Genomic DNA, 57671 nt, shown 5'->3' with positions numbered 1-57671 from the left:
CGAACACATGCAGGCCGATTTTGGCAACATTCATCTTGCGCGCTTCCTCATCAAGCGCAAGCAGCGCTTGCTTGCCGTAGCCTTTGCCCTGGAACGGCTCGAAAATATAAATATCATAAATAAAGGCCTCGCGGCTGCGGTGTCCCTCGGTCACATTAAACCAGATATAGCCGGCCTGGGTTTCGCTCTCCTCCTCGACTACGGAATAAAGATGTGCCCCTTCCGTATGCAGCCCCTTGGGCAAGTATTTGCTCATCGCTTCCTTGGAGAGCTGCATGGCAATCTCGGCATCCCAGGCTCCGGCTTTTATTTTGTCCTCCGCATAATCGCGGGTCGATTGACTGATGAAAAATTGAAATGCGGTTTCATCCATTGGTACCAGTTTAATCATTGTATTGGTATCCTTCCTTATTTCCGTAATCTCTATTGCCTCTATCGCCGGATCAAGCGCGGCGTGCCGCGCAGCGCACCAAGATCCGGCGCCCCTATGCCGAACATTGCGGTCCGCAGCTCCAGCTCCACCTGGGCCAGCGCATGATCCAGCGCTTCCTCCGATTTCACAGCCGGGCCGAGCAGATTCCGCCCGAAGCCGGCCAGATCCGCGCCGAGCGCCAGCGCCTTCGCGGCATCCACGCCGTGTCTCAGCCCGCCGCTGCCGATCAGCGCGCCATGCTTCGAGGCCGCGCGCACCTCCACAATGCACTCCGCGGTGGGAATCCCCCAATCCGCAAAGGCCTCCGCCGCCGCCCGCCGGACAGCATCGCTGCTGCGGAACTTCTCCACCTGGCTCCAGGAGGTTCCGCCTGCACCGGCTACGTCTATAAAAGCGACCCCCGCACTGTACAGCCGTGACGCCGTATCCCCGTCAATGCCCCAACCAACCTCTTTCACACCTACGGGGATTTCAAGCTGTCTGCATACCTCCTCGATTCGGGGCAATAAGCCGGCAAATCCGGTGTCGCCCTCCGGCTGGAATACCTCCTGAAGCCCGTTCAAATGCAGCACCAGCCAGTCAGCACCGGCAATTTCCACGGCTCGGCGGCACTCGTCCACACCGAAGCCGTAAGACAACTGCACTGCGCCGATGTTCGCAATGACCGGAATCCCCGGAGCCTTGTCCCGTACCCGGAAGGTAGCGGCAAGCTCCGAGCGCTCAACAGCCGCCCGGATGGAGCCGACTCCGAGCGTCCAGCCCCGGCGCTCGGCAGCCTCAGCCAGTCTGGCATTGATCTCACCTGTCGCCTTGCTGCCGCCGGTCATGGAACTGATCAGCAGCGGCGTCCGCAGCTCCCGGCTTAAGAATTCCGTCCGCAGCGAGATGTCGTCATAATTCAACTCCGGAAGGGCATTATGCCGAAACCGGTAGTGCTCGAAGCCGTTCGTTATTCCGCTGCCGCCAACCTCCTCATTCAGGCAGAGGCGCACATGCTCAATCTTCCGCTCACCCGTAGTGGACAAGGGCAGCAAAGACTGCCCCTTATTCTCAGCACCTTGCGGGGCGGGGCCAGACTCCGTATCTTGCCATCCTTCTGTACGCTGCGGCAAGTCGTCCTGCGGCATCTGTTTCATGCTGTCTCCCTCCGATCCTTACGGTCTATTCTATAAATATCCGGTGGCGTCATGCCACCCGAATCCGATTCATCAGCAATAGCACGCTTCATTATAACACATTCGCATAGCACAACCATTCACGGCAACTGACAACACAGATACGGCAGCTCCCCGGTGAGACCTTGCATTGTTATTTTCATGATTGGCATGCAAAGGACCGCCGCAGAGCTATTCCCTGCTCCTTCCGGCGGTCTTATTATAGTTATCCTGCTGGCCTGTCCGTGCATTCTTAGATTACAAGCACGATAGATTTGCCGATTGTCACAGCAGCGGAGACATCAGCCTTGCCGCCGACTCCAGTATCCGCTCCAGTAAGCGCTTGTTCATAAAGGTCTCATGCACAATCTGGCGGGTAGACAGCAAATCACGTTCAAAATCAGCTACGACGCGGGCTACACTCTCCGTCTGCAGCAGCAGCGCATTGACCTCGAAATTTAGATGGAAGCTGCGCATATCCATGTTGGCTGTTCCTATCGTCGCTATTTCACCGTCGGTAATCAGCAGCTTGGAGTGGATGAAGCCCTTTTCATATTCATAAATCTTTACGCCGGATTCCAGCAGCGCCGGGAAATAGGTGTGTGAAGCCAGGAATGGAATCCACTTGTCCGGTTTGGCCGGGAACAGCAGCCGCACATCGAGACCGGACATCGCAGCCACGCGCAGCGCGGTTAAGATATCCTCGTCCGGGATAAAGTACGGGGTGGCAATCCACACCGACTTTTCTGCTGAGGTGATCATGGAGAAGAAGATATTCTTGAGTGCGCGGCGCTCATTGTCCGGTCCGCTGGCGATAATCTGCACCGCTCCGTCCCCGGTGGTGAAGCGCAGCTGCGGGGAGAGATAATCCTGCTCCAGTATTTTTTCCCCTGTCGTGTGCATCCAGTCCTGCAGGAAAATAATCTGCATCGTCCGCACCGCCTCTCCCCTGATCAGCATGTGCGTGTCGCGCCAGAAGCCATACGTCTTGCTTCGGCTAAGGTATTCATCGCCAACGTTCAATCCGCCCATAAAGCCGACATCCCCGTCGATGACGACGATCTTGCGGTGATTCCGGTAGTTCACCCGGCTGGAGAAAAAGGAAGTGGAATTGCCGTAAGCCGCCACCTGCACCCCGGCATCGCTCAATTCCTTGAGGAAGGCTCTTGAGAGCTGAATGCTGCCAACCGCATCATACATAAATCTGACGGCAACGCCGGCACGGGCCTTCTCGATCAGAATCTGCTGAATACGCGTCCCGATATGGTCAGCCCGGAAAATATAATATTCCATATGAATATGGTGCTGCGCCTGCCGCAGCTCCAGCAGCAGTGTGCCGAAGGTCTCCTCGCCGTTGGTCAGAATACGGGTCTCGGAATTGAACGAAATAGGGGTCCGCGCCAGTCTTTGCGATAATCCCAGCAGCTTTTGGTGCGGAGCGTCAAAGATTGACCAATCCTGATGCATCCGCAGCGCGTCATTCTCAATCCGCTCATACGCCATCTGGTCGCGCTGAGCTTTTTTATCATATTTGCGCCGCTTGAACACATTTTGTCCGAACAGCAAATAGAAGACAAGCCCCAGCACCGGAATCAGCGCCAGCAGCAGAATCCAGGCCACCGTTGTGGAGGGATTGCGATTCTCCATAGAAATACCAAGCCCAATGGAGATAACGGTCAGAGTGGAGAAAATACTGATAATCGTTCCGGCAGCATTGCCGAATACGCCGAAGCCAAAGTAATAATAGGCCAATAAAGCCGCAATAATGACTAAAGTCTGCAATCCTCTTCTCATAGATAACCTACCTTCTCTTTATACCTTTCATCACTGAAATGACACATTTATATATTACATGAAGAATCTCATTCTTCCTACTGAAAACCGCCGGCAATCTGGAATTTAGGCAATAATGCAACCTCAAGCCAACCCTCACGTACCTAAATTTGTAATGTCTTAAAATGTATATTATAATCGGCATGACCAATTAGTCAATTATAGAACCTAGTGGTCAGAAGGGAGGTGTATTTCCTGGTGGCTGATAAAAATGCAACTAAAAAGGAGCAAATTATTAAAACAGCTATGCAACTATTCGCTGTGAAAGGCTCGTCTTCCACTTCCATGCAGGAGATTGCCGAGTTATGCGGGATATCCAAGGGCAGTCTTTACCTGGCATTCAAATCCAAGGAGGAGCTGGAACGCAGCATTTATATATATTGCTTCCGCATGATCCGTGACCCTCTTCAGCGGGAGGAGCAGGAGAGTTCAAGAACACCGCGGGAAAAGCTGCGCAACCAGATTGAAATCGTGCTTAATCATGTATACGAGCTGCGCGAGTTTTTACAGCGGCAATTTCATGAGCTTGCCGGAAAAGGTGTGAAGGATGCACCAGAGTGGATCCGCAAGATCAACGGCCCCCTAATCAGTTGGTGCCAGAACAAGCTGGAGACTCTGTACGGGAAGGAGATTCTTCCCTATGTAGGAGAATTGTGCCTTTTAGGAAATGGGATGATCTATTCTTACATTTGGGTTCTTTACAATCATGAGTCCGCAGTTTCGATTCCGCGCCTTGCTGATCACCTTGTGGATTTATTGGATGTTGCTGCAGCCGGCCTGCTCGCCGGAAGGCCTGTACCCTTGATCTCCGCCGCCGCTCTGGCGGACTGGGTAGAGCACCAAGAGTGGAGCCCGCGCCGGAATCCGCTGCAGCTTATCAAAGACATGAAGACCGGACTCAGCTCAGATCCCGGCATGGAACCACAGAGTGTAGAAGTTGCTCTGGAATCGCTAACGATTCTGGAGAGCGAAATTCTCATGCCTTATCCGCGCAAGGCCATTATTCAAGGCATGCTGTCCAACCTGCAGGGCTATCCGGTAGTGCACAAGGAACTAGAAGAGCTAACGAAGCTGATTCCGCTCCATATGCAGAATGTATGCAGTTTTCAATGAAGCTTTCAATGTTCGTGACAGGTACGACAAGCAGAGAGAGAAAGAAGGACGGATAGGCAGTGCCAAGTACAATTTATACAGGAGGTTTTCCCTACGGAAAGCCTGAGAGGAGCAGAAACGTAACTTATGAAGAGTCTAATTAATTTCTCGCTCAGAAACAAATTCGCCATTTGGCTTCTGACGATCATCATCGTGTTCGCCGGTCTGTACAGCGGTCTGACCATGAAGCAGGAGACTTTGCCTAATATCAGCATCCCTTATCTCAGCATTACAACGATCTACCCGGGGGCAGCGCCGGAAGGTGTCGTGAATGACGTCAGCAAGCCGCTGGAGCAGAAGCTCCGTAATGTTGACGGCGTGAAGACACTGACCTCGAACTCGCTGGAGAATGCCTCCAGCATCACTATTGAATTCGATTATGGTACAAATCTGGACAATGCAACTGCCGCCGTTCGCGAGGCTCTAAATGAAGTAACCCTGCCGGACAATGTGCAAAAGCCGCAAATTTCCCGGTTCAGCCTAAGCTCGCTGCCGGTCATTTCGCTTAGCTTGTCCGATAGCTCGGGTAATCTGGAAGAGCTGACCCGCATTGCGGAGAATGATATCCGTCCTGCCCTTGAGGATGTCGAAGGTGTAGCCTCCGTGCAAATTGCCGGACAATATGTGAAGGAAGTCACCCTGAAGTTCGATCAAGCCAAGCTTAAGCAATACGGACTGACGGAAGACACCATTAAAGGAATTGTCCAGGCCTCCTCCCTCCGCGTGCCGCTTGGCTTGTTCGAGATGGAGAAATCACAGAAAGCGGTTGTCGTGGACGGCAATGTCACCACAGTTGACGATCTGAAAAACCTGAGTATTCCTGTTGTTCCTTCTGGAGCGGGAGCGGGTGCTGCTGGAGCAAAGCCCGGAGCAGGCGCAGCGGCCAATGCTGCTGGCAGAGCTCCCGGGGCTGGAACAACTGGGGCAGGCGCTGCTGGTAATCCGGGCATGGCGGCCGGTGCCGGTCTGCCAACGGTAAAACTTGGAGACATTGCTGATATTCAGGTTGTCGGCAAATCGGAGTCCATTTCCCGCACGAACGGCCAAGAATCCATCGGGATTCAAATTGTAAAAGCCAATGACGCCAACACGGTAGACGTGGTTAACGGCGTGAAGGATAAGGCGGATGAACTGAAAAAGCAATTCAAGTCGATGAATCTCACAGTGCTGATGGACCAAGGGAAGCCGATTGAGGATTCCGTGAATACGATGCTGTCCAAGGCAGCTTTCGGCGCCCTGTTCGCCGTGCTCATTATCCTGCTGTTCCTGCGGAATATCCGTTCCACCATTATTTCCATTATCTCCATTCCATTGTCGCTGCTCATTGCAATTCTCTGCCTGCGCCAAATGGATATTACGCTGAATATGATGACACTGGGGGCTATGACCGTTGCCATTGGGCGTGTCGTCGATGACTCGATTGTCGTCATCGAGAATATTTACCGGCGGCTGACCCTGTCCGGCGAGAAGCTGCGCGGCCGTGAGCTGATCAGTGCAGCAACGCGTGAAATGTTCGTGCCGATCATGTCCTCAACCATTGTAACTATCGCTGTGTTCCTGCCGCTTGCTTTTGTCAGCGGTATGGTGGGTGAGCTGTTCCTGCCTTTTGCGCTCACGATGGTATTCGCCCTGCTCGCTTCGCTGGTAGTGGCAATCACCCTGGTGCCTGCACTGGCGCATACACTCTTCCGTAACGGTCTCAAGAAGAGCAAGAACAGCCACAGTGAGAAGCCGGGCAAGATGGCTGCCGGCTATCAAAAAATTCTGAACTGGTCCCTTTCCCACAAGCTGATCACCTTCGGCGTTGCCGTGCTTCTGCTGGTGGGCAGCCTGTTCCTGATCAAACCGATTGGCGTCAGCTTCATGCCTTCCCAGGAGGAGAAGAACGTAATGCTCACCTTCTCGCCGAAGGCAGGCCAGACACTGAAAGATGTACAGAACCTGGGGCTGAAGGCCGAGAAATATATCATGGACCAGAAGTATATGGATAAAAAGTATTTGGATAAAATGCAATATTCCATCGGGGGCAGCAGCCCGTTCGGTATGGGCGGCTCCAATTCCGGCCTCTTCTACATCACCTTTAAAAACGACACTCCGGATTTTGATACCGTAAAAGAAAAGCTGATTGAAGGCTTGACCAAAGAGGTGCCGGAAGGCGTGTGGGGTGATATGTCCGGCATGTCAGGCGGGGGTCTTGGCGGCAACACGCTGACCGTTAATATTTTTGGCGACAGTCTTGAACAGTTGAAGCCGGTAGCCGACGAAATCGCCGGAATCGTGCAAGCAGACACCGCTAACTTCAAGGATGGAAAAACCAGCCTAGCCGAAGCTTATGATCAATATACAATCGTAGCTGATCAGGCAAAGCTCAGCTCCCTCGGCCTTACCGCCGGACAAATTGCAATGAAGCTCAGTCCTGCCGGTACCCGCCCTGTCCTGACAGAGGTAGCGATGGACGGCAAAAATTATAAAGTCTATATTGAGACGGACAAAGACAAGTACAGCAGCATCAAGGAAATGCAAGACGCTACGCTAACCTCTCCGCTTGGGATCACAGTGCCGATTGGCGAGGTAGCCAAAATCGAGAACGGAACTTCGCCGGATTCCATTACCCGGGAAGACGGCAAAATGAAGGTTGACGTTACCGCCGAGATCATTGCGAGTGACGTCAACAGTGCTTCGAACAATGTCAAAGACAAGATCGACGCACTCAAACTGCCAGATGGCGTAACCGTCACCTTCGGCGGTGTAACCGAGCAAATCAACGATACCTTCGGACAACTCGGTATTGCCATGTTAGCCGCTATCGCCATCGTATACTTCGTGCTCGTTGTTACATTCGGTGGAGGTCTAGCACCGTTTGCAATTCTGTTCTCCCTGCCGTTCACCGTAATCGGAGCGCTTGTTGCCCTGCTGGTGGCAGGAGAGACCCTGAACGTCTCCGCGCTTATGGGCGCTCTGATGCTGATCGGGATCGTTGTCACCAATGCGATTGTCTTGATCGACCGCGTAATACACAAGGAAAAAGAGGGAATGTCAACGCGCCAAGCCTTGCTTGAAGCAGGGGCTACCCGTTTGCGCCCAATCCTGATGACCGCGCTGGCAACCATCGGCGCACTGCTGCCGCTCGTAACCGGCCTCGAAAACAGCGCAGGCATTATCTCCAAGGGCCTCGGCGTAACGGTTATCGGCGGTCTGGTCAGCTCCACCCTGCTGACACTGGTTGTCGTACCAGTCGTGTATGAGTTCCTGATGAAATTCCGAAGCAAGAAGGTCTATGAATAAACGGTGATTATATAGCTATAGAATAAAGATAAGGCGCCTTTCCTAAGTGGAAGGGCGCCTTCTTCTCTCTGATGTTCATGTTCGGCATGTTCATCATAGCTCTGCTGAACTACCTCAAAAAGAAATAGACCTCCCTATCCAAAGGAATCGGTCTATTTCATGACTTATATTCCGAAAGCCACCGCCCTTAAAAGCGGCTGTTGCAACTGAGGACCGTGTTACCAGCACGGTTCTCTTTATTTTACGCTGATTCTGGCTCTATTATAACATGCTAATTTTGTATTTCAATCCACACACGCTTAATAATTCCTAGTCTCAGCTCAGCCTAAGCCGTAGCAGTCGCGCTGCTCTCCAGAGATGCCTTCCAGGCCCGCAGCATTTGCAGATCATACGGCAGAAATTCCTGCAGCATGTGGCTGAGTCCCAGATAGAGCGGGCTATCTGTTGCGGCATTCAGTCTCTCGCAGAATTGCGGGGTCCATTTCAGCAAATGCTCCTCCAGGAAGCTTTCCTGGATTTCCAGCAAATCCATTGCACTGCGGATCGAGAAGCTGTTGTGCAGCATCCGTTCATGCAGCACCGCCATAAATTCCAGTTCAATGGAGATATGATCATCGGCTTCGCCGCCGCATTTTTTAAAGACAATCCCTGCCGATGCGTAGACATCAGAGAGGACATTGCTGAATTCTTCTTCACGGCCTAGTTCGGCCGCTTCACGGGCAATAATGGTGCTGGCTGCACGCTCATTCATCAGCCGCATGTATTCCTTATTCTCTCGCTCACAGATCTGCGGCAGCGCCGACGGCTCTTGACTGCAGAGGTAGCGCTTCAGCTCCCGCCCGCCTTCAGTCATGTCCGCAGCTACACTAATCTTTTGGTTGCGGCTCCACTGCGCGACCAGCGAGAGGCTTGGCTTTCTTCCATAAAAGTCCACTAAAAGCTGATATATTAATCCCCGACTCTCCAGCCAACGGCTAAATATCTCCGGTACAACAAGTGATGAAACTGTTTGTGTTGTCATTTTGCAAATCCTCCCTATTGGTTTGCCGGGCGCTTATCGCCTATAATCGTACAAAGCGCGCGTTATCCGGTATCATAGCTGTGCTCATCGCAAAAGTGAATTGTAGAAAAAGTGTGAATCTTCCGCACTTAAATTATATCGAATTTGTTAAGCGCTTTCAGTGAGCATTCTATGACCATTACTTAAAATTGTCGTAACTCTGTCAAATTTAGGCTTTGCCATTTCAGTTCAGTCACATATGATTTAGGTTGTCCTTTTCTTCTGCTTCACAACCCGTGGCCCTCCTCTTCCTAACTCTTCGCAGGTAAAGTGCCGCAGCCTGGCGCATTGACGCGAACGATCACAGTCATTAAAATTTAAAATAAAATTCAAGCTGAAGGGAGCACTCTATGGAACCGCTGACGGACCCGTTTGGACGTTTACATGACTATATCCGCATTTCGGTTACAGACCGCTGCAACCTGCGCTGCATTTATTGTATGCCTGCGGAAGGAATGCAATTCCAGCCCCAGGACGAAATTATGAGCTATGAGGAAATAACGGCTGTGGTGAAAGCCCTCGCGCCGCTCGGTCTGAGCAAAGTGCGGCTCACGGGCGGAGAACCGCTGATCCGCAAGGATATAGAAAAGCTGGTATCCATGATCGCCGACATTCCGGGCATTAAAGATATATCGCTGACCACCAACGGCCTCCTGCTTCCAGGCAAGGCTGCCCTCCTGAAGCAGGCCGGATTGTCGCGGGTGAACATCAGCCTGGATTCCCTGCGGCAGGACCGCTTCGCCATGATCACACGCGGCGGCGAGGTCGCCAAGGTGCTGAAGGGTATTGAAGCCGCTGAAGCAGCGGGCCTCTCTCCGATTAAGCTTAATGTCGTACTGATGAAGGGCATCAATGATGACGAGATAAAAGATTTCATCTCCCTGACCCTGAACAGCCCGCTGAATGTGCGGTTCATTGAATATATGCCCATCGGCAGCGCAAGCGATGCCTGGCGCCAGACCTATCTACCGCTGGAGACCGTAGTCGAAGCCTGCAATGCGGCAGGCTGGGCCACGGAAGAGGCAGGCATGCCTTCGGGCAACGGCCCATCCCAGAACCGGCGGGTCGTCGGCGCACAGGGAACCTTCGGGCTGATCCATCCGGTGAGCGAGCACTTCTGCGACAACTGCAATCGGCTGCGCCTCACTGCTGACGGCCACATCAAAGCCTGCCTCTACTGGGCGGATGAATACAATGTACGACCTCTGACCGGAGATCCGGCTGCAGTTCAGGCCCTTTTCCGCAAAGCTCTGGGCAACAAGCCGCACAACCACGAAATGGCCCTCGCCCTGGAACGCAAAGCCCAAAGCCACACCCCCACCCTGCGGCGCATGTCGCAAATCGGGGGATAGTGGGCAGAAAGATAAAAAACGTCAGTACTATCCCCTTAAGGATGGTTCTGACGTTTCTTTTTGAGTCTTAGGTATCTTCAACCCAGAAACTTGATGATTTTCTACCATAAACTTATTAAGAGCTGGAGAAGTCATTTAAAGTTTATATATTTTTCGAACTGCTCTATATATTAATCTCAAAATCCACCGATATCGTGCCTTTGATGACATTACGTTCGTTGTCGATTTTGGCGGAAAGCTCTACGCCGCTCATTAAGATTTCATTACCTCTGAACCGCTTGCGGGTCAGATAATAGGTCGCCAGTTCGCTGCGGAAGCGGGCGTGAGTATCATCGTTGATTTGCTTATTACGTTTACCGTATCTTCGGTACGGAATGTACGCGGAAAAACGCTGAAGGATGTGGTCCACATCCCATTGATAGCGATTGGCCGTCTCCACAATTCTGAACAAAGCCGAAAAGATCTCATTCTCCCTTGTCGAAACAAAATTCACATAGTCATCCAGTACATCCTGCTGTCCATCCATTAAGCGAAGCAAATACGTATTTGCCATTCCCCACTCCTGGAACTGGGCTATAATTCGCTCTGCTTCCTCCCCTTCTTCCTGTATCCAGTTACCATCTGTATAGAGTGGCACAAGCTCCAGCGCAGTCTTGTAATCTCCAAGTTCCTCGTATGTACATGAACGCATAAGTTGTGCGTATAGAATATAATAGTATAAAGGTCTTTCTAATATTTGCTCTATGCTGCACTTATGTTCTGAGCGGCTACGAAGAGAATATTGAATAGTTGCAAGCCGGTGCATTTCCTGTGCCAGCTCATCTGCCTTTTGCCAATGATGCAATGAATAATATACATGTAGTAATTGCCTTAACGCATCCAACTGATGAGCCTCATCCAGTCGAGTAACATAACTCTCAAATAAAGTAGCTGCTATCAGATTCTTTTGCGGATCATCACCCAGGGCCATTTCGAATAGGCGGAATTGGCAGAGTGCCAGCCGTTCGGAGTGCTGATACTTCTCGCTGGCTCCAACATTTTCATATAAGATCGCTGCCGCCTGCTGCTTACCCTTCTGAAATAATTCTTCCGCCAGATCAAAGAGCAGAGGTCCATACATAAGATTATCCAGCAGACTCTGAACCAAACGTTCGATGCAATCCAGACGTCCAAGCTCCGCAGAACGCAAAATAAACGGCCTAAGCCGCCGCCATGTCGGTGTAGAATCATACAGACACTCATCCACATACTTACTGTAAAAATAGTCTTCCACCAAACCCATAGTTTGGGTGATCTTCTCTAGATGGCTCATCGCCATAGCCTGCTGACCTTTCATGATTCGGCTGAGTGTTCCAGAATGAGTCCCGCTCATTACAGCGAATTTATTAATAGTCATCTTCTGACCTGATAAATAGGCCCATATCTCATCGCGTATTGTAGCTGTGTGCTCCAAGGGAATACCACCTTTTTCAACTCTTTTATTGCAAGATTGCTCTCTTCTATTTTCAAGGGGGCCATGTTTATCTTTATGCATACCATTCAGGCCACTGGCCGTCTCTATTTCATATGATTATTGCTGTAACTGTTCAGCAGCTTGTCCAGCTCTACTGATTGCCGAAGCACCTCAGGGTGGCTGAAACCACCATACTGCATATGCATCCGATAAAGCTTACGCCTTGCCCGCTCAATACGAATTCTAATGAATACAGTGTTACTCATGACGGTTTTCGCCTCCTTATGCAATATTTTAGTTATTTATGTAAAATTGTAGGTGATTAATATGGTTGCAGTACCTCATTTATTTACCGTGATAAAGGATTTAGAAGGGTTGCACATAAAAACGCCCCTGAATAACAGGGACGTCGATGTATTATTTTATTTATAGCTGCAGTAATTAAGTGATCCACTTCAAACTTAACCCACATTATTCAAATTACCCAGCTCAAGTACTTACTAAATACCCCAACCGTGACTTAACTGCTGAACTATATTCTGTGTATTATCAGCGTTAATTGCTTCACTAACTTTGGGAGGTTCAACCAAAATAAGACTTAAAATAGCTAAGCTACAAAAAGCTAATAATAGTAGTTTTTTTCCCATTTGACTCCTGCACCTCTCTTATTAGACTTTTATATTTCTTTTTCTCTTCTTCCTCTGCAATGTGACGGTATTGTTCGAATAAATCAACACACATAATGATACTACTCTCACTATTAATTTTAACAGATGATTCCAAACTTTCTAGTATGTAACGAATTCCTTCTTTTCGATTATTATTCAAGGAATAGGCAGCCAATTCTCTAAAAAAACTAGCATATTGATCAGACATAATTTGCTGGTTGTAATCACCTAATTCCGTCTCATGTGTCTGATAGGAAGTAAGAGGAATAAAGGCATAGAATCGTTCCAGTATGTGATCAACCTTCCAATGATAAAGATTTGCCGATTTGATAATATTGTATAAAGCTATAAATATCTCACCCGGTTGTGAAGAGATATATTCCACGTATTCATCGAGTACCTCCGCTTGCCCTTCCAGCAAACGATATAAATAGGTATTTGCTTTTCCCCATTCCAGAAATTGCACTTTGGTCCGCTGCGCTTCTTCATCATTTTCCTTTATCCAACTTCCATCTGTGTAAAGCGGTATCAGCTCTAAGGCAGATTTGTACTCTCCACATTCCTTATGCACGTTTGAACGCATTAGATGAGCGTATAGAATATAAAAATACAAGGGTCTGTCAGGGGTTCTTCCACTATTAAATTGGCGTTCCGAATTACACAGCAGATCGTACCGAATTGTAGCAAGTCTGAGTAGCTCTCTGGCAAGTTCATCAACTTTGTGCCACTTATGCAGCGAGCCATATACGTGCGCCAGATGCCTCAGAGCATCCAACTGATCCGCCTCATCCAATCGGGGAATATAAGGTTCGAACAAGGTCGCTGCACGCAGGTTCTCGCTCTGGTCGTCGCCAAGGGCGATCCGGAATAGGCGGTATTGGCACACGGCCAAACGTTCGGAATACTGATACTTTTCGCTGGCGCTCACATTCTGATACAGCAGCGCTGCTGCCTGCCATTGCCCTTGCTCGAACAGCCCTTCGGCCACATCGAACAGCGTAGGCACATTGCTCAGATTATCGAGCAGGATCTGGACCATACGTTCAATACAATCCATTCGCCCAAGCGCCGCACAACTCAGCAGAAAGGGGCGCAGTCGCCGCCAGGTTGGTGCCGAATGATAGAAGCATTCATCGACATACAGACTGTAAAAGTAATCCTCCTCCTTCCCCATTCCCTTTGTAATCAACTCCAGATGACTCATCGCTATCGGCTGATGGCCGTTGACAATCCGGCTGAGTGTTCCGGAATTAATGCCCGATTGTTCTGCAAAAAAATTAATGGACATGCTCCGCTCTGACAAATACTGCGCTAACTGATCTCGAATCGTGGCTGTAGACTCCAAGGAAACACCACCTTCCGAATTCCAAAAAATAGGTTTTTGTTTTTATATCTGTAATCCTATGTGATAATCTTCCATCGGTCAATATAGTAGATTTGTATAAAAAGTGAACTCGCCAAAATATTTTAAATTTTAGGCAACACGGTTGCCATTTCCTTATGAAACAAGGAGGAACACGTCAAAATGCCCTCCACAACTGTACTCCCATGTACACGGCAATGCCCCAGATCAGGAGCGCGGAAGCTGTATTCAGCATCTTAATTGCTCTGCCGGAGGAGTCCGCTTGACCTAGCAACCGGCCTGCCGCTGCCAGGCTAAGAAACCACACCCAGGAGACTCCCGCCGTAGCAGCCGCGAAAGCCCAACGCTCACCACCCGTATATTGCAGGGAATTGGTTCCGATAACGCCGACCGTATCGAGCAGCGCATGAGGATTGAGCAGGGATACGGAGAGGGCATAGCCTACCTGTGCTTTTAGCGGCAGCCGTTTGGCGTCGCCCATTGCAGTGGCGGAGGAATGCCATATTTTCCAGCCCATGATACACAGAAAAATAATCCCGGCACCATACACAAGCGGCGTCACCCACTGCACCGAGAGTATGACCAGTGAGACACCGCCGACGGCGGCGGCAATCATCAGCGTATCGCATACGGCCGCCGTCAGAACAACAGGCAGCGTACTGCGAAACCTCGGCTGCAGCGCCCCCTGATTAAAAACAAATATATTCTGCACGCCAAGCGGCAAAATCAGCCCAAACGCCAGTATGATTCCATGTACTATTGCTTCCCGCATCACTCTGTTCCTCCAGCCTTCTTGATATTGTTCTGATAGTACCCCGCTATCGCAGGTTAGTAACCAACCAAAACCTTGGAACACTACCCAACCAAATTAAGCAATGGAGGCTGCAAATGATATAATTCAGGTAACTTATATCTCAAAAAAGGGGCTGGCACTTTGACCGACTCACGCCAACGCCACACAGAAGTTTTCCATAGCCGGGAGTGGGCACCGGACCCGGCAGCGGCGCTGCCGCTTCACCAGCAAATTACCGACTATTGCATGGACAAAATCACCAGCGGGGCTTGGCCGCCCGGTATGCGGATCGCCCCGCAGCGCGAGCTGTGCCGCCAGCTCGGCGTGAACCGCAGTACAGTGGTGACCGCGCTGGGACAGCTAAAGGCGCTCGGCCTGATCGAGGGCAGGCGCGGCGGCGGGACATGGGTTACAGGTGTGCAGGCTGCGGCACACTCGGCGGCTGAATCCGGCGCCGATCCATCGGCGCATCCCGTTCCCCTGGCGCGCGCCGGGAGCTGGAATGCCTATGTTGAAGAAGGCGTCCATTACCCTAACCTGCCCACGGTGCAGGACATTAACAGGCTTGAGTATGAGCCGGGCCTGATCCGGCTGGGTACTGGAGAGCCTGCCCCGGAGCTGCTGCCCGGCGAAGCGATGACACGGGTGCTCTCTGAGCTGTCCCGGCAGACACTGCCGCCGCTCTCCTACGAGGAGCCGCTCGGCAGCCTCGGGCTGCGGAGAGCGGTAAGCCGCGAGCTGGCGAAGAACGGCATAGAAGCTGATCCGGCTTCGATTCTGATCACTTCAGGAGCACTGCAGGGTCTGCAGCTTATTGCGATGGGTCTTTTGCCGCGCGGCTCCACCATCCTGCTGGAGAAGCCGTCTTATCTCTATTCCATCCATGCATTCCAGTCGGCCGGAGTCAAATTCAGCGGACTGCCCCTGGATGAAGGCGGATTGTGCGTGGAGCGGATTGCCGGGGAAGCCCGCAGAACCAAGGCCGCTATGTTGTACAGCATCCCTGCCTTTCATAATCCAACGGGAATTCTGATGAATGCCGGGCGGCGGCAGGAGCTTATGGAGGTGACTGGCAGACTTGGCCTGCCTATTCTGGAGGATGGGGCCTATCAGGAGCTGTGGCTTGATGCGCCGCCTCCCTTGCCGCTGAAGGCACTGGACCGTGAAGGCAGAGTGCTCCATCTGGGCACACTGTCCAAAGCGGCCAGTCCGGGCCTGCGCATCGGCTGGATCGTCGGCCCGGAGCCGGTAGTGCGGCGGCTAGCTGACATTAAGATGCAGACCGATTACGGCGCAAGCTCCCTCTCGCAGCTTGCGACGGCGCGGTGGCTGGAAGGCGGCTATCACGAGGAGCATCTCCAGCTTCTGCGGGCCAAGCTGCGCCAGCGGCGTGATGCTGTGCTAGAGCTGCTACAGTGCCATTTTGCCGATCTCGCAGCGTGGAACATTCCGGCGGGAGGCTTCTATATCTGGCTCTCGCTGCACGAGCCAGTGCCGCTGCGGACCCTGTTCCGCACAGCCCGCAAGGCCGGGCTGCTGCTGAACACCGGCGATCTGTACGACCGCAGCGACAGCCGCCACCTGCGGCTCTCCTACGTCTACGCCTCCCCTGCCGAGCTGGAAGCCGGTCTCCCTATATTGGCCGGACTGATCCGTAAACTGCAGCAGGCGGGTGTTTGAGCAGCCTATTGGAAAAAACGCGGCAACCCCAAAAATAGGGCTGCCGCGCTTAGAATTTTTTTGCGCATAAATTACTGGACGGGGATAGGCTGAATTATCTCTCCATAGTTCTCAGGCTGATAAGTAAAGGATTTCACTGATCCATCTGATGTTGTATAAAGAGCTTTATATTTCCCTGCGGAATAATCAAAATAGTCATCAAATAATTCGCCCATATAACTGGGTTGTTGGCCTCCTAAAGTTTCATATAAATCATAGCCGGGGATGCCATTAGTGCTATATTGCCATACGGCATATGCCGTATTATTCTTGATTTCAACTACAGTGGTTACTAACTTATTTTCGTAGATATAACGGGTTGCATCATTTGCGGCAAAGGTGTAAGTAAAATTTAATTGCTTATCACTTTCTGCTATACTATTCGGTTTGAATGAATATTGAATAGGCAAAGAAATAGCTGCTAAGCGAGCCTCCTGAACATTGTTGGATGTTAACTTAGCTGTATCCGGCTTGTAATCCTTGCTTGTCACAAACAATATTCCACGAGTCCCCTCATAGTACACACTATAGCCGAAAGCTTCACTAACAAACCGGGCAGGAACCATCAAACGTCCGTTGTAGTTATTGGCTTCGCTATCCATTTGGACGGGCTGCCCGTTTTTATAGGCAGTACGCTGCCCTTGCGTCATTATGAAAGTATCTTTTGCAGAATTGGTAATCGTAGCAGAATGAGACTCGGCATCCCAGGAATAGGTTAGTCCAAGAGAGGCAAGAGTCCTGATAGGAATCATTACTCTACCGGAAACAATAAATGGGGTACTGTCTGTAGTGATAAACTCCCCGTTAATGTTTACCGTAATGGGACGGATTGCAGAGGCCGCAGAAATAGAACCCTGACTGATAACAAAAAGCATAAGACAAACCGCTATGGTTTTCCTAAAAGCAGGCATTATGAAAACCCCTTCCATGTTATATGAATATATTGACGTGCTGCATGGAAGAAAGTTTCCAGGAAACCTGGGTCTACAACTGAAACAGACCATCCACTCTCTACTGTGAGAGTTGGAATTACAGCACAAAATATCTTAGGCAATCATTTCAAATGACAGAATTGAATATTTGTCATTTGTCATACTTTCTGTTATGCTGGGCAAGAGGAGGGGCGCTGATGAATAAATCCAGCTCATTTTTGAGTAAAACAGAAATCATGGATGCCGCCGAGCAGACGCTGCGCAGATTTGGCCCTGACAAGACCTCGGTAACCGACGTAGCCAAGCTGCTCGGGGTCAGCCACGGCACCCTGTATAGGCATTTTCCGAGCAAAGCCGCACTGCGGGAGGCTGTAACCGAGCGGTGGCTGGAGGAACAGATTGTTGCTCCGCTGGCCGAACTCGTTGATGCTCCCGCAGGCAATGCCCTAGCGCAGCTAAAAATGTATATCGCCCGGCTGATCGAGCTTAAGGTCCACTACGCCGAGCAGGACAGGGAGATGTTCAAGATGTACGCCGACGTTACCGCAGAGGCCGCCGGGCTGGTTGAGATGCACATTCAGCGGATTATTGATCAGATGAGCATTCTCATCGACAGAGGAGTGCAGCAGAAGCAGATTGACCCGAGTGCTGAGACCGGGGCGCTTGCCCGTTCGATTTTTTACGCGACCGCCCGGTTTCATCATCCGGCCCATGCCTATGAATGGCACAGCGCCAGCATCAAGCAGGAGTTCGAACAGCTCTGGATGCTCCTCGAGCGGGGACTTGCGGTTACAGATCATTAGAATATTTAGGTTAAAATTCAGGAGGGATATAAGATGAGTCAGGCCCTGCAAGGAAAAGTTGCTATTGTTACCGGCTCCTCCAGAGGAATTGGACGCGCGGTTGCGGAGAGGTTAGCGGAAGAAGGGGCTTCGGTAATCATTAACTATTCGAGCAGCCCGAAACAGGCAGAAGAGGTGGTTCAGGGGATTCAAGCCAAAGGCGGCACCGCCGCCGCCATTCAAGCCGACATTAGCAAGCCCGTACAGATTGAGCAGCTGTTCAAGGATACGAAAGATTTGTTCGGAAAGATTGATATTGTGGTCAACAACGCGGGAATTATGGTCAACAGCCTGATCGGGGAGGCCACTGAGGAGCAGTTCGACAAGCAGTTCGCCATTAATGTAAAAGGAACTTACTTCGCCTGCCAGCAGGCCTTCTATCATCTGGAGCAAGGCGGGCGGATCATCAATTTCTCCACTTCGGTCAACGGGCAAATGTTCCCGTCCTACAGCATCTATGCCGGCACCAAAGGCGCAGTGGAGCAGTTCACCCGCCAGTTAGCCAAGGAATTCGGGACCAAAGGGATTACCATTAACGCCGTTGCTCCGGGACCTGTCGCCACAGATTTGTTCCTGGAAGGTAAATCCGAAGATCAGCTTGAAGGCCTGAAGAAGGCCAACGCCTTCGGCCGTCTGGGAGAGCCGGAGGATATTGCCGGAGTTGTCAGCTTCCTCGCCGGGGAGCAGTCCGGCTGGATTTCCGGCCAGACGCTGCGTGTGAACGGCGGATTTATTTAAGCTGCAAGGGCAATAACACCAGCGAAGCCGTCCCCTCACCGGGACGGCTTGTTATGGTTATGCTGCCGCCATGAATGTCTACAATTTTTTTGACAAGAGATAAACCCAGCCCGCTTCCGCCGCCGCTGGCGCTTCTGGCTTTGTCCACCTTATAGAAGCGTTCAAAAATTCGGGGCAGCTCCTCCTCGGCAATGCCGATGCCAGTGTCCCGGATTTCCACTTCAATCCCCTCATCCACGGTACGCAGCTGGACTGTGATCATTCCTCCAGGGGGGGTGAATTTGATGCTGTTATGCAGCAGGTTGGTCCACACCTGACTCAGGAGGTCTTTGACCGCATGCACGGTGGTCTCCTCCAGTTCAGCCTCCACATTGATATTCTTGCCTAGCCACTGCGGCTCACAGGCGAGAATCATTTCCTGCACCTGCTTATCCAGCCGGTAGTCTATCCGCTCGAATGGAAAGCTTTCCGCTTCCAGCGCTGACAGCTTCAGCAGATTGTCACTGAGCCCGGAGAGGCGGCTGCCTTCGGCTTCGATAATGTCGAGATAATGCTTCCTGTTCTCCGCACTCAGCCCTTCATCCCGCAAGGCGCGGGCGAAGCCGCGGATGGATGTGAGCGGTGACTGGATTTCATGCGAGACATTGGAGATGAAGTCCTGGCGCATGGTTTCCATCCGGCTCAGCTCGCTGGCCATTTCGTTAATGCCCTCCACGATTCCGCCAAACTGTCTATAATTCCTGCTATCCAGCTCCACCTTGAAATTGCCCTTGGAGATTTGTCGCATGGCTGTAAGGATCGGAATGTAGAACGACTTCTCCTTACCACGGGTGGCGAAGCTGATAATACCCGCAATACAGATAAGGATGATGACCTGCCCCCCCATAATAAGCAGCTGGGTTTCATAGGCCGAGAGCGTCCAGCCGAACCTCTGCACCATCAGCCTGGTTCCGAAATAGCCGCCATTCCATGTAACGAAGAGCACCGCCAGCCATGCTGAAATGCCCAAAACAACCTTGCTCACCTGCCAAAACTTATTCATCCCATCTCCCCCTCCAGCCGGTAGCCAAGACCGCGGACCGTGCGGATGGCAAAGCCATATTCCTCCTGGGGAAAACGCTCACGCAAGCGGCCTACATGCACATCCAGTGTGCGTTCGTTGCCTTCAAAATCATAACCCCAGATCTCTTCAATCAGCCGGTCGCGCGTCAGCGTCTGCCCCGGGTAGCTGGCAAGCTTGAACAGCAGCTCAAATTCCTTAAGCGGCAGCGTGATGTTACCCTCATCCGAGACTACCTCGTAGGTTCTGCGGTTCATGCGCAAATGGCCGACATTGACGCTCTGGGCAGCGGAAATCTGATACCGCTTCAGCAATGCTTTGATCCGGGCGATCAGCACCGGCGGTTCAAAGGGCTTCACCAGATAATCATCGGTCCCCAGCTCGAAGCCCTTGACGATCTGCGAGGTTTCGCTTTTGGCCGTCAGCATCAGAATCGGAATATCATAGCTTCGGCGCAGCGCCCGGCACAGCTCCCAGCCATCCATGTTGGGCATCATGATATCAATGACGGCCATATCTACAGCGGTATCTTCGAGGAGCCTCAGTGCCTCCACCCCATCAGAAGCGCTGTATATGTCCTCCATGCCTTCAGCCCTCAAGAAGACTTCCACCAATTCGCGGATATGCGGATCGTCGTCCACTACTAGTATTTTGGCCATTTGCTGCGGAACCCTCCTCTTCACCACCGCCTGGAAGTTCAGGTGTATTCATTTGAAGCTGCTGGGCAGCGAATTCCCGGTACAGCTCATGCTTCTGCAGCAGTTCCTCATGTGTTCCTCTGCCGGTAATCCGGCCCTTTTCCATAAAAATAATCTGATCCGCATTCACCACAGTAGCCAGCCGGTGGGCAATGACAATCGTGGTCCGGCCCTGCATCAGGTTAGATAAGGCCTTCTGCACCACCGCCTCGGACTGGCTGTCGAGACTTGAGGTGGCTTCGTCTAGCATTAGTATCTTGGGATCGCGCAGCAGCGCCCGGGCAATGGCGATCCGCTGGCGCTGTCCGCCGGACAGCTTCACCCCGCGTTCGCCGACATCCGTATTATAGCCGTCCGGCAGCTCTTCAATAAAGCCGTCCGCATAAGCCATGGCGGCAGCACGGCGCATTTCCTGGGTGCTGACCTCCCGGTCCAGTCCATATCCAAGATTATCGGCAATCGTACCGGAGAGCAGCGGACTTTCCTGTGAGACGTAGCCGATCAGCTTGCGCCAGGAACGCAGCGAGAAGGCCGAGACCGGCTTCGTCCCCAGCTTGATTACACCGCTCTGCGGTTCATAGAACCGTTCCAGCAGGGAGAACAGGGTTGTTTTGCCGCCCCCGCTTGGCCCGACAATCGCCGTCACCTGTCCCGGCAGCATGAAGAAGTCTAACCCGCTTAGCACAGGCTCGCCTGTTTTGTAGCTAAAGCTCAAATCTTCGATTACAATTGCTTCTTTCGCTCCTGTTGCTACCTCCACCCCTTCGTAGATCTCCTCATCCTCCGCCAGCGTTTCAATGATCCGTTCCGAAGCGCCTTTCGCTTTTTGAATCTGGGTGAAGAACTGGGTCAGCTGGGTTAGCGGCATCACAATCTGAATCAGATACAGAATAAAAGCCACGAGTTCGCCTGCCGTCAGAGCACCTGAAGACACCTGCATTCCGCCGTAGCCGATAATGACCACCAGCAGCATCATGAACACGAAGGAGACCAGCGGGCTGATCATGGCGCTGATTTTGCCCTCACGGATGCCAAAGGACAGCAAATTCATAATTCCTGTACGTCCGGCTTCATATTCCCGCTCCTCAGCACCGGAGGATTTCACCAGCCGGATTTCGGACAGCACGCCGCTGAGCGTAGCAGTGAAGGACGCTGTTTCATCCTGCGTGCCTTTGGATATTTTGTACATCTGCCGGCCGAGCGGCACCAGAATCAGCGCGGACAATGGAAGCACGGTGAACAGCACCAGCGTCATTTTCCAGTTCAGGTAGAGCAGCACCGAAATCGAGCCGACAATCGAAATGACCCCGGTGAACAGGCTGGCCAGATGCTCTGAGATGAGTGTTTTGATAATTCCGGTATCGTTCGTCATCCGGCTGACGCTCTCGCCTGTGCGGTTATCGTTATAATAGGAGACCGGAAGCACAAGAAATTTACGCCAAAGCCGGTCCCGCAGACCTGCTACTACCTTCTGTCCGACATAGTTCAGTAAATAGATCGAGACTCCACCGGCAATCGTCTGGGCAATGAAGGCCCCGGCAATTCCGGCAATCTGCAGCCTGCTGATCGACGCGAGTGAGAAGCCGTCAACCAGATTCTTGGTGAACATAGGAATAACTAGCCCCACCAGGGTCGATATCATGCTGAGCGCAACAGCCAGTGCCAATAGTCCATAGGAAGGTTTGGTGCCATGCAGCAGCTTCAGAAACGGCTTCATGGCCGCTCCCTGCTTCTTGGCAGGTTCATTGGTTTTCATGGAAGATCCCCTTTTCTGCGGATAGATATCAGGAAAGGTAGCCTCTCCTTCCGCCTTAATTAACACATTAACTTAGCTATTTAAACTGAAGTTAAACAGCATGCTGACTGTGTGGGAAGAATCCTCTGTCTCTACTTTTGAGCTGAAGCCAGCTTGAGGGCGGCCTCGTAATCCTCCGGTGTGTTCATGTTAAGCAGGGACAAGCCGTGTGTTCCCGGACCCTCGGGATAGTCTCCTTCATGAACATAATGTACCGTAAGTCCGGCAAGAAAATCCATTACCCGCAGCTCATTCCGCTTCAGCGCCTCTTCAAGAACAGGCAGGATGCTCCGGTGATAGAGCGCCAGCAGCGGCTGGACTTTGCCTTCGGATGTGACTGGCACGATTGCCTGGGCAGCCGTCCCGTCAGCGATAAGCGCCAGCATATGCCGAAGCAGCCCTTCTGAAGCAAAAGGCAGATCACAGGCCAGCAGAACGACCCACTCTGTGTGTGCTTCCATTAGCGCGGCGTGCAAGCCGGCCAGCGGCCCAAGTCCGGGATAACGGTCCGGAATCATAGGTAAATGAAAAGTCCTGTAGGCCTCCCGTTCTTCTTCGCCGCAGGCAATTACGACAGTAGCTGCAATCTGCGATAAACGGGCTGCAGTGTACGCAATCAGGGGCTTTCCTGCCAGTAGCAGCAGTGCTTTGTCGGTTCCCATCCTCCGTGAGGTTCCCCCTGCCAAAATAACACCCGTAATCTCCATTTCGCCACCACTTTCCCAATTATTTGAAAATATCCTTTAAAGTTGGTTTGTATCCCTTTTCAACAAATGTTACAGTGATAGAAGCAGCCTGTTCGGGGCTGCCCTAATGAATGCAAGGCATTTGCAGGAAAGGAGTGCCCAATTTGCGGGAGAACCCTGATAAGCAGTTTTCCTTCACCTCCTTGAGGTGGTTCAACTTCTTCTTGTATGGAACAGTCGTCCTCTTCACCAGCTTCTTTCCACTATACCTGCAGGAAGTGGGGATGAACAAGCTGGAGATCGGGAGCTTAATGTCGGTGGGAGCGCTGGTCTCTATCATTGCCAATCCCTTCTGGGGCATCTGGACGGACCGCTGTCAGAATATCCGGCAGATAGTCCTGCTTATGCTGGCAGGGACGCTGGTGTTATCCCAGCTTGTATTTCGAGCAAATACATATGAAATGATGTATATCTCCATCCTGTTCTTCTATTTCTTCCAAGGACCGCTGTTCGCTGAGAGCAACACCCTGATCCTGAGCTATATTGACGGCACGAAGCACCGCTTCACCTCTTTCCGGCTATGGGGGTCGCTGGGCTGGGCACTTACGGCAATCTCGGCTGGACCGATTATTGAGTGGGCTGGAGTTTCCGTATTGACCTATCTCTTTGCCGCACTGCTGCTTGCGGCCATGATTTCACTGGCTGTGCTGCCGAGGCGGCGCAATCATTCCATCGGAATTGCACCGTTTCCGTTCAAGGGCTTCGGGCAAATCTTTTATCATCCGTTCTTTCTGAGTTTTATCTTCTTCGGCATTCTGGTCTCCATCGCCAACACAATGAACAACACCTTCGTATCGCTCTACATCACTGAGCTTGGAGGCAGCAAGACGATGATCGGTCTGGCCGTGTTCCTTTCCTCTATTCTGGAAATAGGCGTGCTGCTCCTGTGCGACCGCTTCCTGAAACGCAGAATTCCGGTCCTGCTCGGCTGGCTTGCGCTTGTCAGCACCTTGTTCGTCGTACGCTGGTGGCTGATGGCCGATGCGACAACACCGCTTCAGGTGGCATTCATTCAAGTGCTGCATTGCATAACGTTCGGCGGGTTCTTCTATGTAGGTACCCGGCTTACCATGCTGCTGGTGCCGAAGCAATACCGTTCTTCAGGACAAGCGCTGTACACCTTGAGCTGGAGCGGCATTTCCGGAATTCTTGGCGGCGTTCTCGGCGGCTGGCTGTACCAGAACCTCGGAGCGCAGAGCATGTACCAATCCGGCGTTTTTCTCTCGCTGTTCGGCACTCTGGGATTCGGCGCGATGTGGCTGCTTGCCAGCCGCGACAGCTATCACCCTCCGGGTGAGCTGGAGGAAGATGATCTGGAGGAGTTCGAGACTAACCGATGACGGCTCTTCCTCCGCTGACGGAGCTGCATTCAAAAACAGGCTTGGCTTCCTTGAAAGGAACGCCAAGCCTGTTTTATTGCACCTATAGAGTTCAGCCCTACTTGCCGGGCTGGAACGAGCTTTTGAGCGAGACGATAAGATTGAATACCAGATGTCCCGGCGCTGAATATTTGCTGTCCACGTTGAAGTACCCATGACGGAAGAATTGGAACTTGTCCTGCGGCACACTATCCTTCAGCCCCGGCTCCACAAAACCATGAAGAATCTCGATGGATTTCGGATTGAGCTGATCGAGGAAGGTCTGCTCCGGCTTGTCGGCGGTAGGCTCCATGCCTTCAACTTCTGCCTCCGCATCAGCTTCTTCAGCGGAAATCAGCGGTTCATAGAGGCGGAATTCCGCAGGCACAGCCTGGCTGGCATCGACCCAGTGCAATGTTCCCTTAACCTTACGGCCGGTGAAGCCGCTGCCGCTCTTGGTCTCCGGGTCATACGTGCAGTGCAGCTCGACAACCTCGCCGTTCTCGTCCTTTATGAAGTCCGTACACTTGATGAAATAAGCATTTTTCAGGCGCACTTCATTGCCGGGAAAGAGACGGAAATATTTGCTCGGCGGGTTCTCCATGAAGTCATCGCGCTCAATATAGATTTCACGGGAGAACGGAATTTTGCGGGTGCCCATTACCTCATTCTCCACATTGTTCTCAATCTCAAACCATTCCGTTTCGCCCTCTGGATAGTTGGTGATGACCACCTTGAGCGGCCGTAGCACTGACATCGTCCGGGGAACGGTCAGCTTGAGGTCCTCACGGATGAAATGCTCCAGCATTTGCAGGTCCACCAGACCCTGGCTTTTGGAAATACCGGTCTCATGCACGAAGCTGCGGATCGCTTCCGGCGTATATCCGCGGCGGCGCAGCCCGGAAATTGTCGGCATGCGGGGATCATCCCAGCCGTCGACGTGCCCTTCATCCACAAGCAGCTTCAGCTTGCGCTTGCTGGTTACCGTCTGGGCCAGGTTGAGGCGGCCAAATTCATATTGATGTGGTGCAGCAGGCATTTCGCATTCCGCTACCACCCAGTCATAGAACGGACGCTGATCCTCAAACTCCAAGGAACAAAGGGAATGCGTCACGTGCTCAATTGCATCCTCAAGCGGATGAGCAAAGGTATACATCGGATAAATACACCAGGCATCTCCCGTATTGTGATGATGCGAGTGGGAAATCCGGTAAATAACCGGATCACGCAGGTTGATGTTCGGCGAGGACATGTCGATTTTGGCGCGGAGCACCTTTTCCCCATCCTTGAATTCCCCTGCACGCATGCGGCGGAACAGCTCCAGGTTCTCCTGGGTTCCGCGCTCCCGGTGCGGACTGTTCACTCCCGGCTCTGTCAGCGTACCGCGATACTCACGGATTTGCTCAGCGGTAAGGTCGTCCACGTAAGCTTTGCCTTTTTGAATCAGCAGCTCCGCCCGTTCGTACATCTCTCCGAAATAATCCGAGGCAAAACGCAGCTCGTCCCATTCATAGCCAAGCCATTTCACGTCCTCCTGAATGGAGTTCACATACTCCGTATCCTCTTTGAGCGGATTGGTGTCGTCGAATCTCAGATTGGTCTTGCCGCCGAATTCATCGGCCAGGGTGAAGTTAATCCAGATCGCTTTGGCATGCCCGATATGTAAATAACCGTTCGGCTCCGGTGGAAAGCGGGTAACCACTTCCTTCACTTTGCCCGAGCTCAAATCTTCGGTAATGACATTCTTGATGAAATTGGAGGGTGTTCCACGGTTCTCCACAGTTATCAACCTTTCATTCTGTAATATAACTACTTCCTTGTTATGAACATGTTTCCTCTTAATATACCCGTTAACCGGGGAATGTTCAATAAAACTCAGGAAGAAATAGGTTTGCCGCTGTGCTGCGGACACTCCTTCACATCCGGTGCTTTGACTTATTTCCGGGGGATGGAGTAGCATGGGGAGTATAGGTTTTTGTATCTGCATACCTGCATAAAGGGGGACTTATTCATGAAGCCAATCAAGCTGCCCAAAGAACAGCGGGAGATCATTACAGAGAATATCCGCGCCTATTTCGAATCTGAGCGTGGAGAGGAAATTGGCCATCTGGCGGCAGACAATCTGCTGGAATTTTTCTTAAAAGAGCTGGGTCCGGCGATTTATAACGGGGCGCTCAGCGACTGCCGGACCCTCGTAGAGCAGCGGATGCAATCGCTGGAGGAAGACATCTACGCGCTGGAATGGAAGAAACGTTAACTAGATGGACCTTGCATCGCAGAGGGGGCGGCCGCATGTTTAATTATGTCATTGATGAGGAGCTTATGCTGAAACTGCTCATGCCGGAGCACGCGCGCCACATGTTCGCTCTGGTGGAGCGCTCGCGCGCCCGGCTCAGGCAATGGCTGCCTTGGGTGGATGGCGTTACGGAGCAGGCCCATCTGACCACTTTTATCAAAAACGCCATGAAGCAAGGCACCGAAAACGGCGGATTCTCCGCCGGACTGTGGGTCCGGGGAGAGCTGGCCGGCATCATCGGCTACCATGAAATTGACTGGCACAACCGCTCAGTCGGCATCGGCTACTGGCTCGGTGAGGGCTACGAAGGCAAAGGCTACATGACCAGCGCCTGCCGCGTATTTATTGATTACGCGCTGCTGGAGATGGAGCTTAACCGCGTCGAAATCCGCTGCGCGACCGGCAACCTCTCCAGCCGGGCCATCCCCGAGCGGCTGGGCTTTGTGTTCGAAGGCGTCATCCGCCAGGCAGAGAAGCTGCCCGGCGGCTACGTGAACCACGCCGTCTACGGCTTGCTGCGCAGCGAGTGGAAGCTGCTGGGCTGATGAGGGTGGCGAGCTGGATTCAAAAAATCCAAAGCCTTGGAGACCAGCGGTCACGGGGCTTTGGATCTTTTACTCTTATGCAGCTTCTTCTATGCGGCAGCAGGAACGGCAAAGCTTGAAACCTGCAGATACAATGACACTGGAGGCTACTCCAGGTTCGGTTCACAGAGCCTCTCAAAGATCATTTATGATCCGCCCAATGCCACCAAACCCAGGTTGCCACAAATCCAGCTAATCCTGTTGTCACAGGAATGAGATAACTAAGCGTTGTGAGCGGGAATAAGCTATCGCCGCTGCCGGCAAGCTGAAGAGCAGGTATGGCCCAGGGCAAATACTTAGCAAATGGGGTCGGGCCTGCAATCAAGGCTAGCATCATGGTCATAAACGAATACACAATCGGCATCAGGTAGCCTCGAGACAGACTGGTCAGGAAAATAACCGGACCACATAGCAGCAATTGCATCACGACCGTAATAATTAGTTGAATATAATAGTGTAATACCAACGATTCGGAAAAGCCGGAAAGTCCGGTCAGTGAGCCGATCAACAAAGAGAATAGGAATGCCGCTTCCGCCATAATCAGGCACCATGCCAGGCTAATCAATGTTTTCGCAGCAATAACCTTGCCGCGTGACACAGGCAATGCCAGAAGATCCTTCAGTGTTCGGTCCGTATATTCGCGTCCAAACGACCAGCTTGTTAGAACAGCAAAGCCGACAATTCCGAGCACACTGGCGAACATAAACACCACATTCCCAAGATAAGTGTTCCAATCCGCATCTCCGGCACGAATCACACACACAAAGATATAGAAGGCCAAAGATCCCCATAATACGTATGAGCGATATAGCTTTTTGTTTTCAACCATCATTACGGTGAACAATTCACGCATCCTTCTCTAGCCCCCTTGACTGATTTTCTCCGACCATGTTAAGAAAATAGGACTCCAGTTCCTCTTCCACTATTCTTAGCGAATAGAGCGGTATATCAGCATCAGCCAGCAACCGGGAGACACGCTCGGGATGCTGAATCGCGCCTGGCTCTGAAATTTTCAGAATATCGCCATGATCAACATCCGGGGCGTAGCCCAATTTAGTTAACTGCTCCTTGGCCCGTTCTTCATTTCCCCGCACATCGACATACAAGCATTTTCGCCGCAAGCGATCAAATTCCAGGGCAGAGATTTCTTGAAGGAGGACGCCTTTATGAATAATGCCAATGCGTGAAGCCAGCTTAGACATTTCCTCCAGAATGTGGCTGGATATAAATATGGTCACCCCCTCAGAAGACAGAGCTGCAAGCAATTCCCGGATTCCTACAATACCCGCGGGGTCTAAGGCATTTGTTGGTTCATCCAGTATCAATATTTCAGGATTATGGATAAGCGCTTTGGCCAGCCCCAGCTTTTGCGCGTTGCCCAAGGACAAATTTCCCGCTTGGGTATTCGTGTAAGGCCCCAGCATGACCTTATCAATAACCGTATCAACCGCAGAGCGTTCTTTTAAGCCGCGCATCTTGGCATACAACTCCAAGTTCTCTCTTACGGTAAAGCTCGAATATGAATAGGGCACCTCAACCATATAGCCCACGTGATTCCACAAATCCCCTCCCTTCGTTAATTTTTTGCCAAGCAACCTCACCTCTCCAGCCGTTGGCTTAATCATTCCGAGCAATGTTCGAATTGTCGTCGTTTTGCCTGCTCCATTCAAACCGAGAAATCCATAAATTTCACCCTTCTTGACCGACAAGCTAACACGATCCAAAATGGTTTTTCCGTTGTATACCTTGGTTAAGCCATCTGTACGAATCATTTCCATGTTCTCAACTCCCAAGCAATTTTATTAACCTAACGTTCGTTGAATTAAATTATTAAAAAAAGAACCGACTTGGCATTAGTTCGACCAAAGATGAACATAAAAGTCGGTTAAAGAATGAATGGTGTCTACATCCAACATACGACCATCTAGCATTTGTTGGACGATCAAAACCACAATATGGGATAAAAATTGAGATGCAGCAATCTCGAAATTCATACTGCGAATCTTTCCCTGCTCATACTGCTTTGTCAGGAAGGAGGACATCGCTCCAAAGGGTAAACGAGTTAATCTGTCTAACGCATCTTTGTCCTCTTGTTCGAGCAAATTGCGGTCCCTTATTAGGATCTGGAAATACTCTTTATCCAGAATGACCCTTTCCGAAAATCCCTGAATTAAGTGTGTAAGAATCTCCTTCAATGGTGCATTGGAATCAAACGTAACGTTGAAAAAAGTCACAAAGCCATTAATTCGTTCTTCCTGAGCATGTTGCAGTACATTCCTTAATATCTCCAGCTTTCCGCCCGGAAAGTAGTGATATGTCAATGCTTCTGTCATGCCAATTGCTTTATTCAACTCTCTCATGGATGTCGCGTGATACCCTTTATCTGCAAACAATTGCTTGGCAATCATTAAAATTTGCTTTTTTCGCTCTATCGCCTGAAGATCACGGTTAGTCATTTTTTTTGCCTTCTGTTGTTGAATTATCATACCCTCCTCTTATTATTAACTTAACGATCGTTAAGTTAATAATAAGGCTATATTCTCCGCGAGTCAATCTGCTCCAGCTCACCAGCCTGAACGAGACTCCTAAACACATACATCCGCTATACCCTTCTTCAGTTCGCCCTAACTTTGACGCTACCAGAGGAGCTGCGACAACGTGACTCACTATGGCATACTAATTAGCTTCACACAACAGCACGAAGTGCGTTTTTGCAGACGCTGCACGTATGTATCAGACGCTGGCACTGGAATAGCAGCAGGACTAGCTCTCTGCAGCATCCAGCCATCCCCGGAACTTCGCCCGGGTGACGGCGGACAGAGTGTCCAGTTCGGACAGCTCGGCAAGGTCCGTCTTATCCTTGCGTCCATGCTCCATCAGATAGAGCACCCGGCTGACGGGAAAACCGCCCGCACCGCTCTCCTTCTTGACGATCCTATCCCCGGTGGCAATCCGCCCCTCGCGCAGCACGCGGAAATAGAAGCCGCTGTACCCGGTAGCCAGCACCTGGGCCGGCATTTCAGCCGGGCCGTGCTTTTGCGAGAGCTTATAGCACGGAAAACGCGGCTGGCTGACCTGCAGCAGCGCCGAGCCGATCTCGTATACATCGCCGATACAGACCTCGGTCTCCAGCAATCCGCTGGCGGTGATATTCTCGCCGAAGGCAGAATACTCCAGCTTTTTCCCGAGCTGCTGCTCCCAATAGGCATAATGCTCAATCGGGTAGACACACACCGCCTTGTCAGGGCCGCCGTGATTCACCAGATCCGCTTGCCCGTCACCGTCGAAGCCTTCGAGATGAAGCTGAACTCTACCGGCGGCAGGGAGCTTGTAAATTCCCGTTTCCAGCGGCTTGCCGCGGTAGTCTACGGTCTTTGGTTTACCTACATTAAGCGAGATGACTTCCATCCTCATTACCTCCAATCAGCATACAGCTCATAAACACCTCATCCACATAACGTCCGCCGAGATAAAATTCCTCACGCAAACGGCCTTCTTCCTGAAATCCGCATTTGCGGTAGAACGAAAGTGCAGGCCCGTTTGAGGACAGCACCCGCAGCCGCAGCTTACGGATGGCGTGCTCAGCCGCATGGCTTTTGATCGCTTCCATCAGCCGTCCTCCAACGCCCCGGCGCTGAAAGCGCGGGTGAACAGCAATATTGATCTCGCACACATGGCGGTTGCTCTCCATCCCGCTCGGACAGCCGAAGCCGACATATCCGCACAGCTCCTCATCCTGCAGAGCAACCAGTTGAGATCCGGGCGGGGTATGCAGCAGATAATCCTCTGGTGAACGCCAGCTTAGAGGGCCGGGCGTTGTGTCCTCCGTCCAGATCATATTATCAAGAATAATCAGCTCACGGACATCTCTAATCTCCGAGGGCCGGATGATAAAGGTATCTCTGTTAAGTTGTTGCATCGCTTTTACACCCCTTGCCTTGCGCTAATATCTACATACGGACAATACCAGCATCGTGTGCTTTGGCCTGGATTTATGCCGCATTGCGGTCCAGTGTACGGGCTGAACGGTTGATGTAGGCGTGGAACCCGAAAAAGCCCACCGACAAAACAGCCATTCCGCAAGCAAGCCACCCCGTTGGCGCCAGCCCTCCGTTGTCAAACTGAACACCCATCAGATACGGCCCGATGACTCTGCCTACCGCGCCAATTCCCCCGCTTAGTCCAAGATAGAATGGTGCACTGTGGTCCGCATGATCTGAAATAAATGACGGCATCGCCGGAGAAATCAGCATCTCACCCAGCGTAGCCAGCACCATCGCCAGCAGCAGGCCCGGATAGGTAGGCATCAGCAAAATAACGGCGTAGCCGCTCAAATAGAATATGGCGCTTGAAGTCATTTGCGCCGTTGAGGTTGCCGCGAACCAGCGCTTGATCAGACTGACCAGCGGCTGCGCGGCAAAGATCAGAATCCCGTTCAGCGTCCACAGGAACCCGTAGGTCTGCTTCGGCCAGCCCTCCGATATAATAAAAGGCGATACCCCTGTATTCCAGATCGAATTGCCGATCAGCAGAAACATTGAGCCAATGGCCATGAACAAATAGATCCGTGTCTGGCCCATTAGCCTCCAGCCGGACAGCTCATGCTGCTGTTGTCTTCTCTGCGTCTGCTGATGAGGCGGTACAGTACCTACCCTGCGCAAATATACAAAGAAAAATACGGCAAACACCGCCGAAGTCACACCGTTCAGCACAAAGCTCAGCATATAGTTGCCAAGGAAGCCGCTAAGCGACGTTCCCAGCGCAACCCCTATGTTATTGGATACATAAATGACATTAAAAAGATCTGCACGCTGCTCAGCAAAACGGAACCCGATAAACGCCTGGATGGCAGGCAGCGACAACGAGTTGAACAGTCCGAACAACCCCATGACGGCGATGAAGATATACCAGTTGCCGCTTGCCGCTGGAAGAGTGAACAAGGTTAGGGCAGTCAGGGCCAAAGCCCCTACAATCAGCCGGTTAACGCCGACCTTATGGTAGAGCGAGCCGCCCAGCAGCTGGCCTGCGATCCCTCCGAGACTCTGAATAAGCAGCACGAAGCCTGCATCCTTCATGCTGCGGCCAAGCTCATCGAATACGTACATCGAAACAAGCGGCCACATCAAAGCGCTGCCGGTTGCGTTAATCAGGCTGGCAATCAGGAACACTTTGACTTCCTTTGGATAAGCTTGCAAAAACTTCATATTTTGTATTTCATCCCCTGTTAACTATGTGTCATTAATTTAACCAGTATCATCCGAAAACAGGGTCAAGGCAAGTATACGAATTACCGCTTTATCGCGTTATCATATCATAATCATGTGGCTCTGAGCGGCGCTTCACTTCAACCGTACCCGAGAAAAAAGTCGCCCCGTTCCCCATATCGCTCAGCCGGTCCGGCGTGAGCACATTTACTCTCTGTCTGCGTCCCTTGCCTTCCCACCACAGCCCCTGGCTGATCACTGTGCCCGGCAGCATCTTGTCCGTTACCATCGCCCAAAGCTCAATAGCGCCTCTATCGTTGTATACAGTCAGCTCGTCGCCATCCTCGATCCCCCGCGCCGCTGCATCCTCGGGGTGGATCTGCAGCGTCGGCCGCTTCTCCATCCGCTGGTGCTTCTGGACATTGGCGAAATTGGAGTTCAAGAAATTATGATTCGGCGGAGAAATGAACATCAGCGGATAATCCGCTCCCGGCTGCGGCCGCCGTACACCGTCATAACCTTCCTTCAGCGGCATATATGTAGGCAGCGCAGGCAATCCGGCAAGCTGCATGGCTTTGGAGAATAGCTCTATTTTGCCTGAGGGGGTCGGAAGGTTCTTCAGATAATCCGCCTGCGGAGTCATGTCCAGCTTCACGAACCGCTCGTCAATCAGCCGCTCCAGCGTAACACCATTTAGATATGGGTTGCGCGGGTAATCCAGTGCCTGGCGGATCATCTCATATTCGGACTCGCTGAAGGCTTCCGCGTCGAAGCCCATCGCCCGGCCCAGCAGCGCGAAGACCTCCACATTGCTTTTGCATTCCCCCGGCGCTTTAAGCACAGGCTCCTGAAGCTGGATGTAGTGATGCCAGTACGATGTGTACAGATCAACATTCTCAAATGAAGTGGTCGCCGGCAGCACGATATCGGCATACAGCGCCGTGTCGGTCATGAAGAGATCATGCACAACCGTGAACAGATCCTCGCGCGCGAATCCCGCCCGTACCCGGTCAGCATTGGGAGCCACAACAACGGGATTGCTGCAGTAGACGAACATCCCCATTACTGGCTGCTCCTTCATCTCCAGCGCTTCGCCGATCCGGTTCATATTAATTGTCCGGGTCCCCCGGTTCGGGCGCAGATCCGGGCGGGTCAGCGCGCGGTCATTCGTGGAGCTGTAGCCGCTATTTGATTTGATCGCTCCGCCTCCGGTCTTCAGCCATGCTCCGGTGAGTGCCGGAAGGCAGGTGATGCTGCGGACATTCATGCCGCCGTTATCATGATGCTGCAGACCGTTGCCGATGTGAATATGTGAGACTCTGGCTTCGCCGTACATTTTGGCGAGCTTCTCAATGTCGTCCACTGCAATGCCTGTGATCTCTGCAACCCGCTGGGGCGGATAGGCGAGCACATGCTCGCGCAGCTCCTGATGGCCTATCGTATACTGCTCAAGAAAAGCATCATCCGTCATCCCATCCCGGAACAGAATATGCATCAGCCCCAGCGCCAGCGCCGAATCCGTGCCCGGATACAGCGGCAGGAACCAGTCCGCCCACTGAGCTGTCCGGTTGCGGTGCACATCAATGACAACCACCTTTGCGCCCCGTTTGCGGGCTTGCTCGGTGTAGACCACCTGGTGCATGTTCGTGCTGATAATGTTGCCGCCCCAGACAATGATCAAATCGGCATTCACCGTATCCTCAGGACTTGTCCCGCCGCCAAAGCCCATCGTATATTTCCAGCCGGCGGTGCCCGCCGAATTGCAGATAGCCCGTTCCAGGCGGCTTGCGCCGAGCCTATTAAAGAACCGCCGGTCCATCCCTTCCACGCTAAGCACGCCCATGTTACCGTAGAAGCTGTACGGAAGGATGCTCTCCGGTCCGTATTCTGCTGACAGCTTCTTGAAGCGGCCGGCAATTTCGCTAATTGCCTCCTCCCAACTGATCGGCTCGAAGGAACCGCTGCCTTTCGGTCCTACACGGCGCAGCGGGTGAAGCAGGCGTTCCGGGTGATGCACCCGCTCTGCCATATTCCGCACCTTGTTGCAGATAGCTCCCTTGGTCACCGGATGTTCAGGATTTCCCTCTACCTTAATGATTTTGCCATCCTGCTTATGCACCAGAAGTCCGCATGTATCGGGGCAATCCAGGGGACATACCGCCGGAAAAATCCCATCTCCGCTGAAGCTCATTGCTCGCAGACCTCCTTGTCTATTGAATAGTTGTATTCTATATATTCTATAGCTGCAACTGATTAACGTAAAGAAAGCAAGCGAAACCTCCTGATTCGTCCCCCTTATTCCCGGGTAATAGAGCTTATGAAACACTCCCTATGAACTCGCCTGAATTCGCCGTGAGCCCGATTTCGTTCCCCCGAGTCGGAAAGCACGGCGAATTTTGTGTCTGCAGACCATCCTTCCACACAAAAAACACTCCCCGAAAAATTCCGAAGAGTGCCTCTATCATCATCTCAGCTCATGTGAGCCGGAAATATTTATGCGTGTTTCTTCACACCAGCAGCGGAGATGCCTTCCACGGATGGAGCAGCTGCTGGCGCTTTGCGCAGATAAGCCATCCAGTAAGCGAACGCGACGAAGATTGCACCGCCCGTGAGATTGCCCAGCCAGACCGGAGCAAAATTGCCGAAATATTGCCCCCAGGTAAAGTGTCCTTCAAATATAGCAGCAGGGATAAGGAACATATTGGCTACAACGTGCTGGAAGCCGATGGCTACAAACGCCATGGTTGGGAACCAGATCCCGAGAATTTTTCCGCTGAAATTATCTGCCCCGTAAGAGAGCCACACCGCCAAAGCAACGAGCCAGTTACAACCAATACCGGAGATAAAAGCCTGCAGAAAGCTGGCATCAATCTTGTGGCCGGCCATATCAACGAGTTTGTCCAGATATACGCCATCTGAGGTGAGGCCCACGACGTGACCGAAGAAATAAGCGACGAACAAGGCACCAGCCAGATTGCTGATTGTAATGAGCACCAGGTTCTTAATGACTTCCCAGAGAGAAATCTTCTTCGCCATAAAAGCAAGCGGCACCGCCATCATATTTCCTGTCAGCAGTTCCCCGCCGGCCAGCAGCACCAGGATCAGTCCTACCGGGAAAACAGAGGCTCCGATAAAGTTGGCGATTGAGCCCCATTCCTTTGGTGCGCCTGCAATAACGCGAATATCCAGCAAAAATCCGAGCGCGATGAACGCTCCCCCCAGAAAGCCAAGAATAAGTACGGTGCTGAGCGGATTGTGTGCTTTCTTGATTCCGTTCTCCACCGTGACTTCGGCAATCCCCTGCGGTTTGTTATAAGCCATGATTCCTATCCCCTTCTAATTACTTAAAATTTGTTCCTTTATGCCATTGTAGCGCGTCAACTACCACATTTACGTGATAATTATCACTACAACGAAAACTAAGTGAAAGTTTTCACTGACATGTCAAATTTAACACGGACACAAAATGTGATCAGACAAACTGAAAATATTAAATGTTTGTTACAGTTGCAAAATTCCATGTAACATATTTCCTCAATTACCTCCTGACACGCTAAATAATCGGCCCAATTGCACCGATATCTGAGTAAAGGAGGTGATGAGCTGTTCCCATACTAACTGAAAATGGGTGCTTACATAATGAGGAATAACACGCGACGAATCACCCTGGCTCTGCTATGCCTGATCTTATTCGGAGCTACTGCAGTCCCTTCGGCTGTAAGGGCCGAGCGCAATCCATTCGTGGATATAGAGCGCAGCTATGCTCGTCAAGAAATTATTCACCTGTTCTACAGGGGAGTCCTTCAAGGATATGGCAATTCAAAGTTCAAACCTTTGCAGCCAATTACCCTTGCTGAGATGGGCACTTTGATGTCCAGGGCATTATCCATTCCCGTTTCCGACGTGGACTACCCGCTAGCAACGGACGAGATGCCGGATTGGGCGGCCCCCTCCATACGTTCGCTCTTGTCCGCAGGCATCCTGCAGGACCAGACGATACACAGGAGAAGTACAATTACCCGCGAGAGCTTGGCTGTGTGGTATATCCGGGCCTTTGGACTGTATGACCTGGTCCAACAACAGGGGCATGTGCCTACGTTTAAGGATGCTTCTTCTATTTCCGAAGAAGCCCGAGCAAGCGTCTGGGCGGCCCAGCAGCTCCAGCTATTCCAAGGAGATGAACAGCACCGGTTCAACCCAAAACAATTGGTTGACCGCCAGAGCGCCGTTAAAGTAACTGCTCAGGCTTACCTGTTGTTTAATGATCCCTCGCGGATACAAGACCTGCTAGAGCACGGAAATGGATTACCGGAAGACCCATCGCTGGAACAATTGCCGGAGGAATCCACTGTTCCCAGAGGCGTACCACCAAGAAATACAGATATCAAAGATCCGCAAAATCCGGTTACAACTGATTTACCAACAACAATTCCAGTTCCATCTGCTTCAAATGCACCAACACCGGCACCATCTGCTTCACACGCACCAACACCGGTACCATCTGCTTCACATGCACCAACACCAGCTCCACCTGTTTCACCTGCACCAACACCAGCTCCACCTGCTTCACCTGCTCCAACACCGGCTCCACCTGCTTCACCTGCTCCAACACCGGCTCCATCTGCTTCACCTGCACCGACACCGGTGCCACCTGCTTCACCTGCTCCAACACCGGTGCCAACGGCTCTACCTGCACCAATGCCGGTGCCATCCGCTTCACATGCACCATCGGTGCCATCTGCTTCACATACACCTACACCGATGCCATCTGCTTCACCTGTACCATCAGCTTCACCAGTTCCGTCCGCTTCACCTGCACCAACAGCTTCACCTGCTCCATCGGCTTCACCAGTTCCATCCGCTTCACCTGCACCAACAGCTTCACCTGCTCCATCGGCTTCACCTGCTCCATCGGCTTCACCTGCACCAACAGCTTCACCTGTACCAACAGCTTCACCTGCTCCATCGGCTTCACCTGCACCAACAGCTTCACCTGCTCCATCCGCTTCACCTGTACCAACAGCTTCACCTGTACCATCGGCTTCACCTGCACCAACAGCTTCACCTGTTCCATCTGCTTCACCTGTACCAACAGCAACACTAGCTCCGTCCGCTTCACCCGTACCAACAGCAACTCCGCCTGTGTACAAGGCAGTTGATTCTATCCAGACTACTACCGATTCAATTGATGCTTCATTCAATGTATCTGTGGACAATTGGAAGCTGGCTTACGTGACCTTGGATGTGTACGGTGCTGAGATTACACCGGAGCTTTTGCCGCCAGACCTCAAAGTCTCGATTACAGATGAATACTCTGTACTGGCACCGGATGGGACGGTAGCAAGCTTTTATAACATCCCGGCTCCGGGCACTGTTATCCATGGCAGCATTCTGCTCAGCTCCGAGCTTGCAGGCTTCAGTGTCCTAGGCACCTTTGAGCTATTGGTAAAGCAGCCTCAATACAGCTCAGCATCTTATTTCACGGTATCATTGCTGCTGGAAGATACGGGAGCAAATGCTACAACAATTGCTGAAATGGAAACCATGCGGGATTCACTCACAACCATTGATCCTAATTTGCGGGTAACCTGGGCTATGGACAGCCGGTTCGTATTCGATGAAGCACAACGTCCTCAACTGCAAAAGGTGCTTGAATATGTAGATCTGTATGGGGATGAGGTAGGGATCGTATCCGGTTATCCCAATGACAATTACAATCTGTCCCAATGGATTGAAGAGATGAATTCGTGGCTGTACATGTACAGGTATAATGCGCTCAATTACCTCCACCAGGGGGGAACCAACGGAGACAGCTCCGTATGGCTGAGCATACCTGACAAGTATCGTCCCAAATCATTGTCCACCTATGCCATCAATCCCGAGCAGGCTGCCTGGCTGAAAGACAATTTCCAGATTGACGCCTTCATGGGGTGGGCAGCAACACAGGTTAACGTAGGCCAATTGTCTGCTGACGGATCACCGCTGATGCCTTACTGGTCACATAAAGATAACCCGATGCTGCCCGCGCAGGATGCTGCTACCAACAGTGGCAGTGTATTTATGAATTCACTCAGCATTGATCCCATCGGCTCCCGTTACACTTCAGGGGCATCCAGATGGACTCTGCATCCGGCGGACCCGTATGTAAGCGAGATGAAGGCAGAACCCCAGTTGCACCTGGCCTCCCAGTATCTCAACAATCCTTATCGCAACCAAAATACGGTCAATTACCTCTCACTGGTGATTGGCACCAATTGGGTGTTGAGAACACCTAGACTGAAAGCAACATGGCAGGATTTCATCAGCAGATTCCCTAAAGATACCAATGTAAAAGTATTGGGCGTCCATGATCTGGCGGAAATCTATAAAACAAGAAGCGCCAACAGTAATGAACAGTCGGAATTCACACTCATGTTCCGGGGCTCAGGCTATACCACAGCCAGTGGAGAGAATTCTCCAGCAGATACACGCTATCTATGGACGGAAACTGCAACAGAGCGCATTATCCTTGCCAAAAAAGACGGTGACACAGCCTGGAGCATCATTGATTTCACCGACTATTCCAAAACCCCTGTCGTCAAACTTCCATATACGACCAATGGGGCAGCGGAGAATATCAGCTACATCACAGGGAGAAACTACAAATTGACTCCCACTGCTCCATTAACCTCATTGGAAATCGAACGCATCCGTGCCCGTATGGATGTTCTGGATTTCCATGACGATATCAGCTACCAATAGCCGGTATAATTCATGCTCGATAAAATACGCCCTGTCCAAGTGGACAGGGCGTATTTTCTGCGAAACGGAGGCACAAAAAGAAGCCATGCAGCATGGCCTCTTCTCGCTCCTATTTTATATACCTTACACAGTCACTGCTTCTTTAACCGCCACATTCTTAGGCAGTGCTTGTAGTCCTGCGGTGTTCAAGAAATTCCACGGTTTGTTGTAATGAGGCTGGAAGAAGAAATCAATGAACGCTAGCTGGTCTACGGTCATTCGATTTTGAATGCATACCGACACGGTGTTGATCGACTGCGTCAGATCCATTTTGGACATGATCTGTGCGCCAAGGATACGACGGGTGGCACGGTCGAACACCACTTTTAGCTGCACCTGCTCATGGGTAGGCATAAACTCCGGACGGTAGTTATCGGTAATCATCACGCTTTCGGTATCCATGCCTTCAGCCTTGGCCGCATCCTCGGTCAGTCCGGTTCCGGCAATATTATCTTCATAAATCTTAATTCCCGAGGTTCCCTGCGTCCCCATGTAAGGGATCGTCTGCGATACCAGATTGCGTGCGACCAGTGTACCCATACGTACAGCATTTGTTGCCAGCGGAATGTAAGCATGCTTGCCGGTCGGATTATAATGAATCGCACAACTGTCACCAGCGGCATAGACATCAGGATGGCTGGTCTGCATGTAATCATTGACGATAATCGCTCCGTTAGGCAGCATATCCACTTGCCCTTTCAGGAGCTCGGTATTAGGACGGAACCCGATGCAGAGGATAACCAGATCCGTCTCATGCTCGCCCTTGCTTGTGATCACCTTGGTCACTTTACCATTCTCACCAACAAAAGAGCTGACCTTCTCCCCGAGTGCCAAAGTAATACCATGATCCTCCAGCGATTGTTGAATCGGGGTGGTGAATTCTTCATCCAGATACTTGCTCAGAATACGTTCTTCGCCGTCAATCAGCGTAACCTGCTTGCCGTTCATTTGAAAAGCTTCCACCAGTTCAACCCCGATATATCCGGCGCCGACAACGGTGATTCTGTTAACATGCTGCGCTCTTTCAATGATGGTGTTGGAATGGTTAAAATTCTTCGAAAGAAGAATACCATCAAGCTCCATGCCTTCCAGCTTCGGAACAATCGGCCAAGAGCCGGTAGTCATGATCAGCTTGTCATAGGAGTCATCGAATTCCTGGCCTGTCGCCAGATTGCGGGCCCGCAGAGTTTTGCGGCCGGTATCGACCTGGATAACCTCATGGCGCATGTTCGTTTTGACACCAAGCTCGGCCAGCTTTTCCGGCGAGGAATAGAACAGGCCTTGCGGGTCCTTGACTACTCCGCCTACATAAAGAGCGATACCGCATGACAGGAAGGAAATATTATCATTGCGTTCATACACTGTAATCTCGGCATCAGGGTAAAGCTGGGCGGTGTTAACAATTGCTGCGGTTCCGGCGTGGGTACATCCAATGACTGCTACTTTCATGGTTTCTTCCTCCTCCAAATTGAGCATTTCATTTATTTTTCTTTAGCTGTGATTTTTTTCACTTCATGCGATGATTATATTGTGATTAATATCACAACGCAAGCTTTTTTGTGATTTTTCTCACAATGTTCACAAATGACTAAAATTTAAGATTATCCTGATCATCATCTGCTGCTGCTTTAGTTTTCCCCGGAGGGAGCACATTATGTCATCTTGCGGCAGGAAGGGGCAGGGAATGCATCATAGGAAGTAGCGAACAACCGTTGTAAAGCGAAGTTGACTGAAGATATTACGTCAAAAAAAACGCGACAACGCTGTAACAGTACCGCAGCATTGTCGCATCTATATTTTGTGAACAGCTATTCCAGGCCGAAAATCACGCCGTCCTCGTCAACATGCAGCCCTTCCGCAGCTGGCTTGGCTGGAAGACCCGGCATAGTGACCATATTCCCGGTGATCACCACAGCAAAGCCTGCTCCAAGGGACAGCGTAATATCTCTCACGCCCATCGTGAAGCCTTCCGGCGCTCCAAGCAGCCTTGGCTGATCAGAGAAGGAGTACGGTGTTTTGGCCATGCAGACCTGCAGCTTCTGGAGGCCAAGCTTCTCAATGGAATTCAGGCTGCGCTTTGCCGCAGGGGAGAAAACCACATCAGCGCCACGGTAGATTTCGGTGACAATTTTTTTGATTTTGGCCGGGATATCCAGGTTATCCTCATACAAGGGAGCATACTCTGAGCGTTCTGTCTGCTCCAGCAGCTTTTTCAGCTCCCCAGCCACTTCAAGCCCTCCGGCACTGCCTTCGGCCCATACCTTGGAGATAGCCGCAGGCACGCCCAAGCGGCGGCAGGCATCCAGCACATCGTTAATCTCGCCCGGTGTATCACCTTCGAAATGATTGACCGCAACCAGCACAGGCACGCCGAATTTGCCCAAGTTCTCAATATGGCGCTCCATGTTCGAGATGCCGGAATGCAGCGCTGCCCGGTTTTCGGTATGCAGCTCTTCCTTGCGGACACCGCCGTTGTATTTCAGCGATTTCACCGTTACTACCAGCACTGCTGCTGCGGGGGTGAGTCCAGCCTGGCGGCACTTGATATCCATGAACTTCTCAGCGCCCAGATCCGCGCCGAAGCCTGCCTCAGTTACCACCACATCGCCAAGCTTCAGCGCATAGCGGGTTCCGATCACACTGCTGCAGCCATGGGCAATATTGGCAAACGGTCCGCCATGCACAATCACCGGTGTTCCTTCGAGCGTCTGTACCAGATTCGGCTTCACGGCTTCCTTCAGCAGCGCGGTCATCGCTTCCACCGCCCCGATATCCTTGGCCGTTACCGGCGCACCCAACTGGTCATACCCGATCAGCATGCGGCTGAGGCGTCTTTTCAGATCGGCCAGATTGTCGCACAGGCACAGCACCGCCATAATTTCCGATGCTGTCGTAATCTGAAAACCGCTCTCCCGCACCGTTCCGTTGCCATCGCCAAGCCCGGTCACAATATTCCGCAGGCTGCGGTCATTCATATCCATTACTCGCTTCCAGACAATACGCTGCGGATCAAGCCCCAGAGCGTTGCCCTGGAAGATGTGGTTGTCGATCATGGCCGACAGCAGATTATGCGCGGAAGTCACCGCATGGATATCCCCTGTAAAATGAAGATTGATCTCGTCCGCCGGAACGATCTGAGCCTTGCCCCCGCCGGTTGCTCCGCCCTTCATGCCTAGACATGGCCCGAGCGAAGGCTCGCGGAGTGCAGCGACTGTCTTGACTCCTGCCGCATTCATCGCCTGGGACAGCCCGATTGTCGTTAGTGTCTTTCCTTCGCCTGCCGGAGTGGGATTGACCGCGGTAACCAGCACCAGCTTGCCATCCGGCTTATGCTTAAGCTCATCCCAAAGGGATGGCGACAGCTTGCTTTTGTATTTGCCGTACAGCTCCAGATGCTCCTCACTAATACCTGCTGCCGATGCCACCTCTGTAATTAACCTCATGCCGTTATAAAACCCTCCTGCCGTTATTATCCTGCTTCCTTCTGCACTTTATGCTATTCACCAAGTTTTACATTCCTCTTCAAAGGATACAGTGTCTTGGAGAAGCGTCAAGGATAATTTTCATAAAAACACCTCCTGAATCGCAGCTTCAGCATGTGCCACGTTTCAGGAGGTGTATTTTACAACAGGGCTTCGATCTGTTCCTTCATACTTTCCGGTGATTCCTTCGGCTCTACGCGGCCAACCACATTACCGCTGCGGTCCACAAGAAACTTCGTGAAGTTCCACTGAATATCGCTGCTCTCGCCCGTACCCGGCTGCTGGTTCTTCAAATATTGAAAGAGGGGACTTGCGTCCGGTCCATTCACATCTACTTTGGCGAAAATAGGAAACTTAACGCCGTAGTTAATCTGGCAAAATTCCTCCGCTTCCTCACTGGTCCCCGGCTCCTGCCCGGCGAACTGGTTGCAGGGAAAGCCAAGCACCACAAGCCCCTGATCTCCATACTGCTCATAGAGCTTCTGCAAATCTCCATACTGCGGTGTAAGCCCGCATTTGCTGGCCGTGTTGGCGATCAGCAGCACCTTGCCCTCGTAATCCTTGAACGGCAGTTCTTTACCCGAAGGGGCAACTCCTGAAAAGCTGTAGATGGACATCCTGAATCCTTCCTTTCGTCAGCGGATTGATTGTGGCTGTGTGAAGTATATTCCTTCCTTCATCTTACCTCATCCCCGGCGAAATAGAAAATTCAGGTATCGTGCTTACAAAAGCTAACCGCCAGCCGCCCTTCGGGTCAATCCGCAGGCTTCGGCAATCAGCCGGAGGGATTTCAGCTTATCCTCAAAGCTATGCATAACAGTGGCGAACATAATCTCGTCACACTGGTACTTTTCCGTGAGCGACATAAACTGCCGGTGAACCTCCTCCGGCGAGCCGAGCACCATTCGGCGGCGGTTGTCCTCGATACGGAACCGGTCATATGGCGTATAGTTGTAGTTCAGCGCGGCTTCAATTGAAGGCGTGCCGGTCGAGACATGGCCTTTTTCCAGCAGAACCAGCGAAAGATCCATACTGGAAGCCAGCCGGCTGGCTTCTTCCGCAGTCTCGGCGCAGGCGGCAAACACGGCAACCAGCGAACGGGGAGCCGCAGCGGCGGGAGAAGGACGGAAGCTGCTCCTGTAGGACTGCACCGCCGCCCGGCCTCCACCGTTAATAAACTCGGCAAAAGCGAAGCTCGTGCCAAGCCTCGCAGAGAGGGCGGCACTGTCCCCGCTTGAGCCAAGCAGCCAGATTTCCGGCGCTGATCTTACGGAAGGAGTGGCTTCAAGACCGGCAAAACGGTGGGAAGAATCTGCTGCGCCCTGCAAATAGGTGATGACATCCCGGATTTGCAGCTCATAGAGATCCGCACCGCCTGTCCGGTTCTCCTGAAGCGCCTTTGCGGCAAGCGCCCCACCTCCGGGTGCTCTGCCCAGCCCAAGATCAATACGGCCGGGGTATAGAGCTTCAAGGAGACGGAAGTTCTCTGCTACCTTGTAGGCGCTGTAATGCGGAAGAAGTACGGCTCCCGAGCCAATGCGGATGGTGGAGGTCACTGCAGCCAGATGAGCCATCAGCACCTCCGGGCTTGAGCCGGCCAGTCCGCGCGCGCCATGATGCTCCGATACCCAGAACCGGTGATAGCCCAGCCTTTCCGCTTCCCTGGCCAGGCTTGCAGTCTGGGCTAAAGCCTCGGCCGGTGTACTGCCCTCGGAGACCGGCGATTGATCCAGAATACTCAATTTCATATGATCAGCCACTCCAATGATGAGATTTTGATTGCTGCATCCGTATCCTTCCTCCATTATATCACCGCACAGCAGTTATTCTGCATCTGCACCGGCTTGGGAGCAGGGCAATCGCTTAGAGATTTTTTTTGAACCTCTGCGGCCAAAATTTCAGGAATAAATGATTCCACAAGCGATTGCCCTATTTTCCAGGTAACTGAGGTGGAATTTCTCCACTTCATTCTGCTGAATGCCCCCTCCGAGGATGGTTAGTGGGATAAATCCACTTATTTCCTCCTAAAATCTCTGAATAGATGGAAACGGAGAGGATTAAGTCTACTTTTTCCACCTAATCATCAAAAAATCAGTAAAATGAACAAATTAGGTTTCCTTTTTCCACTTCATCCTGGCGACGTTCTCCTTGTTTTCAGTTCATTCCGTAAGCGATTGACATGGGCTTGGGAGCGGCTTAAAGCGGCTTAGCACTGGCCCCAGCTTCGCTTAGACAGCTCCGATAGATGGCCATTCCAGCTCGAAGCCGTTATTGCGAAGCCGGGTTTGGAAGCTCTTCAATTGATCCGGTGAATTCCGCACCTCACGGGGCTTAATCTTGTTATCCAGGCAGTAGGCAGCCAGCATGCCGGCAGCTTCCCCAATGTTCCATTCCACGGGATGAAGCCGGTAGCAGCCATTGGTGATATGTGTTGTGCCTATATTTTTGGCGGCTGGAATCAAGTTATTTACCCGAACCGGAATAAGCGCACCGAGCGGAATCTGAAAAGGCAGTGAAGGAATGTCTATGAAGGTCCGCAGCGCAGTACTTGGATGCAGATCAATCCGGTAGCTGCCGATGCCTATCGTATCTGTGTACTTTTCGGCTTTGCCGTCCGGGTGATCGACAGGGCTGAGATGCTGCTCCAGAATGGTGAATTCCGCACGAATCCGGCGGCTTTCGCGAATATACGGAGCCTGCGCAAGACCGTCCGGCGCCCCCGTAACATCGGGCCGCGGGCGCAGTCCGGGATAGCCGATCCCTCCATCCTTGCGGGGGGCCTCCGTCTGCATCCAGTACAGCAGAGAGAGGCTGAGCTGCTTCGCGCTCTCCAGGTGACGCCGTCTTACTTCGGGAGAGACATCAATGATCGACCCAAGCCAGTAATCATTTTGCGGCCAGTTAACCACACTGATATCTTCCTTGTAGGTTCCCGGCTGAAAGTTGCTCCGGTCCGCCAGCCTGCGGTAAGTAAACAGGGGGTTCGCACCTTCGCCTGGCAAAAGCACATAAGTGACAGGCGTAAGCGTTGACGGTGAAGTAACGGTCCAGCTAAGCTGCTTGGCAGGCCAGAAGTCTGCCTGATAGTTCTTCCAGAACTCATATTCCTTCGGTTTGTTAATCGTGAAATTTTCACCTTCTGTATAATCCACCGCCAGACAATGAGTAAATGCCTGCATATCCTGTGGATTAGCTGGCCCGGCGAGTGCGTGTCTTTCTCCGGTCTCAGAGGCTGATTCCGCACCGGTCACATATTCCACGCCAGCCAGCGGAAGCACATCTCCTTCTTCCGTCGCATCCAGGAAATAGCCGCCGGTCAGAACCAGATGATCCCCGTTCCGTCCGCATACAGTCACAGAAATGACATCGTCTCCGTCTGTCTCCGCATGTACAGGCTTATATCCATTCCAGATCTGCAGCCGTCCGCTGTGCACATAGGGAGCCAGCATATCCTTCAGTACAGCCAGCGCGGTGCGCGGCTCATGAGACAACCTGCTGACCCAGGCGTTGCCGGGGTTAAGGGCGGCACGGGCACGGGCCTGCTCCGTCAGCGGGAACAGCCTGCGGTAATAGTCGCGTACCGAATTGCGGAAAGTCCGGTAGCTTGCCGTACACCCAAACTGCTCAATCCAACGGTTCTCATCCGGCGGAACCACCTGACTGGTCAACTGTCCGCCAATCCAATCATAGGCCTCAGTCATTACAACTGATTTGCCTGATCTCGCTGCCCCCAGTGCAGCCGCACAGCCGCCTGTTCCACCGCCGATAATAATTACATCCGCATGAATATGTTTTATCATCCCAGTTCGCCTCCATATTAAGCAAAAATACATCTGTACACTTATATGTAATTTAAAATGATGGTTTTACAACTAAGAGTAGTCACTAGAATGGATATATACCGGACAAAGGGTCAGAGTTGGCCTAGACAACGGCAGAAAAGCCGTTATTCCTTATCAAACGGACCAGACTCACTTCAACAACGGTATTTTTGCCGTTGTTCCTTATTAAACCGACCGGATTCACTTCAACAACGGTATTTTTACCGTTGTTCCTCTTCAAACGGACCAGACTCACTTCAACAACGGTATTTGCCTTTGTTCCTTATTAAACCGACCGGATTCACCCTAACAGCGGCATTTTTGCCCGTTGTTTCCTTCCTTCGGAAGATTCTAAACAGAAGCAGCTCCCCAGCTATGTGCACACCTTATCCGCAACGAAGGAAAATCATAATTTCCTATACATCAAAAAAGCACCGCAATCCCGCCTGATAACGGGTTGCAGTGCTTTTAACTTGTTCAAGGAGACCTCATTGCTTTACTTCGTCACCGGAATAGCATCAGAATAGTACTCTTCGAGTGTAATTCCTTTCTCGGTGATCGCAGCGGCAATATCCTTGCCTACATAGCGGACGTGCCAAGGCTCGTACATATATCCAGTAATATCCTCTTTGCCTTCGGGATAACGGATAATGAAGCCGTATTCCGCCGCATGCGCTGCAAGCCAGTTGGCTTCCTCCGTCCCGGCGAAGCAGCTCTCGGCAGCGCATTTGCCGTCAGTGCCGGAGAGGTCGATGGCAAGACCGGTCTGATGCTCGCTATATCCGGGAACCGCGCTGTAGGTGCGGGCCTTTTCTTCGCCGTCTTTTGCCACATAATTGTTGAATAATCTGGTCTGGGTAGCTTCGGAACGATACCCGGAAACTCCGGCCAGATGAACGCCGTCCTTCTTCGCTCCTGCGAACATTTCCTCCAGCGCCTTGGCGGCAACGCGGCGCAGCATCCGCTTCTCGATTTTCTCGGAGAAAATGAACCGTACATCGGGATAGACCAGATCCGACGGCTTATAGTTGTCAGGCAGCCCAAACTGCTTGTTGACCATAACTGCTACGTTGTCAGGTTCTACGGTATAATCGATCTCATTGTTTCCTGGGCTAGATGTCTCCGATGGTTTATCTGTAGCTGCGGGAGAAGGTTCAGTATTTGCGGCGTTGTCCTGCGAACCCGGATTCTCCGGAGATGGCTCGCCGCTGTTGTTCAAGCTAGAATCATCTGGATTGTTAACCACCCCATCTGTAGAATCCCCTGCCGGGCTGGGCTGAGCCTGAGCGTCGTTGCCTTCTCCGGCGGCTGCCCCATTCTCCTGCGAAGCCGAGGGCGAGGGTGCGGTATATTTACCAATCCCCCAGCCGACAGCAATCACGACGATGAGCAAGATCACAATTTTGGCGCTCTTAGACATCTGCTGTTACTTCCTCCTAAAAAATGTACTCCATCCTTCTGTTCTCTTTATCTATTAGACAGGCCATAAGGCCAAAATGTTTCACTTTATCAAGACAAAGTTGGAAAAGCCCGGCTCCTTTATCTGGATGAGCCGCGGCCTCCCCGCGATCCGCCGGAACCACGTCCGCCACGCGGCGATGCACTGCCTCCGCCGCTGCGCCCGCCGAAGCCGGAACCGCCTTTGCCGCCCTTGGCGCCACCGCGTGAGCCGCCACCTTTGGGAGCTGACGCGCCCCAGCCGCCAGCCTCTTTGCTGCGGCCCGCGTTCGCTCTGTTCTTGGGGCCGGCTTGATCCCCAAATCTGCCGCCCGAGCCTGCTCCGTTGTAGGCTCCGTAGCTGAAGCCCCCGGCCTCCGCGCCCTTGCCGCCCTTGGCGCCGTCTCTTGGCGCAGCCGCGTTGTAGCCGCTGCGCTTACCGCCGCCGCCCGCATCGGCGCGGCTGCGGCCCTCTGCAGGCGCGCCCCAGCCGCCTGCTTCCTTGCTGCGGCCGCGTCCGCCCGGCCGCGCTCCGGCTTCAGCGCGCGGAGCTCCGCCGCTGCGCCCCTGGCTGCGGCCGCCGCGTCCGGCACGCGCCGCTTCAGGCGCGGCGTGCTGACGTCCGCCGCGCGGCGAACCGCCGCCTTGTACAGAGATGAATTCGCCTACGCCGAATTCATCCTTCTCGTAGCGGCGGCGGTCCAGCCGCTGGGAAATGCCGTGCTCGATCAGGTCGAGCCCGGCGCGGTCCCGCGGCGAGGCAAACGTGATCGCCAGGCCTTTGCCTCCGGCGCGGCCGGTGCGGCCGATCCGGTGGATATAGCTGTCCACATCCAGCGGCAGATCATAGTTGAAGACGTGGGTGATACCTTCCACATCCAGACCACGGGCGGCAACGTCCGTGGCTACGAGCAGTTGCAGCTTCGCGTCGCGGAACCGCTTCATGACCGCTTCGCGTTTGGCCTGGGACAAATCGCCGTGCAGCTCGTCGGATTCATAACCTGCGGCCTGCAGCGCTTCATTCAGCTTCGAGACGCGGCGCTTCGTCCGGCAGAAAATAATCGCCAAATACGGCCGGTCCCGCTCGATCAGCCCAATCAGCGCTTCTTCCTTGTTGCGGTCCGAGCATTCCACGACCTGCTGGCGGATATTGTCCAGCGGAATCGGCGAGCCGCTCTTGATCACGATATCCAGCGGTTCCTTCATATAGTTGCTGGCCAGACGTTTGATCGGGTCAGGCATCGTTGCCGAGAACAGCATTGTCTGCCGGCGGTAAGGCACAGCCGTAATAATCGCTTCCACGTCCTCCAGGAAGCCCATATGCAGCATTTGGTCGGCTTCATCCAGAACAAGCATTTTGACGCCGCTAAGATCCAGCGTTCCCCGGCGCATATGATCCAGCAGTCTGCCCGGCGTGCCGATGATAAGATGTCTGCCGCCTTCCAGCTTGCGGAGCTGCTTTTCCACATCCTGCCCGCCGTATACCGCCAGGATCTTCACTCCGGTATGCCGCGCCAGCTTGCGCGCTTCCTCGGTAATCTGCAGCGCCAGCTCCCGTGTCGGAGCCATGATCAGCGCCTGGGGATATGCCTGCTCCACGCGGATCTTGTCCAAAATCGGCAGCAGGAAGGCCAGTGTCTTCCCCGTTCCCGTCTTTGCTCTCGCAATAACGTCCAGTCCCTGCACCAGCGGCGGAATCGCTTCCGCCTGCACCGGCGTCGGTTTCGCAATACCCTGTCCTTGAAGCAGACCGTTCAAACTTTCCGAAACTCCTAATTCCTTAAAACCCGGCAATGTCTCCACCTCACTATTTTCTTTAATTTTGCTCAATTCTCATAACTTATAGGCATCCACTTTTTTGTATTCAAACAAAAGCGGAAGAACCCCGTCACCGGAGCCCTTCCGTCCCACATGCGCCCTTTATCGCCTAATCCTTTATATTGTACTTGATTCAGCAGCATTTGTGTGCATCTGCCGAAGAAAATTTATTACCCGGTCAAGAGCAGCTAGAATCTGCCCGATTTAAAAATCGAGAACAGCAGCCACAGAATCATCAGGAGCGCAATCAAAGAACCTATCTCAACAATTGGAAAATCCCACAGCATCGAAGGCTCGCCGCGCAGGGAGGAGGCAATGATCAGCCCCGCCATAATAATGCTGAAGGCAAGCAGCACGATACTGAAGGACAACCGGTTCCCGATCCGGCTGAGCTTCTGCTCGATACTCTTAAGCTCGGGGAGCCCGATCTCCACCTTCAGCTTGCCCTTGCTGATCAGTGAGGACAACTGCCTGGCCTGAGCGGGAAGCTCCACCAGACTTTCGGCAAGATCGGCCACGCCGCCGAGGATTTTACGCTGCAGGCGGCTGCCGCTGAAGCGCTGCCTCGCCAGCCTTCGGCCAAAAGGCTCAGCCATCTGCACAATGCTGAAGTTCGGATCAAGGTTGCTGACAACGCCCTCCAGCGTCAGCATCGTTTTGCCCAGCATAGCCAAATCCGGCGGAATGACCAGCCTGTGCTTGCGGGCGATGGCGAACAAATCGTTCAGCGCCTTGCCGATGCTGATCTGATTGAACGGAATATCATAATAGGCCTCGCGCAGCCGGTCCACATCATCATGCAGCGCCATCCGGTCGGCTTCCTCAGGGGTGACACCCAGCCGCAGAATGGCCCGCACCATCGAATCGGTGTTCTTGCGCATCAGGGCAATAACAAGCGCGGACAGGCTATCCTTCATCTCTTCGCTGAGCCGGCCTACCATACCGAAATCAATCAGCGCCAGCTTGCCGTTCTCAAGCAGCATAACGTTGCCGGGGTGGGGATCGGCGTGAAAGAACCCGTGAATAAAAATCTGATTCAGCATCATTTCTACGAGCTGCTGGGCCACAGCCTTAAGCTTCACGCCCTTTTCCAGCAGTTCCTCGCGGCGGTTCAGCGTAATGCCCTCCACGTATTCCATCGTCAGAACGCGGGTGGAGCTGAAATCCCAATAGATAGCCGGGATATATACTTTATCATGTTCGTTGAGCTGTCCGGTAATACGCTCTGCATTGCGCCCTTCCTGGCCGTAATCCAGCTCAGCCAGCAGCGCACGGGAGAATTCCTCCACCATCCGCGTCAGCTCGTATTGCTTCGCCCAGGCCATTCTTCTTTCGGCCAGAGCGCTTAAATCCTGAAGAATCTCCAAATCCCGCGTCATGGTCCTCATAACGCCGGGACGCTGTATTTTGACCGCTACATGTTGTCCGCCATGCAGCACGGCCCGGTGGACCTGACCGATGGAAGCAGCGGCGAGCGGTGTATTCTCAAAGTCACTGAAGATTTCATCAATAGGCTGATCAAGCTCCTGCTCCAGGATATTCCTCGCGGTCTCCGCCGAGAACGGAGGCACGCTGTCCTGCAGCTTCACCAGCTCCTGAATAATAGAATCGGGGAGCAGATCGGAGCGGGTGCTGGCCAGCTGGCCCAGCTTTACGAAGGTTGGCCCCAGATCCTCCAGCACCCGGCGAATCCGCTCCCCAAGCGTAAGACTTTCGTGAACCTCCTGGGTAATGATCCGGCGCGGAAGTGACAGAAGATGATAGAGGCCGAGTTCCTCCACCATATAGCCGAAGCCATGACGCATGAGCGCCATGGCAATAGACCGGTACCGTCCGGCATGTCTTATGCGTACTGCCATTTATTCCGTACGCGTTTCCGGCAATGTCTCTTCCACGGGAGGAGTGCCCTCCAGTTCGGCTACACGGCGCTCCAAAACGGCAATCCGTGCTTCCAGCTCGGCTACATCACTTTGAACAGGAACCTTAAGCTCCTTCAGCACACGCTGAACCTGCTCCTGTACAGCGGATTTGAACGCCCCGCGTTCTTCCTCCCCGCGCTCCACCAGCCGGTCAACAAGCGCTTTGGACTCCGAGGGAGCAAGCTCGCCCTTCTTGACCAACTCTTCCACTACCTTCTCTACCTTTTCCTTGCTGACAATGGTGAGGCCCACTCCTAAAGAGATCGCTTTTTTGAACAAATCGCTCATAGCACTTTCCTCCCAAAGATTCCAGTTATAGATAAAGTATAACCCCTGACGGGCAATTTCTCAAAGCTGCAGCTTCAAACGGCGGTTCATTTAAAAAGATTATCTAGGAATCCGTGCGGCCCAGGTGGCCGCCCCGAGAATCAGCTTGCGGATCGCAGGATGCATAAAGGATGGCTCATGATGGCCTGGCATCAGAACAACCACCCGTCCAAGCCCGTAGCTGTGGCACCAGGCTGCCGGCAGCAGTTCACCGTCTGATTCATACTGGAGCAGAATCGTCTTCTCCGTAAAAGGATCAAAATCAAAGCGGTACGGCTCTTCATCCAGCTCGAAATTCTCAATGCCTTCCGTAATATCATGCTCCAGAACCTTGAAGCTCAGCGGCCCGTAAGGCGGATGCCCGGTAAAGCGGCCGCCGATCAGTTGGGCCAGCTCATACCGTTTGGCGAGTGAAATGCCGGTATGCAGCACAATCAGGCCGCCGCCGCCGCTCACATAGCTCAGCAGCCCTGCGGTCTGCTGTGGAGACACGGTCTCATTCCACAATTCGTTATATGCAATGCACAGATCATAGCCGGCCAAGTGCTCGCTCAGCAGCAGCTTTTTATTCTCCGAGCACTGAACAGTCAGCAGATCGTTCAGAATTTCACTAATTTGTTTGTCCACGCCCTGCAGCGGATGGAAGCGGGGGTGGGTATAATCACCCAAAAGCAGACATCTTCTCTTGTCCATCGGGTTCCTCCTCCTTCTTTCTGTATCTATGTTTGTGTATTGTTGCCAATTATTCTAAGTAGAACGGCCGAGAATCTCCACTCCCGGCAATATAATTGTCCGTTCCCAGGAGAAAAATCAGAAATGACAGTCCGGAATCAGCGGTGCGCAGCCACGTACCGTCCAAGCTCCACGAACATGCTCCCCATCCGTTCATGCTCCGGCATAACAATCCGCGTAATCCCTTCCTCCTTCAAGGATTCCGAGGTGATTCGGCCTACCGAGACGGCCAGCACCCTGTCTTCAAAAGCCTGCACGAGTTCCTTCAGCTTGCCTTGCTCTCGGGCATACTGAGCTAGAAACCGGAATTGCGGCGCACTTGTAAAGGCTACGGCATCAACCTTGCCTTCCGTAATCTCAGCGAACAGCCGCTCCAGCGCTCCAGGCTCCGGCGGTGTATGGCGGTATGGCTGCACCTCGCGGACGGATGCACCGGCTTCTTCCAGCCAGGCGGCCAGACGCGGTGCGGGATCGCCATGCAGCTGCAGCACAACCGACTTGCCGCACAGATCCCAATCCTTAAGCCCGCGGATCAGCCCCGAGGTACTGCCGTCATCATCGCGCACCTCAGGCTGCAGTCCCCGCTTCTTGAGGGCATTGACCGTCTTATAACCGCGTGCAGCGATTGGCGAACCGGAGAGAACCTCCAGAAAACGCTCCTCCAGATTCATTTGGGCGGCCATAGCAAACAGCGCATCCAGCCCCATCCCTGTTGTCACAATAGCCAGATCAGGCGGATGTGAAGTCCAGGCGGCGAGTCCTTCCCGCAGCGCTTCATCATCCAGAAACACCGTGCCCTGGGCCGGACGGTGCAGCGCCGTACCTCCCATATTCTGCACCAGCTTCGCCATTTCCTCTGCTTTGCGCGGGCCCGCAAGGGCCACGGTAATTCCCTGCAATTGCTCTGCCATGTCCTTTTCTCCCCTTCTTCAGCCCAGACATTATTGTTAATCAGTATACTTGCAATGGGCGGAAAAAGGAAAGGCAAAAAGACCGTTTTATGAAAACGGTCTTTTCAAATATGTCTATTTATTTTCCGGGTCTATGGTCACACTTTGCCTTCTGCTAGCGCTGGTTGCCGCTCTTGCTTTTGCAGGCCGGGCATATCCCTCCGAACACTACATGCGCATGGGAGATGGAATACCCTGTCTCCTCAGCCACCTGATTCATCCATTCCTTCGGCACCTCGGTCATAACTTCATCCACCGCGCCGCACACCTCGCAAAGGATATGCTGATGGTCGTCCAGACGGGCGTCATATCTGCTGGCTGCCTCACCCAGCTTCAGCTCGCGGATCAACTGTTTGTCTGAAAGATAACGCAGCGAATTGTATACCGTCCCATAGGCCAGATTGTGACCCTGCTCTACCAGCCGGTTCATGACCTCCGCAGCGGTGGGATGATCATGAGAATTCCGGAGGATATCATACACAGCTTGACGCTGAGAGGTCAAATTCAGGGTTTTCATCTTTATCATCCTTTTATTTGTTTTTAGATCAAGTATAAATCCTGATGGCGATAGCGTCAATCAAGTGCTCTATGTCACCGTCACCTCATCCGAGGCAATTGCACCGTAGCTTGGCGCCGGGTTTCTTTTGCCGGAACTATGGAAATAAATAAAGGGGAATCTGGCAGCGATGGAGGAAAAAATAAAATGGATAACACACATTTGCACTCACAGAGCCTTCCGCAATTCCCGAAATCCTTATGGAGAGACAGCGTAGAGCCGTCTTCTTTTCCGCGGCTTGAGGCGAACCATGTTACGGATGTTGCGATTGTCGGAGGCGGAATTACCGGAATTACTACGGCGTATCTTCTAGCCCAGGCAGGGTATAAGGTGACGCTGCTGGAGGCGGGCGTGCTGTTCGCAGGCACTACCGGATTTACCACCGCCAAAATTTCCGCCCAGCACGGGATGGTCTATCAGGACTTGCTTAAGGATTTCGGCGAGGAGAACGCCCGGCTCTATTTCCAGTCAAATAGTGAAGCACTGGAATGGATCATCGCCACAGCAGAAGAATTGAAGCTGTCCTGCGGCCTTGTGCGTGAAGCAGCTTATCTCTATGCCGATTCCGGAGATGAGAAGACGCTGAAGCAGCTTGAGGCTGAATTCGCGGCTTATCAGAAGCTCGGCCTTCCAGGCGAGTGGCTGGACAATCTCACCTTGCCGCTGAAGGCGGGCGGTGCTATTAAAATGCCGAACCAAGCCCGGTTTCATCCGCTCCAGTACCTCAAAGGCCTGCTGAAAGTCATACTGGATAAGGGCGGCGTTATTTACGAGCATACGATGATCGGTGAGACCGTGGATATGAACGGCGGCCTTCTCACTCTCTATACCGAAAACGAACAATATAAAATCAATTGCCGCCATGCCGTGTCGGCTTCCCATTTCCCTTTTTATGATGGAGGTGCCCTATATTTCACGCGCCTGTATGCGGAACGCTCCTACGTTCTAGCGATTGAGCCAAAAACCGAGTTCGAGGGTGGAATGTATTTGAGCGCTGGAGATACCACCCGTTCCCTGCGGGCAGTGGAATGGAACGGACAGAAGCTGGTCCTTGTCGGCGGAGACAACCATAAGACAGGACAAGGCATCTGCACCTTCGGCCATTACGAGAGACTGGAACAGTTCGCCGAGGAACTACTGGGCATCCAAAACATCCCTTACCGCTGGTCCACGCAGGATCTTACCACCTTGGACCATGTGCCCTATGTAGGCAAGGCGTCCGAAAATAAGGAAATTTATATCGCCACCGGCTTCAAAAAATGGGGCATGACCACAGGAACGATGGCCGCGCATATCATTGCGGACGGTATACAGTGTAAACATAATCCTTTTAGCGCGTTGTACGATCCCTCTCGCTTCAAGCCCCAGCCGACGATCAAAAATTTCATTATTCAGAACGCCAATGTCGCCAAGGAGCTGGTAGCCGGCAAGATTGAAATTATGCACAAAAAGGCCCGCGATCTTGGAAGGGACGAAGGTGCGGCTGTCTTCTATGACGGCAAGCGCGCCGGTGCGTACCGCGACCCCGAAGGCAAACTGCATCTGGTCGATACAACCTGTACCCATCTGGGCTGCGAATGTGAGTGGAATGAAGCGGAACGCTCCTGGGATTGCCCTTGCCACGGCTCCCGCTACTCTATTGATGGCGACGTGCTGGAAGGTCCGGCCACAGTGTCTCTGACAAAGCTGGAAGTAATCGAATAAACAGCATCCTGTGCGCCATACGCTGCCCTCTCGCACCGGCATCACTGTCCCGGCGTGATTGTCCGCTCCCGCTCAGGTATAATGGGTAATGAATTGCTACTCATTAAATAAGCATTTTTAAAGGGAGCGTGACGTCAGATTATGGAATTAAAAGGTAAAAGCGTTGTGATTACGGGTGCCGGCAAAGGCATCGGCAAGGCTCTGGCCATTGCACTGGCCAAAGAAGGCGCGAATCTGGGCCTGATCTCAAGAACGGCGTCCGATCTGGAGGCGCTCCAATCGGCGCTAACTAACGAGTACAGCGTGAAAGTCAGCATTGCTGCTGCAGATATTGCTGTGCGCGAGGAAGCGGAGCGCGCGGTGCTCTCCCTTCAGAAAGACCTCGGGGCTTTCGATGCGCTGATCAATAATGCCGGAATCGCCAAATTCGGCACTCTTCTGGAGATGGACCCGACGGATTGGGAGCGCCATATGCAGATCAACCTGTTCGGCAGCTATTATGTTACCCGCGCGGCCCTGCCTGCAATGATCGAGCAGAACAGCGGCAATATTATTAATATCTCCTCAACAGCGGGAGAAAGAGGTTTTGCCACCGGTTCGGCCTACTGCGCCTCCAAGTTCGCCCTGATGGGCATGACCGAAGCGCTCGCACAGGAGGTGCGCAAGCACAACATCCGCGTGGTTGCGCTCACTCCAAGCACCGTCAACACCGGCCTGGCAGAGAATGCCGGACTGAAGATCGGCGATGAGGACCGCATGATGCAGCCTGAGGACGTAGCTGAGCTGGCATTGGCGGCTCTGAAGCTGCCGGACCGCGTCTTCGTTAAGACTGCCGGGATCTGGACCACCAATCCCCAATAACGCAAACCCATCACTGAACACAATGAGGGAGGGCTACAAATGCTGGTAGTTACGAACACCATTAAGGTCAGGGAAGGCCACGGTGCAGCCCTGGCCCAGCGGTTTGGCGCAGCGGGCGGCGTACAGGCCATGCCAGGCTTCGTCCGCATGGAGGTATGGCATGGTGCAGCCAAAGAAGGCGCGGAAGAATTGAAGATTTGCACCGTCTGGGAGGACGAGGAAGCCTTCAAGGGCTGGACCTCCAGCCCCGCCTTCCGTGAATCCCACCGCGGAGCAGGCAGCAACGAGCATATTCTCGGAGCTTCGCTGGACAAATACGAGCTGCTGATCAGTCGCACGCCCGGGAAGTAGCCGCCAGACTGGGGCAGGAATCTGGGTGGGATGCGGGAACCGGGGCGGGACGCAGGGGTTAGGGTGAGACACTAGGACCGAGGCGAAACTTGGGAACCGGGTCGGGACGCGGAATATGGGAGGGGGTCGCGGGTTACCGGGGCTGTTGAGATAACGGCATTTCTACCGTTGTTCCACCCAGAACCCGCCTGCGGACCTCCAACAACGGCATTTCCGCCGTTGTTCCACCCAGAACCCGCCTGCGGAGGTAGTGTCAAGAAGTTTGTGTAAGAGTAGAGTATCTCATCGGGTGTATCTTATAGGGTGTAAGAGTGTGTAGTGGCGGGGGAACCCCGCCACAACACACTCGCGAACACCTAATCTGCGGCCATTGTTTCGACCGTGGGGTAGCGTTCTTCAAATAACTTGCTTAACT

General features: G+C 52.6%; 51 protein-coding genes and 1 pseudogene (1 of these 52 running past the window's edge). 15 read left to right on the top strand and 37 right to left on the bottom strand.

Going from position 1 to position 57671, the window contains the following annotated elements; all coding sequences use genetic code 11:
* The 3 genes from ACX1DY_RS20105 to cls all read right to left on the bottom strand — a co-directional run.
* Positions 1–391: the 5' portion of a GNAT family N-acetyltransferase gene (locus ACX1DY_RS20105; protein WP_458965978.1), read on the bottom strand. Its footprint begins 80 nt before the window's first position; only the first 391 of its 471 coding nucleotides appear in the window; it begins with the start codon at positions 389–391; its stop codon lies beyond the left edge, outside the window.
* Between the two features lie 41 nt (positions 392–432).
* Positions 433–1569, bottom strand: a complete 1137-nt coding sequence (gene fni / locus ACX1DY_RS20100; protein ID WP_458965977.1) for a type 2 isopentenyl-diphosphate Delta-isomerase — start codon at positions 1567–1569, stop codon at positions 433–435.
* Positions 1570–1872: 303 nt separating this feature from the next.
* On the bottom strand, positions 1873–3381 hold the full coding sequence (cls, locus tag ACX1DY_RS20095; protein WP_458965976.1) for a cardiolipin synthase: 1509 nt from the start codon (positions 3379–3381) through the stop codon (positions 1873–1875).
* 237 nt (positions 3382–3618) lie between these two features.
* Here cls and ACX1DY_RS20090 point away from each other — a divergent pair, with 237 nt between their 5' ends.
* From ACX1DY_RS20090 to ACX1DY_RS20080, 3 genes are all read left to right on the top strand, one after another.
* The gene (locus ACX1DY_RS20090; RefSeq protein WP_458965975.1) at positions 3619–4533 is read left to right on the top strand and encodes a TetR/AcrR family transcriptional regulator; all 915 of its coding nucleotides are present in this window, start codon (positions 3619–3621) and stop codon (positions 4531–4533) included.
* Positions 4534–4659: 126 nt separating this feature from the next.
* Positions 4660–7857 carry an efflux RND transporter permease subunit gene (locus tag ACX1DY_RS20085; RefSeq protein WP_458965974.1) on the top strand — a complete coding sequence of 1066 codons (3198 nt, stop codon included), beginning with the start codon at positions 4660–4662 and terminating at the stop codon, positions 7855–7857.
* A gap of 68 nt (positions 7858–7925) precedes the next feature.
* Positions 7926–7985, top strand: coding sequence for a putative holin-like toxin (locus ACX1DY_RS20080; protein ID WP_458966096.1), 60 nt, complete (start codon positions 7926–7928; stop codon positions 7983–7985).
* A 197-nt stretch (positions 7986–8182) separates the two neighbouring features.
* Here ACX1DY_RS20080 and ACX1DY_RS20075 read toward each other — a convergent pair whose 3' ends face one another.
* Positions 8183–8878: a TorD/DmsD family molecular chaperone gene (locus ACX1DY_RS20075; protein ID WP_458965973.1), complete on the bottom strand. Its 696-nt coding sequence runs from the start codon at positions 8876–8878 to the stop codon at positions 8183–8185.
* 389 nt (positions 8879–9267) lie between these two features.
* Between ACX1DY_RS20075 and moaA the strand changes: the two genes are divergently transcribed.
* A complete protein-coding gene (gene moaA, locus ACX1DY_RS20070) occupies positions 9268–10269 on the top strand; it encodes a GTP 3',8-cyclase MoaA (protein WP_458965972.1) in 1002 nt (333 codons plus the stop codon).
* Between the two features lie 163 nt (positions 10270–10432).
* Here the strand turns inward: moaA and ACX1DY_RS20065 are convergent, their stop codons facing one another.
* The 4 genes from ACX1DY_RS20065 to ACX1DY_RS20050 form a co-directional block, all read right to left on the bottom strand.
* Positions 10433–11803, bottom strand: a complete 1371-nt coding sequence (locus ACX1DY_RS20065) for a transcriptional regulator (RefSeq protein WP_458965971.1) — start codon at positions 11801–11803, stop codon at positions 10433–10435.
* Between the two features lie 23 nt (positions 11804–11826).
* Positions 11827–11988: an aspartyl-phosphate phosphatase Spo0E family protein gene (locus ACX1DY_RS20060; RefSeq protein WP_458965970.1), complete on the bottom strand. Its 162-nt coding sequence runs from the start codon at positions 11986–11988 to the stop codon at positions 11827–11829.
* Positions 11989–12334: 346 nt separating this feature from the next.
* On the bottom strand, positions 12335–13735 hold the full coding sequence (locus ACX1DY_RS20055; RefSeq protein WP_458965969.1) for a helix-turn-helix domain-containing protein: 1401 nt from the start codon (positions 13733–13735) through the stop codon (positions 12335–12337).
* A 175-nt stretch (positions 13736–13910) separates the two neighbouring features.
* Positions 13911–14525: a LysE/ArgO family amino acid transporter gene (locus ACX1DY_RS20050; protein WP_458965968.1), complete on the bottom strand. Its 615-nt coding sequence runs from the start codon at positions 14523–14525 to the stop codon at positions 13911–13913.
* A gap of 162 nt (positions 14526–14687) precedes the next feature.
* Here ACX1DY_RS20050 and ACX1DY_RS20045 point away from each other — a divergent pair, with 162 nt between their 5' ends.
* The gene (locus ACX1DY_RS20045) at positions 14688–16226 is read left to right on the top strand and encodes an aminotransferase-like domain-containing protein (protein ID WP_458965967.1); all 1539 of its coding nucleotides are present in this window, start codon (positions 14688–14690) and stop codon (positions 16224–16226) included.
* A 71-nt stretch (positions 16227–16297) separates the two neighbouring features.
* Here ACX1DY_RS20045 and ACX1DY_RS20040 read toward each other — a convergent pair whose 3' ends face one another.
* Positions 16298–17176 (bottom strand): copper amine oxidase N-terminal domain-containing protein, encoded by an 879-nt coding sequence (locus tag ACX1DY_RS20040; protein WP_458965966.1) that lies wholly within the window; start codon positions 17174–17176, stop codon positions 16298–16300.
* 218 nt (positions 17177–17394) lie between these two features.
* Between ACX1DY_RS20040 and ACX1DY_RS20035 the strand changes: the two genes are divergently transcribed.
* Together ACX1DY_RS20035 and ACX1DY_RS20030 are read left to right on the top strand one after the other, a co-directional pair.
* The gene (locus ACX1DY_RS20035; protein WP_458965965.1) at positions 17395–18000 is read left to right on the top strand and encodes a TetR/AcrR family transcriptional regulator; all 606 of its coding nucleotides are present in this window, start codon (positions 17395–17397) and stop codon (positions 17998–18000) included.
* A gap of 33 nt (positions 18001–18033) precedes the next feature.
* Positions 18034–18777, top strand: coding sequence for an SDR family oxidoreductase (locus ACX1DY_RS20030; RefSeq protein WP_458965964.1), 744 nt, complete (start codon positions 18034–18036; stop codon positions 18775–18777).
* Here ACX1DY_RS20030 and ACX1DY_RS20025 read toward each other — a convergent pair.
* From ACX1DY_RS20025 to mobA, 4 genes are all read right to left on the bottom strand, one after another.
* Positions 18770–19819 (bottom strand): sensor histidine kinase, encoded by a 1050-nt coding sequence (locus tag ACX1DY_RS20025; protein WP_458965963.1) that lies wholly within the window; start codon positions 19817–19819, stop codon positions 18770–18772. The genes ACX1DY_RS20030 and ACX1DY_RS20025 overlap by 8 nt on opposite strands.
* Positions 19816–20496, bottom strand: a complete 681-nt coding sequence (locus tag ACX1DY_RS20020) for a response regulator transcription factor (RefSeq protein WP_458965962.1) — start codon at positions 20494–20496, stop codon at positions 19816–19818. Before ACX1DY_RS20020 ends, ACX1DY_RS20025 begins: the two co-directional genes overlap by 4 nt.
* A complete protein-coding gene (locus ACX1DY_RS20015) occupies positions 20426–22291 on the bottom strand; it encodes an ABC transporter ATP-binding protein (RefSeq protein WP_458965961.1) in 1866 nt (621 codons plus the stop codon). Before ACX1DY_RS20015 ends, ACX1DY_RS20020 begins: the two co-directional genes overlap by 71 nt.
* Positions 22292–22422: 131 nt before the next feature.
* Positions 22423–23037 carry a molybdenum cofactor guanylyltransferase gene (mobA, locus tag ACX1DY_RS20010; RefSeq protein WP_458965960.1) on the bottom strand — a complete coding sequence of 205 codons (615 nt, stop codon included), beginning with the start codon at positions 23035–23037 and terminating at the stop codon, positions 22423–22425.
* A gap of 143 nt (positions 23038–23180) precedes the next feature.
* Here mobA and ACX1DY_RS20005 point away from each other — a divergent pair, with 143 nt between their 5' ends.
* Positions 23181–24416 carry an MFS transporter gene (locus tag ACX1DY_RS20005; protein ID WP_458965959.1) on the top strand — a complete coding sequence of 412 codons (1236 nt, stop codon included), beginning with the start codon at positions 23181–23183 and terminating at the stop codon, positions 24414–24416.
* 97 nt (positions 24417–24513) lie between these two features.
* Here the strand turns inward: ACX1DY_RS20005 and ACX1DY_RS20000 are convergent, their stop codons facing one another.
* Complete coding sequence (locus tag ACX1DY_RS20000) at positions 24514–26214, bottom strand: glutamine--tRNA ligase/YqeY domain fusion protein (RefSeq protein WP_458965958.1); 1701 nt, start codon at positions 26212–26214, stop codon at positions 24514–24516.
* A 231-nt stretch (positions 26215–26445) separates the two neighbouring features.
* Between ACX1DY_RS20000 and ACX1DY_RS19995 the strand changes: the two genes are divergently transcribed.
* Both ACX1DY_RS19995 and ACX1DY_RS19990 read left to right on the top strand, forming a co-directional pair.
* Complete coding sequence (locus tag ACX1DY_RS19995) at positions 26446–26691, top strand: DUF2164 domain-containing protein (protein WP_458965957.1); 246 nt, start codon at positions 26446–26448, stop codon at positions 26689–26691.
* A gap of 35 nt (positions 26692–26726) precedes the next feature.
* The gene (locus ACX1DY_RS19990) at positions 26727–27275 is read left to right on the top strand and encodes a GNAT family N-acetyltransferase (RefSeq protein WP_458965956.1); all 549 of its coding nucleotides are present in this window, start codon (positions 26727–26729) and stop codon (positions 27273–27275) included.
* Positions 27276–27456: 181 nt separating this feature from the next.
* Here the strand turns inward: ACX1DY_RS19990 and ACX1DY_RS19985 are convergent, their stop codons facing one another.
* From ACX1DY_RS19985 to ACX1DY_RS19950, 8 genes are all read right to left on the bottom strand, one after another.
* Positions 27457–28167, bottom strand: a complete 711-nt coding sequence (locus ACX1DY_RS19985; protein WP_458965955.1) for an ABC transporter permease — start codon at positions 28165–28167, stop codon at positions 27457–27459.
* Complete coding sequence (locus tag ACX1DY_RS19980) at positions 28160–29092, bottom strand: ABC transporter ATP-binding protein (RefSeq protein ID WP_458965954.1); 933 nt, start codon at positions 29090–29092, stop codon at positions 28160–28162. The genes ACX1DY_RS19985 and ACX1DY_RS19980 overlap by 8 nt, the downstream gene beginning before the upstream one ends.
* A gap of 75 nt (positions 29093–29167) precedes the next feature.
* A complete protein-coding gene (locus tag ACX1DY_RS19975) occupies positions 29168–29770 on the bottom strand; it encodes a TetR/AcrR family transcriptional regulator (RefSeq protein ID WP_458965953.1) in 603 nt (200 codons plus the stop codon).
* 307 nt (positions 29771–30077) lie between these two features.
* Positions 30078–30737, bottom strand: a complete 660-nt coding sequence (locus ACX1DY_RS19970) for an MOSC domain-containing protein (protein WP_458965952.1) — start codon at positions 30735–30737, stop codon at positions 30078–30080.
* The gene (locus ACX1DY_RS19965) at positions 30703–31233 is read right to left on the bottom strand and encodes a GNAT family N-acetyltransferase (RefSeq protein WP_458965951.1); all 531 of its coding nucleotides are present in this window, start codon (positions 31231–31233) and stop codon (positions 30703–30705) included. Before ACX1DY_RS19965 ends, ACX1DY_RS19970 begins: the two co-directional genes overlap by 35 nt.
* A 73-nt stretch (positions 31234–31306) precedes the next feature.
* Positions 31307–32518 (bottom strand): MFS transporter, encoded by a 1212-nt coding sequence (locus tag ACX1DY_RS19960; protein WP_458965950.1) that lies wholly within the window; start codon positions 32516–32518, stop codon positions 31307–31309.
* Between the two features lie 91 nt (positions 32519–32609).
* The gene (locus tag ACX1DY_RS19955; RefSeq protein ID WP_458965949.1) at positions 32610–34709 is read right to left on the bottom strand and encodes a molybdopterin-containing oxidoreductase family protein; all 2100 of its coding nucleotides are present in this window, start codon (positions 34707–34709) and stop codon (positions 32610–32612) included.
* A 302-nt stretch (positions 34710–35011) separates the two neighbouring features.
* Positions 35012–35839: a formate/nitrite transporter family protein gene (locus tag ACX1DY_RS19950; RefSeq protein ID WP_458965948.1), complete on the bottom strand. Its 828-nt coding sequence runs from the start codon at positions 35837–35839 to the stop codon at positions 35012–35014.
* A 303-nt stretch (positions 35840–36142) separates the two neighbouring features.
* Here ACX1DY_RS19950 and ACX1DY_RS19945 point away from each other — a divergent pair.
* Positions 36143–36730, top strand: a pseudogene (locus ACX1DY_RS19945) (S-layer homology domain-containing protein); the annotation flags it as partial.
* Between the two features lie 193 nt (positions 36731–36923).
* On the opposite strand, the gene ACX1DY_RS19940 reads toward ACX1DY_RS19945, so the two are convergent.
* Both ACX1DY_RS19940 and ACX1DY_RS19935 read right to left on the bottom strand, forming a co-directional pair.
* Entirely contained in the window at positions 36924–37265 is a 342-nt protein-coding gene (locus tag ACX1DY_RS19940) for a hypothetical protein (RefSeq protein WP_458966107.1), read from the bottom strand.
* A 6-nt stretch (positions 37266–37271) separates the two neighbouring features.
* Positions 37272–37646 carry a hypothetical protein gene (locus tag ACX1DY_RS19935; RefSeq protein ID WP_458966106.1) on the bottom strand — a complete coding sequence of 125 codons (375 nt, stop codon included), beginning with the start codon at positions 37644–37646 and terminating at the stop codon, positions 37272–37274.
* A 14-nt stretch (positions 37647–37660) separates the two neighbouring features.
* Here ACX1DY_RS19935 and ACX1DY_RS19930 point away from each other — a divergent pair, with 14 nt between their 5' ends.
* Positions 37661–39259, top strand: a complete 1599-nt coding sequence (locus ACX1DY_RS19930) for a hypothetical protein (RefSeq protein WP_458966105.1) — start codon at positions 37661–37663, stop codon at positions 39257–39259.
* Between the two features lie 123 nt (positions 39260–39382).
* Here the strand turns inward: ACX1DY_RS19930 and ACX1DY_RS19925 are convergent, their stop codons facing one another.
* From ACX1DY_RS19925 to ACX1DY_RS19865, 13 genes are all read right to left on the bottom strand, one after another.
* Positions 39383–40747 carry an FAD-dependent oxidoreductase gene (locus ACX1DY_RS19925; RefSeq protein ID WP_458965947.1) on the bottom strand — a complete coding sequence of 455 codons (1365 nt, stop codon included), beginning with the start codon at positions 40745–40747 and terminating at the stop codon, positions 39383–39385.
* Positions 40748–41106: 359 nt separating this feature from the next.
* The gene (locus tag ACX1DY_RS19920; RefSeq protein WP_458965946.1) at positions 41107–42741 is read right to left on the bottom strand and encodes a formate--tetrahydrofolate ligase; all 1635 of its coding nucleotides are present in this window, start codon (positions 42739–42741) and stop codon (positions 41107–41109) included.
* A gap of 179 nt (positions 42742–42920) precedes the next feature.
* Positions 42921–43397 (bottom strand): glutathione peroxidase, encoded by a 477-nt coding sequence (locus ACX1DY_RS19915; RefSeq protein WP_458965945.1) that lies wholly within the window; start codon positions 43395–43397, stop codon positions 42921–42923.
* Positions 43398–43511: 114 nt separating this feature from the next.
* Complete coding sequence (locus ACX1DY_RS19910; RefSeq protein WP_458965944.1) at positions 43512–44528, bottom strand: LLM class flavin-dependent oxidoreductase; 1017 nt, start codon at positions 44526–44528, stop codon at positions 43512–43514.
* Positions 44529–44584: 56 nt separating this feature from the next.
* Positions 44585–44749, bottom strand: coding sequence for a hypothetical protein (locus tag ACX1DY_RS19905; protein ID WP_458965943.1), 165 nt, complete (start codon positions 44747–44749; stop codon positions 44585–44587).
* 259 nt (positions 44750–45008) lie between these two features.
* Positions 45009–46580 carry an FAD-dependent oxidoreductase gene (locus tag ACX1DY_RS19900; protein WP_458965942.1) on the bottom strand — a complete coding sequence of 524 codons (1572 nt, stop codon included), beginning with the start codon at positions 46578–46580 and terminating at the stop codon, positions 45009–45011.
* A gap of 517 nt (positions 46581–47097) precedes the next feature.
* Entirely contained in the window at positions 47098–48021 is a 924-nt protein-coding gene (locus ACX1DY_RS19895) for a M15 family metallopeptidase (RefSeq protein WP_458965941.1), read from the bottom strand.
* Between the two features lie 119 nt (positions 48022–48140).
* The gene (locus tag ACX1DY_RS19890) at positions 48141–49832 is read right to left on the bottom strand and encodes a DEAD/DEAH box helicase (protein ID WP_458966095.1); all 1692 of its coding nucleotides are present in this window, start codon (positions 49830–49832) and stop codon (positions 48141–48143) included.
* A 212-nt stretch (positions 49833–50044) separates the two neighbouring features.
* The gene (locus tag ACX1DY_RS19885; protein ID WP_458965940.1) at positions 50045–51715 is read right to left on the bottom strand and encodes an ABC1 kinase family protein; all 1671 of its coding nucleotides are present in this window, start codon (positions 51713–51715) and stop codon (positions 50045–50047) included.
* Complete coding sequence (locus ACX1DY_RS19880) at positions 51716–52063, bottom strand: phasin family protein (protein ID WP_458965939.1); 348 nt, start codon at positions 52061–52063, stop codon at positions 51716–51718. It abuts the gene before it with no gap.
* A gap of 99 nt (positions 52064–52162) precedes the next feature.
* On the bottom strand, positions 52163–52795 hold the full coding sequence (locus ACX1DY_RS19875; RefSeq protein ID WP_458965938.1) for a ThuA domain-containing protein: 633 nt from the start codon (positions 52793–52795) through the stop codon (positions 52163–52165).
* A 137-nt stretch (positions 52796–52932) separates the two neighbouring features.
* Positions 52933–53745: a uroporphyrinogen-III synthase gene (locus ACX1DY_RS19870; protein WP_458965937.1), complete on the bottom strand. Its 813-nt coding sequence runs from the start codon at positions 53743–53745 to the stop codon at positions 52933–52935.
* 154 nt (positions 53746–53899) lie between these two features.
* Positions 53900–54301 (bottom strand): Fur family transcriptional regulator, encoded by a 402-nt coding sequence (locus tag ACX1DY_RS19865; protein ID WP_458965936.1) that lies wholly within the window; start codon positions 54299–54301, stop codon positions 53900–53902.
* Positions 54302–54487: 186 nt separating this feature from the next.
* On the opposite strand from ACX1DY_RS19865, the gene ACX1DY_RS19860 reads away from it, so the two are divergent.
* The 3 genes from ACX1DY_RS19860 (at position 54488) to ACX1DY_RS19850 (ending at position 57256) form a co-directional block, all read left to right on the top strand.
* Positions 54488–56044 (top strand): FAD-dependent oxidoreductase, encoded by a 1557-nt coding sequence (locus tag ACX1DY_RS19860; RefSeq protein WP_458965935.1) that lies wholly within the window; start codon positions 54488–54490, stop codon positions 56042–56044.
* A gap of 141 nt (positions 56045–56185) precedes the next feature.
* Entirely contained in the window at positions 56186–56905 is a 720-nt protein-coding gene (locus ACX1DY_RS19855; protein WP_458965934.1) for a 3-ketoacyl-ACP reductase, read from the top strand.
* A 39-nt stretch (positions 56906–56944) separates the two neighbouring features.
* Positions 56945–57256 carry an antibiotic biosynthesis monooxygenase gene (locus ACX1DY_RS19850; protein ID WP_458965933.1) on the top strand — a complete coding sequence of 104 codons (312 nt, stop codon included), beginning with the start codon at positions 56945–56947 and terminating at the stop codon, positions 57254–57256.
* Positions 57257–57671 lie beyond the last annotated feature (415 nt).

The sequence above is a fragment of the Paenibacillus sp. BAC0078 genome (genome assembly GCF_054483875.1).
Note: the sequence above shows the minus strand (reverse complement) of the source record. Positions and strands in the feature narration are given on the sequence as shown.

Coding starts and splice junctions, on each gene's coding strand:
- fni (WP_458965977.1), bottom strand. CDS start 1,569: ATGAAACAGATGCCGCAGGACGACTTGCCGCAGCGTACAGAAGGATGG.
- cls (WP_458965976.1), bottom strand. CDS start 3,381: ATGAGAAGAGGATTGCAGACTTTAGTCATTATTGCGGCTTTATTGGCC.
- ACX1DY_RS20085 (WP_458965974.1), top strand. CDS start 4,660: ATGAAGAGTCTAATTAATTTCTCGCTCAGAAACAAATTCGCCATTTGG.
- ACX1DY_RS20075 (WP_458965973.1), bottom strand. CDS start 8,878: ATGACAACACAAACAGTTTCATCACTTGTTGTACCGGAGATATTTAGC.
- moaA (WP_458965972.1), top strand. CDS start 9,268: ATGGAACCGCTGACGGACCCGTTTGGACGTTTACATGACTATATCCGC.
- ACX1DY_RS20065 (WP_458965971.1), bottom strand. CDS start 11,803: ATGCATAAAGATAAACATGGCCCCCTTGAAAATAGAAGAGAGCAATCT.
- ACX1DY_RS20060 (WP_458965970.1), bottom strand. CDS start 11,988: ATGAGTAACACTGTATTCATTAGAATTCGTATTGAGCGGGCAAGGCGT.
- ACX1DY_RS20050 (WP_458965968.1), bottom strand. CDS start 14,525: ATGCGGGAAGCAATAGTACATGGAATCATACTGGCGTTTGGGCTGATT.
- ACX1DY_RS20040 (WP_458965966.1), bottom strand. CDS start 17,176: ATGCCTGCTTTTAGGAAAACCATAGCGGTTTGTCTTATGCTTTTTGTT.
- ACX1DY_RS20035 (WP_458965965.1), top strand. CDS start 17,395: ATGAATAAATCCAGCTCATTTTTGAGTAAAACAGAAATCATGGATGCC.
- ACX1DY_RS20030 (WP_458965964.1), top strand. CDS start 18,034: ATGAGTCAGGCCCTGCAAGGAAAAGTTGCTATTGTTACCGGCTCCTCC.
- ACX1DY_RS20025 (WP_458965963.1), bottom strand. CDS start 19,819: ATGAATAAGTTTTGGCAGGTGAGCAAGGTTGTTTTGGGCATTTCAGCA.
- ACX1DY_RS20020 (WP_458965962.1), bottom strand. CDS start 20,496: ATGGCCAAAATACTAGTAGTGGACGACGATCCGCATATCCGCGAATTG.
- ACX1DY_RS20015 (WP_458965961.1), bottom strand. CDS start 22,291: ATGAAAACCAATGAACCTGCCAAGAAGCAGGGAGCGGCCATGAAGCCG.
- mobA (WP_458965960.1), bottom strand. CDS start 23,037: ATGGAGATTACGGGTGTTATTTTGGCAGGGGGAACCTCACGGAGGATG.
- ACX1DY_RS19995 (WP_458965957.1), top strand. CDS start 26,446: ATGAAGCCAATCAAGCTGCCCAAAGAACAGCGGGAGATCATTACAGAG.
- ACX1DY_RS19990 (WP_458965956.1), top strand. CDS start 26,727: ATGTTTAATTATGTCATTGATGAGGAGCTTATGCTGAAACTGCTCATG.
- ACX1DY_RS19985 (WP_458965955.1), bottom strand. CDS start 28,167: ATGCGTGAATTGTTCACCGTAATGATGGTTGAAAACAAAAAGCTATAT.
- ACX1DY_RS19980 (WP_458965954.1), bottom strand. CDS start 29,092: ATGGAAATGATTCGTACAGATGGCTTAACCAAGGTATACAACGGAAAA.
- ACX1DY_RS19975 (WP_458965953.1), bottom strand. CDS start 29,770: ATGACTAACCGTGATCTTCAGGCGATAGAGCGAAAAAAGCAAATTTTA.
- ACX1DY_RS19965 (WP_458965951.1), bottom strand. CDS start 31,233: ATGCAACAACTTAACAGAGATACCTTTATCATCCGGCCCTCGGAGATT.
- ACX1DY_RS19960 (WP_458965950.1), bottom strand. CDS start 32,518: ATGAAGTTTTTGCAAGCTTATCCAAAGGAAGTCAAAGTGTTCCTGATT.
- ACX1DY_RS19955 (WP_458965949.1), bottom strand. CDS start 34,709: ATGAGCTTCAGCGGAGATGGGATTTTTCCGGCGGTATGTCCCCTGGAT.
- ACX1DY_RS19950 (WP_458965948.1), bottom strand. CDS start 35,839: ATGGCTTATAACAAACCGCAGGGGATTGCCGAAGTCACGGTGGAGAAC.
- ACX1DY_RS19925 (WP_458965947.1), bottom strand. CDS start 40,747: ATGAAAGTAGCAGTCATTGGATGTACCCACGCCGGAACCGCAGCAATT.
- ACX1DY_RS19920 (WP_458965946.1), bottom strand. CDS start 42,741: ATGAGGTTAATTACAGAGGTGGCATCGGCAGCAGGTATTAGTGAGGAG.
- ACX1DY_RS19915 (WP_458965945.1), bottom strand. CDS start 43,397: ATGTCCATCTACAGCTTTTCAGGAGTTGCCCCTTCGGGTAAAGAACTG.
- ACX1DY_RS19910 (WP_458965944.1), bottom strand. CDS start 44,528: ATGAAATTGAGTATTCTGGATCAATCGCCGGTCTCCGAGGGCAGTACA.
- ACX1DY_RS19905 (WP_458965943.1), bottom strand. CDS start 44,749: ATGAAGTGGAGAAATTCCACCTCAGTTACCTGGAAAATAGGGCAATCG.
- ACX1DY_RS19900 (WP_458965942.1), bottom strand. CDS start 46,580: ATGATAAAACATATTCATGCGGATGTAATTATTATCGGCGGTGGAACA.
- ACX1DY_RS19895 (WP_458965941.1), bottom strand. CDS start 48,021: ATGTCTAAGAGCGCCAAAATTGTGATCTTGCTCATCGTCGTGATTGCT.
- ACX1DY_RS19885 (WP_458965940.1), bottom strand. CDS start 51,715: ATGGCAGTACGCATAAGACATGCCGGACGGTACCGGTCTATTGCCATG.
- ACX1DY_RS19880 (WP_458965939.1), bottom strand. CDS start 52,063: ATGAGCGATTTGTTCAAAAAAGCGATCTCTTTAGGAGTGGGCCTCACC.
- ACX1DY_RS19875 (WP_458965938.1), bottom strand. CDS start 52,795: ATGGACAAGAGAAGATGTCTGCTTTTGGGTGATTATACCCACCCCCGC.
- ACX1DY_RS19870 (WP_458965937.1), bottom strand. CDS start 53,745: ATGGCAGAGCAATTGCAGGGAATTACCGTGGCCCTTGCGGGCCCGCGC.
- ACX1DY_RS19865 (WP_458965936.1), bottom strand. CDS start 54,301: ATGAAAACCCTGAATTTGACCTCTCAGCGTCAAGCTGTGTATGATATC.
- ACX1DY_RS19860 (WP_458965935.1), top strand. CDS start 54,488: ATGGATAACACACATTTGCACTCACAGAGCCTTCCGCAATTCCCGAAA.
- ACX1DY_RS19855 (WP_458965934.1), top strand. CDS start 56,186: ATGGAATTAAAAGGTAAAAGCGTTGTGATTACGGGTGCCGGCAAAGGC.
- ACX1DY_RS19850 (WP_458965933.1), top strand. CDS start 56,945: ATGCTGGTAGTTACGAACACCATTAAGGTCAGGGAAGGCCACGGTGCA.